Raw genomic sequence first — 57,671 nt, forward strand, 5'->3', positions numbered from 1 at the left:
CCAAACTCAATGAATAACGGTAGCAATGAAAACATTAACCCAAGCAGAGTTGGATAACATCCTCGAACAACACCGGTTGTGGCTGGAAAATACAGGCGGTGAACGTGCCGTTTTCAGCCATACCGATCTCTCGCACATGAATCTGCAAGGCGCGGTACTTTGCCGAGCGAACTTCATACGAGCAAATTGCCGAGGTAGCAATTTCTCTGGCGCGAACTTGAGCGACGCCGAGATGACGTTTGCCAATTTGAGCCATGCGAACCTGAATGGCACGATTTTCCATGATGCCGATTTACGCAATGCCGACCTGAGTTACGCGCAGATGCACAATGTCGATTTCACACGTGCAGATCTCTACCACACGAACTTTCGTCACACCCGCTTCAGTGACGGTTCATTTGAAAAGCCAACATTGGCTGGCACAATCATTACGTTACGCGATCCGAATCAGCCACGCTGCCAAACCGCGTAATCGTAAGTAGAAAGCATCGATAGGTCATATCGATGAACCGTAACAAGAAGGGGCACTCAGCCCCTCTGATACCAACAACCACAGGGCCATAGGGCCACCGCACCCAGCTCCTCACCCTACAACCCTCGCTTTTCCTAGTCCCTCGATACTCGCTAACTAGCCCCTCGCTATTCGCTTAAACGGCGCCAATATTTTCATGCCCAGCACATTGATCAACGCACCCGTCACGATCAGGCCGCCGCCCATGTACGTCCAAACAGACGGGATTTCATTAAACACCCACACGCCAAGTAAGGCAGAAAACACGATTTGCACATAAGAATATGCAGAGGCTTTACCGGCTGCTTGCGTTTGCATCGCTTTGGTCAGGCCGTATTGGCCAATTTGCGTGAAGATGCCGACGAAGATCAGCATGACGGTCAGGAACAAGCTTGGCCAAACGAAGTTATCCCAAATCAGGGTCAATGAAATCGGCAAGGCCACCAACGGGAAATAGAAGATGATGACGGAGCTGTCTTCGGTTTGGCTCAACTTGCGCACAATCACATAAGCAATGGAGCTACCAAATGCCCCGCACAACGCAATCATGATACTAAACAGAGGAAGCTCATTGACGATGTTGGTATGAATATTAGGCTGCACCATCACAAACAAACCCGCAAGGCAGAACAGAATACAGACGATAGTGGATTTTTGAATCTGCTCTTTCAGGAACAACACGCCAAGTAACGCGGTAAACACTGGGTGGACATATTGCAAAATGGTGGCTTCCGCCAACGGCAAGGTCGTCACGGCATAATACACACACATCAATGACATCGTGCCGACGGCTCCCCGTAAAAACAACAGCGGTTTGTTGGTTCCCCAAACGGAAATGCCTTTTCGCTTCACATCCAAATAACTGATGATGAGTGATACGAATGCCCTTGCCGCGACAATTTCAAACACGGGAATACCGTAATTACTGACATATTTAACGCAGGCAGACATCAGGGCGAAGCCAAACGCGGACAGCACCATAAACCTAACCCCAACCGGGATCTGTGAAAAAGAAAAAGAAGGCATATATATTTCAATCAAAGTGAGGAAGAAGGCATCATATCGCAGTTTGAGATGACCAACCTACGGGTTTGTTATCGTCCACGATAAGATTAATCTCGTGTATCACACGATAACGAGACAAACTTTTTTCATCGATGGCGCTACTAAAAACCCGACGATCATCGCGCTACACGCTGATTTGCCCCCTTTAAGGCAGTAAAAAACGCACTTTTAAAATCATGATTTTTAACGAATTTAATTTCGTGCGCACCGTTAAGCACAGTGGTAACCTTGCCAACATGTTAACAAGGAGCCATCATGAAAACGAACGATCACACTTATCAGTTTCACGCCTTCTCCCGCCAAGATTTAAGCGAACTCACGTTTACCGGCTGTACCTTTATTCGTTGTGACTTTCAACGCGCCAACTTGCGTGAGACAACATTCATTAATTGTAAGTTCATTGAACAAGGCGATCTCGAAGGTTGTCACTTTGGTAACGCCGATCTTCGCGATGCCAGCTTCCAGCAATGCCAACTGGCCATGGCAAACTTCAGTAATGCTAATTGCTACGGCATTGAACTGCGTGAGTGTGATTTAAAAGGAGCGAATTTTTTCCGCACCAATTTTGCCAATCAAGTCAGTCAGCGAGTGTACTTTTGTTCTGCATATATTACGGGCTGCAACCTCTCGTATGCCAATATGGAGCGCATCTGTCTGGAAAAGTGTGAGCTATTTGAAAACCGATGGATTGGCACTAACCTGCTGGGGGCTTCATTGAAAGAGTCGGATTTAAGCCGAGGCGTGTTCTCTGAAGATGTCTGGGGACAATTTAGCATGCAGGGCGCAAACTTATGCCATGCCGAGCTTGATGGGCTGGATCCACGAAAAGTGGACATGACTGGGGTGAAGATCGCCGCTTGGCAACAAGAACAGTTACTCGAAACGCTCGGTATTGTGATTTACCCAGATTAAAGAGGACGACAATCTGATCGCCAAAGGCGGTATTAGTGATTATCATGACCGCCTCTGTTTATCTTATTCCATGAATGCGTGGTTATTTATGTCTTTTCCACCTTGCCCAAACTGTCAATCTGAATACGTGTACCCTGACCAAAACCAGTTGGTGTGCCCTGAGTGCGCCCATGAGTGGGATCCGAATGCCGTAGAAGACACCTTCATGGTGAAAGACGCAAATGGCACCGTGTTGGCCGAAGGCGATAAAGTGACCGTTGCAAAAGATTTAAAAGTGAAAGGCAGCTCGTTGGTGTTGAAGATTGGCACCAAAGCGGTAATTAAGCGTATCGTGGAAGGCAAAGACCATCAGCTCGATTGCAAAATGGACGGCGCTGGCGACATGATGGTCACTGCGGCGTTTGTGAAAAAAGCCTAATCCTTTTTTCTGAATATCTGCGCATACTGCTATCGCACGTTACACTGCGCATAAAAAACAGGCCCTTGTGTGTACAAGGGCCTGTTTCTTTTTAATCTTTGCTATCGCTGATTATATCAAGCCAGCGTTTTGTTGATCGCAGCCAGTACCGCAGCAGGATCCGCCGCTTGGGTAATCGGACGACCAATCACCAAGTAGTCAGAACCGGCTTGTACCGCTTCAACTGGGGTCATCACACGGCGTTGGTCACCAGCTTCGCTGCCCGCAGGGCGAATACCTGGAGTGATCAATTTGAATGACTGGCCTAGCTCGCCTTTTAGCAGGCTCGCTTCTTGTGCCGAACACACCACACCGTCTAGGCCGCTGTTTTGGGTCAAGCGCGCCAAGTTCAATACGTGCTCTTGTGGCTCACACTGAATACCAATACCACGCAGATCAGACGCTTCCATGCTGGTTAGCACAGTCACACCGATCAGTAACGGACGATCTTTGCCGTACGGCTCAAGGATTTCACGCGACGCAGCCATCATGCGTTCACCGCCTGATGCATGCACGTTCACCATCCACACACCCAACTCTGCCGCTGCACGCACAGCGTGAGAGCAAGTATTTGGGATATCGTGGAATTTCAAATCAAGGAAGACAGAGTGGCCGCGGTTTTGCAGCTGACGCACAAAGTCAGGGCCAAAATACGTGAACATCTCTTTGCCCACTTTCAATCGGCAGCTACCCGGCTCAATGCGATCCACAAAGGCCAATGCCTCTTCCTGGCTTGGGTAATCAAGAGCAACAATCACTTTTGGGTCTAACATGGCATCTCCTGCTAAGTTATAGGTCAATCAAGCCCGGTATGCTGGGCGCGGTCGGGATTGTACAGTAAAAGATGAATTATGCGAACAATTATTGCTTTGCTGCACCTAAGCGTCAAAAACAACAGTTATCTATCAATGCCAATCGTTTGTTAGCCGCACATAACTCAACAACCCATCAATACTTACTGCTCCCGGCGATGATCACGCCGCACATTAGGCCGATGACACATAGCAAAAAGCCTATTCAAACGAATAGGCTTTTAGGGTCTTCATATCATGATGCATGCCGTTATGACCAACTGAGACAGGTGCTTACTCTTACTCACCGTCAAGGCCACGGATCGGCTTGATCGTGCCCCATCCCTTACAGGATGGACATTGCCAATACAGCGAATGCGTGGCAAAACCACACTGGCGGCAACGGTAATGCGGCTTTATTTTCAATTGCTCGCCTACCATACCGCGCAAGGTCATCAAGCTTTCTTTCGCTCGCCCTTCTTCTGCTTCATCCAAATGGTAATCCATTAGCTGGTAGAAGCCTTTTAGGGTCGGGTTTTTCTGCAACTGACGCGTCATGTAAGACTGCGCCATAATGGCCCCTTCACGCTTGGCGATTTCATCGGCCAGCATCAGTTCAGCGGTAGAACCGGCTTTTTCTTCCACGCAATAACGCAGGTACTTCAGCCATGCCGTCTCGCTGTTGGTCGCTTCGTAGCATTCGAGCAGTAACGGCAAGGCTTCACCAATGAAGTCCATGTCTTGCTCTGCCACACGCTCTAACTGTTTAGCAGCGGCTTTGTACTCGTCTTCCGAGATCAAAATCTTCGCCAGCATGATAGAGGCACGCACACAGGTTTTATCGGCGGCGAGCGACTTCTTCAATAGCTGCTTGGCTTTCTCTGGGTTTTGCGCGCTCATTTCCAGCATGGCCATTTCACACCAATAGTGCGCAATGTCGTGCTTAAGCTTACTCTTGCCCATTTTTACCAGCTGCGTGGACACGTCAATGGCTTTCTCCCATTCACGGGTTTGCTGATAAATGGTCAGTAACTGCAGCAACGCGCCTTTACGGTGGTCTGGCTCATCCAGCAGTTGTTCAAAAATCTTTTCTGCACGGTCAAAGAAGCCCGCGGCCATGTAATCTTGCGCTAATTGCTGTAACGCCAGATTGCGTTGATCAATCGTCAGGTTTGGACGAGCAATCAAATTCTGGTGAATACGAATGGCGCGATCAACCTCCCCCCGGCTGCGGAACAAGTTTCCGAGTGCAAGGTGGGTATCAATCGTTTCACTATCAACTTGGAGCAGCTCGATGAAGACATCAACCGCTTTATCGGATTGGTCCGATAACAGCAAGTTCAACCCCGTCACGTACTGACGTGACATGTGGTGAGACTGCTCCTGTTGTTTATTACTAGCGCTCCTGTTACCCATGTACCAGCCGTAGGCGGCAGCAATAGGCAAAAGCAGGAACAACAGCTCTAGCATTAATGATTATTCCTTTACAGGTTCGGCACGAAGCTGATTTAATTCTGTTTGCTGTTTCTGGACTTTCTTTCTCAGGCGGTTTCTAGCAAAGCGCGCTTTCAGGTATAGCAGGCCGCAAATTAGCCAACCAATCCCAAAACCGGAACCGAATGCAATTCCCAACAGTGTCGACAGCTGGAAATCTCCCTGTGCAATCAGAAAATCAAAATTGATCATTTGTTGATTCTGCGTACCCAAAGCCATGGCTACAAAGAAACAACCAACCAATAGAACAACTGTCAATGCAGTCAGTATCTTCTTCATCGTGAATCCTTCTCACTCAATAAACGTTGATGATACCAATCTGAAGTCGTCAATGCGCTAACGGAAAACGTAACAGGCACTTAAACAGATGGCATGCCTGATTATGCAAGATTTTGGCTCATCAGACCATGATCAATAAGCATAAAAAAACGGCATACTAAGCAGTATGCCGTTTTTATGTTCGATACGTGGTTAACCTGCTATTGCAGAGTTAACACGGTCACGTAATTCTTTGCCCGGTTTAAAGTGAGGAACGTACTTGCCGTCCAACTCAACCTTGTCCCCAGTCTTAGGATTGCGACCCACACGTGGAGCACGGTAATGCAGAGAGAAGCTACCAAAGCCACGGATCTCAATACGATCACCCTCAGCAAGAGTGGTTGCCATATGCTCAAGGATATCCTTGATTGCATCTTCTACCTGTTTGGCAGAAAGATGTGTTTGTTGACTACACAGCCTTTCAATTAATTCAGACTTTGTCATAAACACTCCGTTTTTAGTATGTTTCTCAATAGTATAACCGCTTAGGGGGAAAAATCTTCCCCCTTAGCTCAATTATTCGCCTTTAGCAGCTTTGAAAGCGTCAGCCATAGCATTACCGAACGCAGCATCATCTTGCTTGTTCAGTGTAGCCATTGCTTCTTGCTCTTCAGCAACGTCTTTAGCGCGAACAGATAGGTTAACTACGCGGTTCTTACGGTCAACGCCTGTGAATTTAGCTTCAACAGAATCGCCTACAGAAAGAACTAGAGTTGCGTCTTCAACACGGTCAACAGATGCTTCAGAAGCACGTAGGTAACCTTCAACACCTTCAGCTAGCTCAACAGTTGCGCCTTTAGCGTCAACAGCAGTAACAGTACCGTTAACTAGAGCACCTTTCTTGTTAGCTGCAACGTAGCCGTTGAACGGGTCTTCGTCGATTTGCTTGATACCAAGAGAGATACGCTCGCGCTCAGCGTCAACCGCTAGAACTACAGCAGAGATTTCGTCGCCTTTCTTGAAGTCACGAACTGCGTCTTCACCAGCAACATTCCAAGAAATGTCAGATAGGTGAACTAGACCGTCGATGCCGCCGTCAAGACCGATGAAGATACCGAAGTCAGTGATAGACTTGATCTTACCAGTTACTTTGTCGCCCTTAGCTTGCATTTCTGCAAATGACTGCCATGGGTTAGCTTTACACTGCTTAAGACCTAGGCTGATACGACGACGTTCTTCGTCGATATCAAGAACCATAACTTCAACTTCGTCGCCAACGTTAACAACTTTAGATGGGTGGATGTTTTTGTTAGTCCAATCCATTTCAGAAACGTGTACTAGACCTTCAACGCCTTCTTCGATTTCTACGAAGCAGCCGTAATCAGTTAGGTTAGTTACACGGCCAGAAAGTTTAGTACCTTCTGGGTAACGCTTAGCGATTGCTACCCATGGATCTTCGCCTAGCTGCTTAAGACCTAGTGATACGCGAGTACGCTCACGATCGAACTTAAGAACTTTAACGTTGATCTCGTCGCCAACATTAACGATTTCAGATGGGTGCTTAACGCGTTTCCAAGCCATGTCAGTGATGTGTAGTAGACCATCAACACCGCCAAGGTCAACGAATGCGCCGTAGTCAGTAAGGTTCTTAACGATACCTTTAACTTCCATGCCTTCTTGTAGAGAAGCAAGAAGTTCATCACGCTCAACGCTGTTTTCTGATTCGATAACTGCGCGACGAGAAACAACTACGTTGTTACGCTTCTGGTCAAGCTTGATTACTTTGAACTCTAGCTCTTTGTTTTCTAGGTGAGCTGTGTCACGAACTGGGCGAACGTCTACTAGAGAACCTGGTAGGAACGCACGGATGCCGTTAAGTTCAACTGTGAAGCCGCCTTTAACTTTACCGTTGATGATACCGATAACAGTTTCAGCATCTTCGTAAGCTTTTTCTAGAACGATCCAAGCTTCGTGACGCTTCGCTTTTTCACGAGATAGCTTAGTCTCACCGAAGCCGTCTTCTACTGCATCTAGAGCAACGTCAACTTCTGCACCAACTTCGATTTCTAGTTCGCCAGCGGCGTTCTTGAATTCTTCAACTGGGATAGAAGACTCAGACTTAAGGCCTGCGTCAACTAGTACGTAACCGTTTTCGATAGCTACAACAGTACCTTTAACGATCGCGCCAGGACGTGTTTCTAGTTCGTTTAGAGACTCTTCAAAGAGTAAAGCAAAAGATTCAGTCATTATTTAATCTTCAATCTGATTAACAACCATGGGTATCCTACCGCATGGGGTTGGTAGTAATGTCAGTTATCATCCGTGACACCGACGCCGTCTACTGAACTATTCAGCAGACAATTTCTTTTCAATATACGCTAATGCTTGTGCGGTGACTTGTTCAATCGTCATTGACGTTGAATCGAGCACTAGTGCATCGTCAGCGGGACGAAGGGGAGCAACCGCGCGGTTGCGATCACGATCATCGCGCTCTTGAATTTCTTTCAAAAGGTGGTCAAAGTTAACATCTAAGCCTTTCTGTTGCAACTGGTTCATGCGACGATTCGCACGTTCTTCTGCACTGGCATCGAGGAAAATCTTGACTTCTGCTTGCGGAAAGACAACGGTGCCCATATCTCGGCCATCCGCTACCAGCCCTGGTGCTTCGCTAAATGCACGCTGACGACGCAATAGCGCTTCACGTACACGTGGCAATGCCGCCACTTTTGATGCTGCCATGCCCGTCTCTTCTTTACGAAGTTCACCTGACACATCTTCCCCTTCAAGGATCACCTTGACGAGATCGCCTTCAGCGATGAACTGAACGTCAAGATGCGCGGCCAAGGGCACAAGCGCGTCTTCCGAATCAAGTTCTACACCGTGATGAATAGCAGCCAATGCGAGTACACGGTAAATTGCGCCAGAATCAAGCAGTTTCCAGCCCAGTTTATCTGCCAATAACATACACAGGGTGCCTTTACCTGCACCGCTTGGTCCATCGACAGTGATCACTGGAGCATGAGTTGACATAAGTGTTCTCCGAACTTGTTCTAACGTAAGCAGTAATACCCATCAACACCCCATCGAACGCTGGCGAAATGCAGATACGTATTACATCTTTTTTGCGGGGGCAGATTATACGGGAAAATACCACTGATACCAATCAGTAATCCTCACTTCCTCTCTAATCGCACCAAAAAACAACACCCGCCAACAGTGGCGGGTGTTACAGTGTCATCCTACCGCCCCAAGACGATTATTGGCTTAGTATAGCCAACTTCTCAAAATAGTCAGGGAAAGTCTTGGACGTACATTTTGGGTCATTGATCGTCACGGGTGTGTCGCTTAATGCCACCAGCGAGAAACACATCGCCATGCGATGATCATCATAGGTATCAATCGCGGCGTGTTGCAACGTTGCTGGCGGGGTAATGGTAATAAAATCATCCCCTTCAACCACCTCTGCTCCGACTTTACGCAACTCTGTCGCCATCGCCGTCAGTCGATCCGTTTCTTTCACGCGCCAGTTGTACACGTTACGAATGGCCGTTGTGCCTTTGGCGAACAAAGCCGTCGTGGCAATGGTCATCGCTGCATCAGGAATATGGTTGAAATCCAAATCCACCGCATTGAGTTCGCCGCGGCGCGCAATCACGTAGTCATCCCCCCATTCGATGTCAGCGCCCATGGCAGCTAACGCCTCAGCAAACTGCACATCCCCTTGGATACTCTTGCTGCCAATGCCGGTCACTTTCACTTCCCCGCCACGAATCGCCGCCGCGGCTAAGAAGTACGACGCCGATGACGCATCGCCTTCAACAAGGAAATCCCCCGGTGAGACGTAGGTCTGGCCACCTTTTACCACAAACTGTTGGTAATCATGGTTTTCTACCGTGACACCGAACTGCGCCATAATGTGCAGGGTGATATCAATATACGGCTTAGACACCAAATCCCCTTTAATGCGGATCACAGTGTCTGCGTTGGCAAGAGGTGCAGCCATCAAGAACGCAGTCAAAAACTGACTGGAAATCGACCCGTCAATCTCAACCTCTCCGCCACTTAACCCTGTACCGCTGATTTTAAGCGGTGGGTAATGCTCGTTCTCAAGGTAAGTAATAGAGGCGCCCGCACTGCGCAGCGCATCCACCAAGTGGCCAATCGGTCGCTCTTTCATGCGCGGCTCACCTGTCAACACGTATTCACCGTTGCCCAGACACAGTGCAGCCGCCAACGGACGCATCGCGGTGCCTGCATTGCCGAGAAACAGTTCCAGCGCCGCTGTGGACTGAAACGCCCCGCCAAGGCCGGTAATTTCACATTCAGTTTTGTCGGCAGACAAGTGGTAGGTCACACCTAGAGCCTGCAGCGCATTCAACATATGACGAATATCGTCACTGTCGAGCAAGTTGGTCAGTCGCGTCGTCCCTGTTGCTAACGCCGCCAATAGCAAAGCGCGGTTCGAGACACTCTTTGAACCCGGCAGGTTCACCGTGCCGTTAATCTTGTGTATCGGCTGTAACGTTATACTTTCCATCTCTGAATTCTTCTATCCTGTTTGGTCGCAGTCATTTCAGAGTAACCAATATTAACGCTGTGATCTATACCGATCTTTATCACAGCGCACAACGCCACTCTCGTCGCTTTTGCTTGCCGCGCTGTTATACCACTATTTGATATCAATCCGATTCGCGCTGAGTTGGTCGTTGATAAATTGACCGAACGCCTGCACATACATGCCTTCTGCTAGCGGTTTATCGCCTGCCACCATTGATGCTGAGTAAGCGACCTTCGCACCATCAAGTTGGAAGTGGTCACGGGTTAAATGCGATACCTTGCCTTCCATTTCTGCATTTGGCATGGCATCCACGGGGGACACATTGGTGACCACCCAGTGATCCTGATCATCCAAATGCGCAAAGACCATCACCCAGCCTAAGCTGCCGCCACCGTATCGGTAATCTAAGGTAAACACTTGCGGATCGGTAATCCGGATTTGGGTGCCATTCATCAACAACTCATTTTCTGGATTCAATACAGCGAGTCCCGCGAATGCCGGATCCAGCGAAATGTCGGTCACCTTATCATTGGCAAGTTGCAGCGTGGCAGCCATGCCTTTTTTCACGGACGTGACATTGTAATATTGGCCTTCGTAGTTCGCTTCCGCGTCTTGAGTCGGGTACGTGGTCCCATTAAGGGTCATGTCATAGACCGAGGCCGCTTCTATCACACCCGAAACGGTGCTGTCGGTCGGCGTATCATGGGAGACCGGCACAGTGGCCTTATCGCCACATCCGCTCAATAACACACTCAATGCCACGGCAATACTCAATGTCTTCATACACCCTTCTAAACTCATTAACTAGGTTGAATTTGATGGGGAGACCATACGCCTGAGGCATATACAAATAAAGCGCCACAAGGGCGCTTTATTTACAAACTTAGGATGATGATTTGGTGATTAGTCGTGATCAATCTTAACTTCAAGTGCAACGTTCTTATCGCCAATTACAACAGCCTCAGCATCTACACGAGTGCCATTAAGCGTTGTCATTAGCACGCCTTTAAACACTGTATTGCTATCAGTAACAAACTTCACTGACTTACGCGACTCTTCATCGTACACTGAAAACTCGCCCGCATCTTGATCGATAACGGTCGCAATACCTTCAGCTTCCACTTCTTTATTCCAAGAGCCTTTAGTTTCAAACTCAACATCCGTTGCAACTAGTTCATTATTTTTCTTAATGAATTCAACTTCAACTTGATCACCTTGTTCCAAATTCCCCATTAGACCATCATCAAAATCTGTCACAATACCATGCTTATTGATATAGATACGGCCTTGGTTATTCAGTTGGAACGCAGAGCCATCTGCCGCAGCCCAAGTAACAAAGCCTTCAACTTCAGCTTCGTTATTACCTAGGTCATCGTAATTCTCAATTTCCACTTCTTTGGCGTTAAATTCATTGCCAACAAATTGACCCTCAACTTCAACCCATTGACCAACTTCTAAGCCAGATACACCGCTGTAGTTAATTGTTAGTGTTGCTGCACCTAGCTTGAAGGAACCAGCATTGATATCAATGCTTGAAATACGGCCTTCAATTTCAGACTCAACATCAATACCATCACCTTCTAATTCAACTTTGATTACTGACAACACCTTGTAGCCATTGTAACCATCGGCAAGCGTAGGTAAAGAAGATACCATTACCCAATTACCTTCATTAATATCACTCGTTAAGCCATTGAATGTTAGTGTCAGGCCATTGACCTTAAAGGTATTACCATTAATCTCTTGGATTTGACCAAACATTGTCGGCTCAAGCTGAACGTTAATTGTTGGGCTATCCGTATCGGTGAACTTCACCATCATATTCGTTAGTGAAGCAACTGGCAGAACATTTGAACGGCCGGCATAGTCAACAGAGTTAACCATGTAATCATCGCCGTTAACGACAATTCGATTTCCTGTTGCGTGCTCAACGGTGCCGATGACAGTCTTTGGCGCATCTGGTTGCGAACCACCATTGTCGTCGCTACCGCCACCACAGCCCGCTAGAACCAAGCCAATCATCGATACCAATGCCAATTTTTTCATCTAAACACCTATGAGCTAAGGAATATTGTTTTTGTAGGCGGTATATTACACCTAGAAACGTGAAGTAGTCGTGAAGAAAAGTGAAATTATCTTATGAAAGTATTGATCGTCGATGACAACCACAGCGTGGTGGAAACCATTGCTGACTATCTGGAACTGGAAGGGATCACCATTGATTGCGCGTACCACGGCGAAGCCGCCATCGCGCGCGTGGCAGAACAGCATTATGACGTGATCATCATGGATATCATGATGCCGAAAATGGATGGGATCACGGCTGTCACCAAAATGCGGGAAGAACACTACTGTCAGACCCCGATTTTATTCCTGACCGCCAAAGATTCACTGGATGACAAGATCGCTGCCTTTAAAGCCGGAGGCGATGACTACCTGATGAAACCCTTTGCGATGCAAGAGCTGCTGTTGCGTCTGCATGCGTTAAACAACCGTGGTCCACGACAAGACATTGGCGCGCTCACGTTTGCGGATATCAGCATGAATACCCGTACTGATGAAGTGACCCGCGATGGCCGCCCTATCAAGCTCAGTCGTATTCAATACAAGATATTGAAAGCACTACTGCGCAAAGCCCCCAGCATTGTCAGCCGCCAAGAGGTGATTGAGGCGGTATGGGGCGATGAATCGCCATCAAGCGATGCCCTGCGTAGCCATATTTATGGCTTGCGCAATGCCATCGACAAAGGGTTTGACCATTCACGATTAGAGACCATTCATGGACAAGGCTACCGCATTAAAGCATAACCATTTTCCCAGCATCTATCGCAAGATCCGCTGGAGCTTTGGCATCATGACATTCGCTATGTTCTCTCTGTTTTGGTCGGTGATTTATATTGCCGAGAACCAGTTAGAGATCATCAGCCTGCATCACTGGTTAGATGCAGAAGCCGAGCGCTTTGTCGATGAGTACCGGGTACACAAAGAAAACACTCCGCTGCCCAACAGTGACGAGTTCAGCAGTTACTGGAGCGAAGGCAAAATGCCAAGCTGGCTGCATGCCTACAATAAACCGGGATTCTATGAGCACTTACTCGGCGAGGAAGACAAGCACTTTATTGCCTTTCGACACCCTTCTGGTAAAGGCTTAATGTATGTCTTGTTTCAAGATGATGCCGATGATTACCTCGATGGCTATGAAGACAGCCTGCATTCCTTCACCTTCTTATTCGGCATACTCGTGTCGCTGGGAATGGCAATGTACGGTATTTACTTTGTCCGCACTATTTCTAAACCGTTGGGTCTCATTGAAGCAAAAGTGGCACAAATGCCACCGGATCAACCCTATTTCAAGGTCGAAACGGCGTATAACGAAACCCGTAAAATTGAACAAACCCTGCTAGACAGCAAAAGTAACATTGCCAGCTTTTTCCTACGGGAAAAAGAATTCAGCCGCTTTGCCTCACATGAACTACGCACACCTATCATGGTGATTCAGGGATCGGCGGAACTCCTGAATAAAGTCCCCAATCAACCCGCTGTGGCATTAAAAGCCATTGACCGGGTAGGCAAAGCCAGCGAAGAAATGCGGGTATTAACCGAAACCTTCTTGTTACTAGGTAAAGAAAGCGTGGAACCGCATCACTTAGGTGAGCATGATTTAGAACAGAAGTTACGCCAACAATTGGAAGCATTAGCCCCGCTGTTTGCCAAACAAGATGCCAGCTACGATTTACGCGTGCTGTCATCAAAAATAGTGGTGGCCCCCGAAAGCTTCATTACCATTATCATCAATAACTTGATCAAAAATGCATTCAGTTACAGTGTCGGAGACATTTATATTCAATTAGCGGGCGAGACATTAACCATCATTAACCGCCACGAAGGGAATGAAACTTACAATGCCGGCTATGGCTGCGGGCTGGTGATTGTGGAACGCATTTGTGAACGCATGCGCTGGTTTTTCACCGCCGATGATGATGACCAACAGTTTAAAACCACCGTCACATTTAGTCCGCTCAACGATTAAGTTTGCGCCCATCTCTTCCACGCTTACGGGCGTGGGACATGGGCATCTCCTCCCCCTTTGTGTCGACTCACTCGAAAAACCCCTCCCTTAGATTAGCGTTCCGCTCACGGTCGTTTTAGTGTCTTCGACACACCAAGATCACGACCAAGGAAGTGTCCCCCATGAGCGATAAAATCCGCCTTTTTATTATCGAGTGTGTTGGCCCCATGGATTTACTGCAAGACCGATCTGAAGCTAAAGCACTCGAAAAGATCTGCCATATCATTGGTCATGAAGTGGCGATCTTAACCGCCTATTGTGCCGAGGATTTAGAGAAGTACTGCGACTATATCTCCTCTATCGATAACATCCATGTCACCCGCAGCAAACAGCGCCCACTGTGTATTCACCTGTCTGCGCATGGTAACGAGCGCGGCGTCTCATTCGGGCGGGACTTTCTCCATTGGCAACACCTGTTCATGGCGATGGATCCGCTGTTTAAAGACATGGATCAATACAATGGCGAGGTGATGATCAGCCTGTCTGCCTGTGGCGCGGGCAATCAAACCTTGGTCAATGAAATTGAACAGGAAATCCAACGACACCATGAACCTCATTGCCAAGAAACTCATCGCTCACCAACACCGCCGATTTCTCCGCCCGCGTATATTTTTGTAACCCAAGGCAGTCAGGGTGATGAAGTGATTTATTGGGATGATGCCACCGTATCGTGGACGATTTTCTATCACCGTTTATCCAAGCTGAAAAGCATTCGTGACGAAGACGTGCACCTGATCCTTGATGACATTGAGCATGCTGCTGATACCTTGCTACGGGCGTATAAGTGGGATCCGATGACGCAGCGTTATATTAAGTATTAAAATTAGGGGGGAGTTTTAAGGGACGAGGCTCGAGGAAGAGCAAAAGGCGAGTAAACTAGAAACTAGAAACTAGAAACTAGAAATATTTTCCATAAAAAAACCGCCAGCCGACGGTTTTTATCTTAGTCAACAGCAATACTTAGCCGTTTTGCTGTTCAAATTCACGCATGAAGTCGACCAAGGCCTGCACACCTTCCAACGGCATAGCGTTATAGATAGACGCACGCATACCACCGACAACACGGTGACCTTTCAGCGCTTTCAAACCTGCCGCATCGGCTTGCTCAAGGAACAACGCATCTAACGCCGCGTCTTTTAGCTGGAATGGCACGTTCATCAAAGAACGGTTATCCGCATGCACGTCATTGCGGTAGAAGTCTGACTGATCGATAAAGTCGTACAGCGTCTTGGCTTTCACTTCGTTACGTGCTTGCATGGCTGCAACACCACCGATACCTTTCAGCCACTTGAACACTTCCCCGGCCAAGTACCATGCAAAAGTCGGTGGCGTGTTGAACATGGATTCTTTATCTACCTGCACGGTGTAATCCAAAATACTTGGCAATACTGTTTGGGCTTTACCCAGCAGATCATTACGCACGATCACAATGGTCAAACCGGCAGGGCCGATGTTCTTTTGTGCACCCGCGTAAATCACACCGTATTTCGACACATCGATTTCACGTGACAAAATGGTTGACGACAAATCAGCCACAATCGGCTTATCCGTTACTGGCAGATCACGGATCTCAATCCCGTCGATGGTTTCATTCGGGCAAAAGTGAACAAACGCGGCGTCATCGGACAATGGCCATTGCGCTGCTGGTAAGATGGCTTTTTTACCGTCTTTTTCACACGTAATATCCACCACGTTTGGACGGCAGTATTTTTCAGCTTCTTCTGCAGCACTGTGGGCCCAGTAACCGCCATCCATGTAATCTGCTGTTGTCGCGTCACCCAACAAATTCATCGGTACCGCCGCAAACTGTGCACGGGCACCACCATGGCAGAACAGCACATGGTAATTGTCAGGGATCCCAAGCAGATCACGTAAGTCTTGCTCAGACTGCTGAGCCACCTGGATAAATTCTTTACTACGGTGACTGATCTCCATCACGGAGGTGCCCAGACCATTCCAGTCGGTGAGCTCTTGTTGTGCTTTTTTCAGTACGTCAGCCGGGATCATCGCCGGACCGGCGCAAAAATTAAAAACCTTATCCATGATAAAAGACTTGCTCCTGCTAAAACATGGGAATGCAATGATGTGCGACAACCTGAATCACGTACCATCAGGCTCGCCGTGTAATGGTGATCTTTTACACCTTTCTCGCCGCCCTGAAAAGGGGTGACCGTGAATTAGTTTGTGCGTAAACAACAGGATAAAAAAAACGCAGCCCGAGGGCTGCGTTTTTTATAGCGCATAGTGCTGTGTTACTTATTCTTCTTCAGAAGAACCTTCTGCTGCAGAATCAGCCGCTGGCTGTTCTGTCGATGGAATTGCTTCACCGTCAACAATCTCTGCATCAGCGATCAATTCACTTTCTTCCAGCTCATCAATGCGTTGAAGGCCAACCACTTGCTCACCGTCAGTGGTACGGATCAGCGTCACACCTTGGGTGTTACGGCCAACACGGCTCACTTCGCCAACACGGGTACGAACCAGCGTACCGCCGTTGGTGATCATCATGAACTCGTCACCGTCTTCAACCTGAACAGCACCGACAACACGACCATTACGCTCAGAGACTTTAATCGATACAACACCTTGTGTTGCACGGCTCTTCGCTGGGTACTCTGCCAGTTCAGTACGCTTACCGTAACCATTTTCGGTCACAGTCAGTACGTCGCCTTCGTTGTGCGGCACGATAAGTGAAACCACTTTATCGCCTTCCGCCAACTTCATGCCACGGACACCCGCAGCAGTACGGCCCATACCACGCACTTGCTCTTCAGAGAAGCGAACCACTTTACCTGCTTCAGAGAACAGCATAATTTGGTCAGTACTGTTAGTCACATCCACACCAATCAGTGAATCACCGTCACGCAAGTTAACCGCAATAATACCGGCGCTACGTGGACGACTGAAATCAGTCAATGGTGTCTTCTTCACGGTACCGTCAGCGGTCGCCATGAAGACAAACTTATCATCTGCATATTCTTTCACTGGCAGGATCGCAGTAATACGCTCACCTTCTTCCAATGGCAGAATGTTGACGATTGGCTTACCACGTGCCGTACGGCTCGCTTGCGGCAACTGGTACACTTTCAGCCAGTACATACGACCACGGCTTGAGAAGCACAAAATGGTATCGTGTGTATTCGCAACAAGTAGACGCTCAATGAAGTCTTCATCCTTCATACGCGTTGCCGCTTTACCTTTACCGCCACGACGCTGTGCATCGTAATCGCTCAGGATCTGGTACTTCACGTAACCTTCGTGAGACAACGTAACCACCACATCTTCTTGCGTGATCAGATCTTCAAGATCGATATCGTGGCTTGCAGCGGTAATTTCAGTACGACGTTCATCGCTAAACTGTTCTTTTACTGCATGCAGCTCATCACGAATCACTTCCATCAGGCGCTCAGAGCTCCCAAGGATAAGCAGTAATTCTTCGATGATATCCAACAGGCCTTTGTATTCATCGAGAATTTTCTCGTGCTCAAGGCCAGTTAAACGGTGCAAACGCAGCTCAAGAATCGCTTGAGCTTGTTGTTCAGTCAGGAAGTACTGACCGCCATGAATGCCGAATTGTGGCTCTAGCCACTCTGGACGTGCAGCGTCAACGCCAGCACGCTCAAGCATCGCGGCCACATCACCTAGCTGCCATGGACGTGAAAGTAACCCTTCACGTGCCACTTGTGGGGTTGGTGCGTTCTTGATCAATTCGATGATTTCATCGATATTCACCAAGGCAATCGCCAAACCTTCAAGCAGGTGTGCACGCTCACGTGCTTTACGCAATTCGTAGATAGTACGACGCGTCACAACCTCACGGCGGTGATTCACGAAGCACTTCAGCATGTCTTTCAGGTTGAACAACTTTGGCTGACCATGGTCAAGTGCAACCATGTTGATACCGAAGGTGGTCTGTAGCTGAGTTTGCGAGTAAAGGTTATTCAGAATAACTTCACCCACTGCATCGCGCTTACATTCAATAACAATACGCATGCCGTCTTTATCAGACTCATCACGCAGTGCACTGATGCCTTCAACCTTCTTCTCTTTAACCAGCTCGGCAATCTTTTCGATTAGACGTGCTTTATTCACCTGATATGGAATTTCAGTGACAACAATGGTTTCACGACCACTTTTGCTATCGACTTCAATATCAGCTTTGGCGCGCATGTAAACTTTACCGCGGCCAGTGTGGTATGCATCAATGATACCTTTACGGCCATTGATCAACGCCGCGGTTGGGAAGTCAGGTCCAGGAATGTAATCCATGAGCTGATCGATAGTGATATCTTCATTATCAATCAACGCCAAGCAACCATTCACCACTTCACCCAAGTTATGCGGCGGTATGTTTGTTGCCATACCGACGGCGATACCCGATGAACCGTTCACGAGAAGGTTAGGCACTCTCGTTGGCATAACCGCAGGGATCTGCTCTGTACCATCATAGTTAGGTACATAATCCACGGTTTCCTTGTCAAGATCCGCCAACAATTCGTGGGCGATTTTTGACATACGGATTTCGGTATAACGCATTGCCGCTGCTGAGTCGCCATCGACAGAACCAAAGTTACCTTGGCCATCAACAAGCATATAGCGTAACGAGAATGGTTGTGCCATACGTACGATCGTGTCGTAAACCGCGCTATCACCGTGTGGGTGATATTTACCGATTACGTCACCCACCACACGGGCAGATTTTTTGTAAGCTTTATTCCAGTCATTGCCTAGCACATTCATCGCGAATAACACGCGACGGTGCACTGGCTTTAGGCCATCACGCACATCCGGAAGCGCTCGACCTACGATAACTGACATCGCATAGTCGAGGTACGAGCTTTTCAGCTCTTCTTCAATGTTGACGGGCGTGATATCTTTTGCAAGATCGCTCATTGAGCCAATATCCCTCAGGTAATTTCTGTCGTATTTTTAGTACGTGCAAGGTGCGAGAATATAGCATATTTCAGCCTAAATAGGCACACCTTTCACCATTATGTTGTGAGTAATTTAGCGGATTGGTTAAAAATCGGAAACCTCGATAACGGAATTTTTCCACTATCAGTTTACTTTTCACTCAGTACGCCCTTTCACTCAACTGACGCACCGTGTGTGGCTCACCAAAATGACGCGCCAGTGGAAACACATGTCGCCCCTATCTTCATTATGTCCAACGGGGGCATTTTCGCTATAATACTCCCCTCTATAAGGAAGATGGCTTAATCACATGACCAAGCAGTTAAACGTTGATCCCGCAGAGATCAGTAAATTTGAAGACATGGCATCGCGCTGGTGGGATCTGGAAGGAGAGTTTAAACCTCTTCACCAAATCAATCCCTTACGCTTGAATTTTGTTATCGACCATGCCGACGGCTTATTCGGTAAAAAAATCCTTGATGTCGGCTGTGGTGGCGGGATCCTCGCGGAAAGCATGGCCGTAGAAGGCGCTGACGTGACCGGTTTGGACATGGGCAAGGAGCCACTGACCGTTGCACGCCTGCATGCGTTAGAAACCGGTACTAAGTTGGACTATGTCCAGCGCACAGCAGAAGAGCACGCGGAGTTGTTCCCTGAGACCTACGATGTGGTGACCTGCATGGAAATGTTGGAACACGTCCCGGATCCAGCGTCTGTGATTGCGGCCTGTGCCAAAATGGTCAAGCCCGGTGGCCATGTGTTCTTCTCTACCCTGAACCGCAATATTAAATCGTACTTGTTCGCCATTGTCGGGGCGGAGCAATTAATGAAGCTCGTGCCACAGGGCACACACGATCATGCCAAGTTCATTCGTCCGTCTGAACTCTTAACCATGATTGACAACACGCCGTTGCAAGAACGCCACATCACTGGCCTGCACTACAACCCGTTGACCGATCACTACTGGTTGGGTAGCAACGTCGATGTGAACTACATTGTTCATACCATCAAACCGTGATTTTCACGCCGACGCACACACCTACACGGTAATCGCTTTGCAGGGCACACACATTGCCCTGCTCGCGTTCACCCCAATAACCCGCTTGACTGGCACGTAATTCCCCTAAGACGAAAAACCATAACTAGCCAATAAATAACCAGAAAAGTACGCTTTTCTGTCCGTTAAGAAGGACAATAAAAAATCAAGATATTTTTTTTTAAAGCCCGTATTTTTATAGCGAATTTTTATTGCTTTTTTCTATGATATTGTCAGACCTGAGCAAATAGGTTGGTAGGCACTAACTTAATATTATGATTCCCCAAGTTATCCACAGCTGGTTAAAAATTACCATCTTGCAATACCCCCTCTTCACCACTATCTTGTAACCCTATAAGCTCAACACCCCAATATGTAGTGTTTACGTCCACCAGCAGAAATCTAACAAAGTTAACAAGCTTTGCTAACTTCCTCGCTGAAAGTGACAAAAAACACGGCTAATGCTGGAATTCTGGGAAAAAGATAAAAAATGACTCAACAGCTCACTGTTACCAAGCGTGATGGACGCAAAGAAAACATCGATCTTGAAAAAATCCACCGAGTGATCACGTGGGCCGCCGAAGGCCTAGAGAACGTGTCGGTTTCACAGGTCGAACTCAAGTCTCACATCCAATTCTACGAAGGGATCAAGACTGAAGATATCCACGAAACCATCATCAAAGCAGCAGCCGATCTGATCTCAGAAGAGAGCCCAGATTACCAATACCTTGCTGCCCGCTTGGCGATTTTCCACCTTCGCAAAAAAGCATACGGCCAATTTGAGCCACCAGCGCTGTTCAACCATGTCACAACGATGGTAGAGAAAGGCAAGTACGACGCACACTTGCTGGAAGACTACAGCCAAGAAGAATTTGCCCTGATGGACACGTATATCGACCATTGGCGTGACATGAATTTCTCTTACGCGGCAGTCAAGCAGCTGGAAGGTAAATACCTTGTCCAGAACCGTGTAAGTGGCGAAATCTTCGAAAGCGCACAGTTTTTGTACATGATGATCGCGGCGTGCCTGTTTGGTAAATACCCTCGCGAAACACGCATGAGCTACATCAAGCGTTTCTATGACGCGGTATCACAATTTAAGATCTCGCTACCGACGCCGATCATGTCTGGTGTGCGTACCCCTACCCGTCAGTTCAGCTCTTGTGTACTGATCGAGTGTGATGACAGCCTAGATTCTATCAACGCAACGGCAAGCGCCATTGTTCGCTACGTGTCTCAGCGTGCCGGTATCGGTATCAACGCAGGCCGTATCCGTGCTCTGGGTTCTGAAATCCGTGGCGGTGAAGCCTTCCACACCGGTTGTATCCCGTTCTACAAGTACTTCCAGACAGCGGTAAAATGTTGTTCACAAGGCGGCGTACGTGGTGGTGCAGCGACCCTGTTCTACCCAATGTGGCACGGTGAAGTAGAATCCCTACTGGTACTGAAGAACAACCGTGGTGTTGAAGAAAACCGTGTTCGTCATATGGACTACGGCGTACAGCTAAACAAACTGATGTACACCCGTTTGATCAAAGGCGAGAACATCAGCCTGTTCTCACCGTCTGACGTACCGGGCCTGTACGATGCATTCTTCGCTGACCAAGTGGAGTTTGAGCGTCTGTACGTGCAGTACGAACAAGACAGCAGCGTGAAGCGTAAAACCGTGAAAGCAATTGAGTTGTTCTCTCTGCTGATGCAAGAGCGTGCTTCTACTGGCCGTATCTACATTCAGAACGTGGACCACTGTAATACGCACAGCCCGTTTGACCCAAGCGTGGCTCCAATCCGCCAGTCAAACCTGTGCCTGGAAATTGCACTACCAACCAAACCACTGAACAACGTGGAAGATGAAAACGGTGAGATCGCGCTTTGTACGCTGTCTGCGTTTAACTTGGGTGCAATTGAGACGTTGGACGATCTGGAAGAGTTAGCTGAGCTAACCGTACGTGCATTGGATGCCCTACTGGATTACCAAGATTACCCATTGCCTGCGGCATACCGTTCAACCATGAACCGTCGTACTCTGGGTGTGGGCGTGATTAACTTTGCGTACTACTTGGCGAAGAACGGCGTACGTTACTCTGACGGCAGCGCAAACAACCTGACACACGAAGCGTTTGAAGCGATTCAGTATTACCTATTGAAAGCCTCTGTGGGCTTGGCGAAAGAGCAAGGTGCCTGTCCTTCTTTCAACGAAACCACGTACGCACAAGGCATTTTGCCGATTGATACGTATAAGAAAGACATTGATAACGTATGCTCTGCTGAACTGCGTTACGACTGGGAAGCACTACGCGAAGAGATCAAAACACACGGTCTGCGTAACTCTACCCTGTCTGCGTTGATGCCTTCTGAAACCTCGTCGCAGATCTCGAACGCAACGAACGGTATTGAACCACCACGTGGTTTCGTGTCTGTTAAAGCATCGAAAGACGGTATTTTGAAGCAAGTAGTGCCTGAGTACAGCAAGTACAAGGATAACTACGAATTGCTTTGGAACATTGGCAGCAATGACGGCTATCTACAGCTTGTGGGTATTATGCAGAAGTTCATCGATCAGGCGATCTCTGCGAACACCAACTACGACCCAAGCCGACAGCCAGGCGGTAAAGTACCGATGAAACTGTTGCTAAAAGACCTGTTGTCCGCGTATAAACTCGGCGTGAAAACCTTGTACTACCACAACACGCGTGATGGCGCTTCAGATAGCCAAGGCGACATGGGTGCAGACGACTGCACAAGCTGCAAGATTTAATCGGTTTATAACGTTATAACGAATGGGGGCTACGGCTCCCTTTCCTGTTGAGGGTAACATGGCATACAGCACTTTCTGTCAAACTAAAAACGACCAACTTAAAGAACCAATGTTCTTCGGCCAGTCCGTAAACGTTGCGCGTTATGATCAGCAAAAATTTGAAATTTTTGAAAAACTGATCGAAAAGCAGCTGTCTTTCTTCTGGCGCCCAGAAGAAGTGGATGTTTCAGGCGACCGCATTGATTACAACAACCTGCCAGACCACGAACGTCACATTTTTATCAGCAACCTGAAATACCAGACCTTGCTGGACTCTATTCAAGGCCGCAGCCCGAACGTCGCGCTTCTGCCTATCGTGTCACTGCCTGAGCTAGAAACGTGGATTGAAACGTGGTCGTTCTCTGAGACCATTCACTCACGTTCTTACACCCACATTATCCGTAACATCGTGAACGATCCTGCGATTGTGTTTGATGACATCGTGACCAACGAGCACATCATCAAGCGTGCGGGTGACATTTCGGGTTACTACGATACCTTGATCGCCGCGACTAACGACTACCACCGCTTGGGTGAAGGTCAGCACACCATTAACGGTACAGCCGTGAACGTGAACCTGCGTGAGCTGAAGAAAAAACTGTATCTGTGCATGATGTCTGTGAACGCACTGGAAGCCATCCGCTTCTACGTGAGCTTTGCCTGTTCGTTCGCGTTTGCAGAGCGTGAATTGATGGAAGGTAACGCGAAGATCATCAAACTGATCGCCCGTGATGAAGCCTTGCACTTGACTGGTACCCAGCACATTCTTAACCTGCTACGTAACGGTCATGACGATCCTGAAATGGCAGAAATCGCGCAAGAATGTAAGCAAGAAAGCTTCCAGATATTCAAAGATGCCGCTGAGCAAGAAAAAGAATGGGCAGAATACCTGTTCAAAGACGGCTCAATGATCGGCCTGAACAAGAACATCCTGTGTCAGTACGTGGAATACATCACGAACTTACGCATGACCGCCGTGGGCCTTGAGCACGCGTACCCGGGTGCAACACAAAACCCAATCCCATGGATCAACTCCTGGTTGTCGTCTGACAACGTGCAGGTTGCCCCACAGGAAGCGGAGATCAGTTCTTACCTGGTTGGCCAAATCGACAACGACGTCAGCGCTGACGATCTGGGTGACTTCGAACTATGAGTTCACTCACGATTACCGTGAATGGCATGGAGGTTCGTGGCAATAGCCACGAGCCTCTGCTCACTCAACTTGAGCGTATCGGACTACGTCCTGAATACCAGTGCCGCAGTGGCTTGTGCGGCGCCTGTCGCTGCAAGCTCTCGACGGGCGCCGTCTCGCAAACCGATAGCATGGCCTTCATTGCTCCCAATGAAATCCTCACCTGCTGTTCGACCCCGAAAAGCGATATTGTGATCAACTTTGATTATGAGTTAGTTCAGGACACGCAACGTATCGAGCAAAACCATTCCGGTAACCGTTCCGGGAACCGCTCTGGAAACCAAGCATCCAATGAAAAGACCGCCTAATTTCGGCGGTCTTTTTGTTTGTATCATCTATCAATGCATTCATCTCTCAACGCAGACGTTTCCTGCACTTCTTCATTACACCTGCTTGATACACATGACGTGATACACCCCGTCTTCCACTTCGGTGCCTTCGGTTTCATGCTCAAACCCCGGGAAGGCTTTATCCCACACTTCCAAGCTTTTCAAATAGCCAATCTGCGGGCTGTTGCTGTCGCCAAAACTTTCTCCCGACATCAGCATTGGAATACCCGGTGGGTACGGGATCACCGCGTTAGCTGTCACGCGCCCTTCTAGCTGATTAGACGGCACCATCTCGACGTTGTTATCAACAATCGCTTCAAACGCTGTTCGCGGGGTCACGATCGCTTCTGGCAACGTGGAATACGCCGCATTCAGTTTATCGGACGGGGTGTGTTGCTTGAGATAGTTGAACATCTTGTCGCCCAAGTCTTTAAAGCCCATCTCGCCATACACATCCGGATAGCTTTCGACTAAATCGGGCAAAACCGATTTCAATGGGGTGTTGCCGTCATAGTGCTTCTTAAAGCTGAGCAAGGTGTTCACTAACGTCGCCCATTTCCCTTTGGTGATCCCCATCGAGAAGAGAAACATGATTTGGAAATCGGTAGTTCGGGTTGGCACAATCCCAAAGCGGGTCAGATATTGCGTCACCAACGCCGCGGGGACACCGGTCTCAAGCAAGGTACCATCGTCACCCATCCCTGGGGCCAGAATACTGACCTTGATCGGATCCAACATGCACCAATCTTCCGGCATATCCGCAAAGCCATGCCATGCATCACCCGGTTTCATGACCCAGAAATCTTGCTTGGTCGCCAGCAAGTTCGGATCCGCTTCTTCAAACGGAATGGTTTTTCCGGTGAACGGGTCTTCGATGGTTTCCGCATTCCACGGCTTGAAGAACCAGTCATTATCGGCTTCAAATTCGCGGTATAACCGCCCCATCGCCTGACGGTAATCCACCGCTTCTTTGATCACTTCTTGCGTCAAAGAATGGCCGCGATTACCCGCCATTTGTGAAACGGCAATATCGTTGGAGGCGCTAATGGCATAGAGCGGCGAGGTCGTCGCGTGCATCATGTACGCCTGATTGAAACGTTGGAAGTCGATATGGTCTTTCCCATAACGCACATGGATCCACGAGGCTTGCGACAGCGCATTCAGTAATTTATGGGTAGAATGTGTGGCGAATACGGTCGGGCCATCACTGCTTTCTACAGGCTCACCGCGCATCGCGTAATGGTTTTCATAGATGGGATTAAATCGCGCGTAGCCATACCATGCCTCATCAAAGTGCAGACGGTGGCTGCTCTGGCCGATAATGTCTTGTACCCGCTTGGCGTTATAGCACAGGCCATCATAGGTACAGTTGGTGATCACCGCATACACCGGATCTTGGCTGGCATAATCACGGGTTAAGGGGCTTTCAAGGGCGCGTTGCTTCAAGGCATCCGGCGTCATTTGCGTTGGATAAATCGGCCCGATGATCCCATAACGGTTACGCGAAGGTAGCATGTAAACCGGCCGCGCCCCTGTCAGCATCAGCCCCTGCTCAATAGACTTGTGGCAGTTACGGTCACAAATGGCCAAGCTGTCAGCCTTCATGCAAATCTGCATAATGGTACGGTTAGCGCCCGATGTCCCTGTCACCAGCGAGTAAGACTGATTCGCACCAAACACTTTGGCCGCATACGCCTCACTGTCACCGAAATACCCGGTATGATCCAACAGTGAGCCGAGTGAGCCTCGCTCAATCCCCATGTCTGAACGAAATAGCCCTTCGCCGTAATAGCTGTAAAAACGCTGACCGGCAGGCGTCTTCGTAAACCCGACCCCGCCTTGGTGACCCGGTGCCGCCCACGAGTATTCGTGCACATCGTCATACTGCATCATGCCCGCCATGAGTGGCGGGAGCAGTTGATCACGGTAACGCTTCATAGCAGCAACCGCACGGCCGACAATGAAGTCGGCGGTGTCTTCCAATAACCACGCAAATTCATCCACCCGCGACATCAGTTCACGGCTGACCGCCAAGGTGATTTTCTTTCGCTCGGCCAGTAGGAATACCGGCACCCCTTGCTGGCGTTGGTTGAGCTTATCGATCAACTGGAAAAACTTGTCGTTCTCATCGGCCTGTTGCCCCGTCATTTGCGAGGTCAACATGAAACAATCCATAGCGATATTGGCATTCAATATGGAATAACAATCATCAAACGACGTCGCGATAGTGACGCTGATCCCTTCATGGTGAAACTCGTCCACCAAACGTTCTAAGGCGTTTTCAATCACGCCGACTTTTAAGGTGTCATTAAAAATCAGGACGCGTTTTTGTTTACCGTAGTTTTTCATGTGCGCATTTCCTTTCATCGGAAAACAGTCGATAACGTCAGAGCGAGCAAAACCACACGCTCTGACTCGCCATCACTCAAGACCGGCCAGTGGCATTCGCCGCATCTCGGCTGGCAATAAAGCCATAGAAAAAATAACCAAATAGCATGATCACCGTCCCGTAATACACCGAGTCGGCACCCGTGGCATACGCACCGTAAATGCTATACACCACCGCCACCGCCCCCACGGCAATGCTGACCTTGTACTCTTTATCCGGCACATGGCTGTCACGCAAAATCACGCCCAATGCCGTCAGAGAAAGGATGTAAGGGATCATGTTAATGAACACGGCCAGATCGACCAGCACATTGAACTGCTTCAATAACGTGGGCGAAATCGTCATCACCGCCAAGCCAATTTCCAATGCCAGCATGATTAACATGCCTTTGATCGGCGCATCGTACTTATTCACTTCGGAAAAGATTTTCGGGAACAGGTTAATTTCGGCGGCTGCTTTCGAGACTTGCGCGTTGGTAAATTGCCAGCCCAACAACGAGCCAACAGAGGCGATAATCGCCATCACGGTGATGATGTTCCCGATCGTGGAATCAAACATCATTGAAAACACCAACCCGAATGGCGCATCCGATTTGGCCAGTTCGGCATTAGGGACAATGCCTTGGATCACCGTGGTCGAGGCAATATATGTGATGGCCGAAAACACGGTCGCCAACATACACGCCAAAGGGACATTACGCTTGGGGTTTTCCACCGCACCGGAGTTCACCCCCGCCGATTCGATCCCGAGAAATGCCCATAAGGTTAACGCAATACCCGATGACATGGCGGTCATTGGACCCACATCATGTGGATTCCAGCCTTCTGCAAACACTTTAGGGTCAAACCAATACCAACCGATGATGGACACGCCAAGCACCGGAATGATCACCCCCCACACCGTGACAGAAGATATCCCACCAGTGATTTTGGGGCCGCGCATATTCGCCAACAGGGTTAAGGTGAGGATGGATATCACCCCAATGAAATTATGGATCGGGCTGGTTTTTAGCCAGGGTATGAAGGTTTCCAGATACCCCACGGTCGACACGGATATCGCCACGGCACTGATCACCAAGCAAACATAATAGGTATAAGATGCGATGAAGAAACTGGATTTACCGTGGGCCCGTTTGGCATACGCTGACATCCCGCCGTCTTCAGTACAATACATCCCACACTTAGAAAAAGCATACGCGATACACAGCGCACCCACCGCGGTGATCCCCCATGCCAGTAATGCGATGCCGCCAGTGGCGGCCAAACTCGAGGGCAGCAAAATAATCCCCGACCCCATCATATTTACGGTTACGATGGTCGTTAACCCCATCAAACCCATTTTATTCTTGGATGCACTCATCGTATCATTACACTCCCCCATGAGGAGACACACGGGTCCTTGTGATGTCTCTGAATAATCAAGCCTTACACGATGATAAGCTTAGTTTGATCTTTCAACTTCGCCACCGAAATGCCAAGAGGGATCCGTTACATCAGCATTATCATGACGCAATCACCACCAACAAACAGAAGATAAAAGCCGTCATAGATAACACAGCAAAAAAATGCGACTGACTTTTAAGATAATTCAAAAATAGCTGGCGATAACGGCGCAAAACGTGATGCTAACGGTGTGGGAAGAGAACGCGCACAGTCATTAAAGAAGGAGTAATGGCGCAATAAAGAATAAATAAAGAAGGAGAAAGGGGGAACGGATGATGAAAGGAGAAAGCGAAACAGCAGTCATCAGCAAATCAAAAGAAAAAATAGTGCCCGTCCACGAGCACTATCCTTGAAGAATATGTGAAGACTCAAGCGAGCGGCAAATACCGTGATGCATGCGTGATCAGCGATTCATAGTGACCAAACGCAGGCTTTCCATCGACAACACGGCGCAGCATGTCTAACGCCACCGTGGCGATCACCGTACGATGATCGCGGTATGCGTACTGTCGGCGCGTCGATATCGTTTGTGACCACACGCCATCCGTCGAGGCTAACGCTAACGTGATCTGCGGGTCATCACTGTGACTAACAGCCAGCGCCAATGACGCCTCACTGTTATTGAGTGCATCACACGCCATTGCTTCAGCGTTATTGTGTGCCGAGCTTGGACTGACTGAGCTCTGACTTACCGAGATAGGGCTGACAACCGTATTCTTACTCACAACGGTACCCTGACACACCAACTCACCAAACTCAGCCTCGTGTAATGCATTGATCACGGCACCACCGGTATAGCCTTCAACCACGGCAAGCGTCTGTGATGAGACGGTCATCGCCTGTTTTAAAGTCTCAAGCAATGGCTGCCCTTGCCCCACCACATTCTCACTTAACAATGCGGCAATCTGTTGATAGAGTGCCTCGGCCTCAGGATGTCCGAGTGGCACAAACACTTTCACTTCAATAAACGGTAAATAAGAGCGGTAACCCAGCTCAACCCCCTCCGGCAATACAAGAGGATCCAGCATGTCACTGATCCCCGACTCTGATAAGCCAAAGGTGTATAAACGTAAGCAATCGCGCTCTGTTTGATTTGCTGCAAATGACGCAGCAAGGCGCGGCAAGATTTGCTCATGCACCATCTGCTTAAATTCACGCGGCACACCGGGCGTAAAAAAGATCCACGCTCGATTTAACCGCATCGCAAATCCACAAGCGGTACCAATCGGGTTATCAATCAACTCAGCCCCTGCCGGTAACATCGCTTGCTTAATGTTTGTCGCAGGCATCTCACGCCCAACCCGCGTGTATTTTTCCTGCATTTGTGCGACCCAATGGTCTGACAGTTCTAATCCCACATCAGCCGCAATCGCAGCAGCCTGTGCGGTTAAGTCATCTGTAGTAGGTCCCAATCCGCCATTCACCACCACAATATCGGCGGTCAAACTACAATGCTCAATTTCCTTAGCCAGTTGCTCACGTTGGTCGCCCACCGTGGTTCGGCGTGTCATGGCGAAACCTTGCTCAAAAAACAACCGAGATAACCACGCGGCATTGGTATCGACGATATCGCCGTGCAGCACCTCTTCCCCGGTACTGATCATGACCACTTCTAACATGCTGTCCTCTGCACCCTGTTTAACCTGTCTTAACGGTATACTAAATCACCACACTTTCCGATCTATCTCACTCTTTTTACGCAATAAAAAATCAGAACTGCGAAGACTCCCTCTCTTTTTGATAAGGCTATTCGTGCCTACGTTCCCGTCGACAATCGCCTTTAACACCCACAATGTAAACCAAAGTTTACACACAAATAAAGATAAGTTGACAGTGGATAATTTGATCGATAATGTACAGCTCAGAGAAAAATGATAACAAATCTTTGAGTATAGCAATATACGACCCTATTGAGAGGAAATAACATGCTATTAACCTATTCACCGTCTGACTATCGATAGCCGCAACGGCCAAGTCAGATGTAATTATAACTTTACACCCTCTTGATTTCGCTGTTGTGGCTGCCACCTGATTGGGGAGTAACCACGGGTGTTCGCACCTCTCCCGCCTTTTTATTATCTTTGGGAGCAACAGAAACATGTCCATGAACAAAACTTTCGGCAGTATGCTGATCATTGCAGGTACCACCATTGGTGCCGGTATGCTGGCGTTACCTCTGGCGTCTGCCGGACTAGGATTTACCACCGCCACCCTCATCATGTTCAGCATTTGGCTACTGATGACCTACACCGCGTTATTAATGCTGGAAGTCCACCAGCACGCCGATAACACCGCCACCTTAAATTCACTGGCGCACCAATTGCTGGGAAAAAAAGGCCAATACCTCGCCAGTTTCGCGGTCGCTTTTTTAATGTACTCGTTGTGTGCGGCCTACATTTCAGGGGGGGGCGGCCAACTGAACGACAAGTTGACCCAATGGGGCGGGCTTAACGTGCTCCCACAAATCAGTGCCGTGGCGTTTACGCTGATCATTGCGACCATCGTCGGGATCGGTACCCATTCGGTCGATATGGTGAACCGCCTTCTCTTTACCCTGAAAATTATTGCGCTGGTGGTGATGCTGGGGCTGTTAGTGCCTAATGTGGACGGCGGACACTTAGTCAATATGCCGGTAGAGAAAGGGTTGATCCTGTCTGCGCTACCGGTCATTTTCACCTCGTTCGGTTTTCATGGCAGTATCCCGTCGATTGTGCGTTACATCGGCATGGACATTAAAGCGCTGCGTAAAATCATGATTTTCGGTTCGTCATTGCCACTGATCATCTACGTGTTCTGGCAACTGGCCAGCCAAGGCGTGATGAGCCAATCGGCGTTGATGGCGAATAACAATCTGGGGGCCTTTATTGCGTCTCTGAACACCTTGCTGCACAACCCGATGGTGAGCCAATCTGTCTCCATTTTTGCGGATTTGGCGTTGGCGACCTCATTCTTGGGCGTGAGCTTGGGCTTGTTTGACTTCATTGCAGACAGCTTTAAGCGTGATGGTGTGAAATACGGCCGTTTGCAAACTGCCTTTATTACCTTTGTGCCGCCGTTGGGTTTTGCCCTGTTCTACCCGCAAGGGTTCATCATGGCATTGGGCTTTGCGGCGATAGCCCTTGTGATCCTCGCTATCTTCCTGCCGGTTGCCATGGTGCGCGCACAACGTAAACAACGTATCAATGCGCAAATGAATGCCGAACCGGCTTACCAGGTAGCAGGCGGCACACCAGCGTTGATCATGGCCACCGCCGCAGGGATCGTCATTATCTCGGCCCAATTACTTCAAATGGCCGGTAAGATCCCTGCTGTAGGTTAATATCTGAACAAAAAACAAGCAGCAAGAGGTGAATATTGCACTCTTGCTGCTTTTAATTTAATAAAACAGCCACTTAACGATCTTTCATTCACAAACAAGTACAGCTCTCCCCTGCCCTACACACCCATTGAAGGCAAGATATATTCATTTGTTTTAGCGATTTTGAATATCCACTAGGCATTTTCTGCTTTTTCAGTGATACTCCCCGCCCTTAAACTCTGTCTCACTTGATCTATCGCGGAGCGTATCTTGCGCACTTCATTGTTATCTTCGTTTGTTTTAGGCTGTGCTATCAGCTCACCCGCCCTTGCTTGGTATGACAACACCCCTTATACAAACAACCATACCTATGCAAATAACCACACAGACACGACAACTCAACAAGGTACGTTTCTTAACCAGTATGCCTTAACCTCTCCATCAACGTTCCGCTACAGCGCAACGACGGATGCTGGCACTCAGGCAGCGACCCCCACAGCGCAATCCGTGAACATATTGCCGATGCACCTGTCTGTCGCTTCAGAAAAAAACTGGGACTACCTGCTTGAGCAGTCTTACACCATTTTCGGTTTAAGCGTGGCAACCGTGGGCATGATGACCTTACTGCCAGAAAGCGTGACCAAGTGGGACGAAGAAGACCGTGATTTAAGCGGACTGGGCCAGAAATGGTGGGATAACGTGAGTGAAGGTCCCGTTTGGGATAAAGATGACCATGTCCTGAACTACATCATGCACCCTTATTTTGGTGGGGTGTACTACACCGCTGCGCGTCATTCCGGTTTCAATGAGTGGGAATCCTTCTTATATTCCGCCACCATGTCGACGTTCTTCTGGGAATACGGCGTAGAAGGCTTCGCTGAAGTGCCGTCGATTCAAGACATCATTGTGACACCGCTATTCGGTGCCGCCGTGGGTGAATGGATGTTCCAGACCGAACTGGAGATCACAGCTCGCGGAGGCGAAGTGCTGGGATCAGAAACCATCGGTGATGTCAGCCTGTTCCTGCTCAACCCTGTCGGACACATCCATTACTGGGTCACAGATTGGTGGAAAGGCGACTCCGATGTCAGCCTGACTTACTCGCCGTGGTTTGGTAATGCTGATGTCGCACAATTTGCGATGGATTCCGGCGCCAACTACGACAAAGCCTTTATCGGTTTAGAGTTAAAATTGGCCCTGCAATAAAACGAACACCGTCAATCAGTAAAGTGACGCAGCTAACGCGTTCTTTACTGATTTTCAACATTTGAGACCAAATAATTCATGGTTCATGAAGTAAGGTCACGCTTTGGTGTTCTCTCGATATTTCAACGCGATATTTTGAGATAGCATTTTCAATAATCACAATAACTTATAAGCATTGGTGATGAACCAGACTTTTTCGATGTTCGAATACCTACAATCACCGGTTTGGGTTTTCGATATTCACCAAAAACGCATTCTCTGGGCCAATTCGGCGTCACTCCCACTGTGGGATGCCGAAAGCCAAGACGCTTTATTAGCGCGCGATCTTCAACGCGATATGTCACTGGCCGTCAGTGCTGTACTTGAAGGCTATCTGCCCCGTTTTGAACAAGGCGAAACCATTAAAACCTGGTGGACATTTGCCCCTAATGGCGCATTTAAAAAAGCCCTCTGCCATTTTTCTGGGATCCCACTGCCCGATGGATCGCTGGGGATGCTGGTTCACGTGATTGCCGAAGAGTCTGGTCTTCGTCAAGAACTCGCTCTGTCCAGTGGGGCCAACCTTTCCCTATTATTTGCCGCTTCTGGCGACTTGATCAGTTCCAACAATACCTTTGCCCATGAGTTCGGCGACCAACTGCCCGATCTGAATAGCTTTTTAGGTGATGCCAAACTGGCACAGGAATGGATCGACACGGCCCGTCAAGACCGCCCTTTCTCGACCAAGCGTTTGTGTTGGACGGGTAAAAGCCATTACTGGTTCACCATTGAAGGCATGTGGCTTGACGACAAACAGCTGTTGTTGCTGGATATGGTGAATATCAGCGAGAAAAAAGAAGAACAACATAAAGAGAAATACAACGCGGAACATGATTATCTTACCGGCCTGTTAAATCGCCGGGGGATCACCCATGCCATTATTCAGCATCAACCTAGCCTGCATGCGTATAGCTTGTTGTTTCTTGATATTGATGGCTTCAAGCTGATCAATGACACCTATGGCCATGCGGTAGGTGACAAGCTGCTCCGCGCTATCGCCATTCGCCTGCAAGAAGCGTTGCGCTTCAAAGGGCTACTGGCGCGCTTTGGTGGCGATGAATTCATTATTCAAATCGAACACCGCAACATCAGCGATCCGACCAGCTTTGCACAGCAACTGATCAAAGCACTGAACCGCCCTTTCCATCTCAAAGAAGTGGGTGAGCTGTCGATCGGGTGCAGTATTGGTACTTCTCAATACCCGCAAGATGCGAAAGACATTGAAACGCTGGTCACACAAGCCGACATGGCCATGCATCGCGCCAAGCTGCGGGGGCGTAACCGCAGCCACCATTTTTCGCCGGACATGGCTGATGCCTTGTACCGCAAAATGACCCTGCGTCATCACCTGACATTGGCATTAGAAGCGGAAGCGTTTGAACTGTACTATCAACCCATCGTCGACATGAAAAACCACAAGCTGAAAGGGTTTGAAGCGTTGATCCGCTGGCACGATGAAGAGCTGGGGCACGTTTCACCCGCCGAGTTTATTCCACTGGCGGAAGAAACCGGCCAAATTGTACCCTTGGGAAAATGGATCCTCAAAACCGCCTGTCAGCAATTGGCCTTATGGCGCGAGAAATACAATAAGCATTTCATTATGAGTGTGAACTTGTCGCGGGCGCAATTGCAATCCAGCTTGGCCCCTTCCGTTGAAGCCTTACTGATACAACATCAGATCCCGCCATCACAGTTGGCTTTGGAACTGACCGAATCAACCATGCTACAAGACTACGATGAAGCCAAGCAATGCTTGGAAGATTTGGCTTCGTTGGGGTTAGAACTGTATCTGGATGACTTTGGCACCGGCTATTCATCACTCTCACAGCTGCAAGATCTGCCGATCAGCACGGTAAAACTGGATCAGAGTTTTGTTCAAGGGGAACACAAGGGCAGCCAAGCGATCATTGAAGCGACCCGTGCCATCTGTGAAAAGTTAGATCTGAAAGTCGTCGCCGAAGGGGTGGAAACCCTGGCACAACTTCAGTACCTACAAAAATGCCGCTTTGACTACTGCCAAGGGTATTACTTAGGTCGACCGATGCCAGCCTATGAACATGAAGCCCGCCACTTCTCTCTACAAAACACGGTACCGGGTATCAAGTACTACTACTGACGGTAACGCTTCGGTCACGCGCCTCTACTCCGGTAGAGGCGAATTTTCTCGCGGCTTTCCCCGCACTTCCTAGCTACTCGATACTCGATACTCGATACTCGCAGCCTGCTTTTTTCGCCCCTGTTTTCTACGCCCAATGCGGCGCAAGCCCCTGCCACATCGCAATCACACCCGACACGGAACATAACACCAATAAGGCATAACGCAGCCATCCGGCTTTGATCAAATGCTGGATACGGTATGCAAAAAGTGAGGCTAAGATAGGTGCTGGCATGATCATCATGCCGTATTGGAAGTGCCACCAGCTAAAGTGCCCTGTCGCCGTTAACGCGGCCAGCGACAATAGCCCACTGAATGCAAAGTACCCCGCTAAGTTTGCCCGTAGTTTGGCCGCTTCCGCATGCTGCAATACCAAAGCCATCGGCGGCCCACCAATCGATGTCGAGGTGCCCATCAGCCCCGAGGCAAACCCGGCCCAGAACAACGCTTTAGGCGTAGGTTTGATCCGCACTTTTAATAAGCTGATCCCGACCGCCGTCAATACCCCAATCCCCAATACCAGCGCCAGTGATTGAGAGGTGATATAAAGCAGCAATACACTGGCCACCAGCGTGCCGGGAATGCGCCCGAGAAACGCCGCCCCCAACCCTTTAAATGACAGCATGGCACGGTATTGCCACATGTTGATCAAGGCCAGTACAAAGCCAACCAAACAAATCACGCCCGGCACAAACCGTGGCTCGAAGTAGTACACGATAGGTGCGGCGACAATCGCCATCCCAAAACCGACCGTGCTTTGTACAACACATCCGGCGGCAAGTGCTAAGGCGCAATAAATTAAGGTACTGGTGTCCATGTTGGCACGATCTCCGCGTGAATAAGTAAGTTCCTTGGGGTAATAGGTTTGTCGCAGAAGGTGCCGACAGTGACGTGATAGCCCGCCTCTTCCATGAAACATGCCCGGTCATACACCAACCACATTTCTAACGGACGGCGGAATAACTGTCGCAGCAACTCCAAGCGTTCCACCCAATGAAAACGCGTTTCGCCCACCTGTTGCCAGTGAGCAAAATCACAATCTGTCGGCAACGTCAGGCCTTTTTGTTCGGCAGCCCACAGACAGAAGGCTTCAAAGCCCTCATTGAGCAAGGCTTTTTGCACGTTCGGCACCGGAATATAGGTGTCCTGTCCGCTCACCGCCCGCTGCAAGCTATCAAAGCCCAAGCGGAAGCTCACTTCGACAAAGCGTAAATTACGCACCCGATTACCGGCGGTGACCGTTTCCTGCAACGGTAAACGCAAATCATGTTTCGACAATTGCAACGCACTCTGTTGCGCTTGCTGAGATAGCGGCTGATAAGCTTTACCACGGATCAAGTGATAGCAGCACGGTGAAATACTCACGGCTTGCCCCCGCTTAGCCGCCACCCGTTGTAACAACGACACGTGCAAATCCCCACAGGCATGCAGCGCGACTGCATGCTGTTGCGGCTGAATGTACTGCTCACTGTCGGAAGAAAACGCATCACCGTGTACAAACGTCATGTCCAAACCGAGCTTTTTCGCTGCCTCGCCACCGCTTCCACACAATGCCTGCTGCCACTCTAAACTCACCACGGGGGTCTGATGCGTCGCGGCCAATACACGTCCCAAGAAACCTTTACCGGCACACCATTCCAACCACGGCAAAGACAATGCCGGTAACACGCCGTTAAACGCATGCAGTTGCGTCCACTTTCGTCCCGGAATACCAGCATCCAAGCCACGCGGCGTTGCGCGCTCCGTGTGGGGTAACGCTGAAACGTGTGTCAGTGCGGTTAATGCCTCCGCCTGTGGGATCCATGTTTGCAGCGCTGAGCACAGGGCGGCAGGGTCGGCCAAATACTGTGCGATCGCTTCATCGGTCAGTGACACCAACCACTGATACAGCGCAGGATGGCGTGCTTCCCACGCTGCTGGCGTTTCGGCAAACGGCATGAATTGCCAATAATCACGGGTTTCAACCAATAGGCTGTCGAGCTGAGAAAAAAGCGGGGCGTGCATGAATTACTCTAACGAAGTCGAACAAGGCAGCGATTATACCCAAGCAGAGGGAAATACGCCGATAAAAAGTGCAGAAAGAGACTCTGTCTTTACAAGAAAGAACATCAACGACGAGGGGAGAACAAGGGAGGTAGACAGCAACCGCGTGAACAAGCGGCAGGCTACACGGGGCAGCCTGCTGATAGACTGTATTTACGGTTACTTAACGGGTAAGGGAATATTGGTAAACATGGCTTCAATTTCCGCATTGCTCTTGAGTGCAACCGCTTGGTCGACAACATTGCGGGTTAAATGCGGGGCAAAACGTTCCATGAAATCGTACATGTAAGAACGTAAGAATGAGCCTTTCTTAAAGCCGATTTTGGTCGTGCTGGCTTCAAAAATATGGCTAGCATCAATCGCGACCAAATCACTGTCGATATCAGGATCCATCGCCATGCTCGCAATCACGCCCACACCAATGCCCAATCGAACATAGGTTTTGATCACATCCGCATCTGTCGCGGTAAAAACGATCCGCGGTGTCAGTCCCGATCGGTTAAACGCACTATCTAGCTCTGATCGGCCGGTAAAACCAAACACATACGTCACCAATGAGTACGCAGCCAAATCATGAATCGTAATGGATGATTTTTTCGCCAACGGGTGATCCGCCTTCACCACAATAGAGCGGTTCCAGTGGTAACACGGCAACATGATCATGTCTTGATACAGGTGCAAGGCTTCCGTTGCAATGGCAAAATCCGTGGTGCCTTTGGAAACGGCATCCGCCAACTGCGTCGGCGTGCCTTGATGCATGTGCAAGGTCACTTTCGGATAACGTGCCGTAAACCCTTGGATCACGGCGGGCAACGCATAACGCGCCTGCGTATGGGTCGTGGCAATGTTCAGGGTGCCCATTTCCGGGTGCGTATGCTCACCGGCCACGGACTTAATGCTTTCCACACGAGAGAGAATATCACGCGAGATCTTAACGATCTCTTCACCGGCGGGCGTCACCTTGGTTAAGTGCTTCCCACTGCGTTCAAAAATCTGAATACCGAGCTCATCTTCCAGCAAACGCACCTGTTTGCTAATCCCCGGCTGCGACGTGTAAAGACTCTCCGCCGTAGAGGAAACGTTAAGGTTATTGTTCACAACCTCAACAATATATCTTAATTGTTGTAATTTCATGGTACCGCCTATTTATAGTCCATTATATCAATGCAACCATGTATGACCTTACGTTATATCTTGAATGACCGTATTTGCCTAGTCTTCGTTGAATAAAATATGGTCAATTCCTCCTTTTTGGCCGCGCACTTCTTTGCTTAATTGTTAACGACTCACCGTCACCGCCCCCTCTTGATAAAACACGCAAAAGTCACAACAAAACTAGGCCGTCTTAGTGAGATAGTGTATCTTATAAGGCTTAATGTAAGTGCGGGTGGTCATCAAACCTATGAGTATGCCATTAGTCATTGGCCTGGTAAGCCTATTGCTGGTGTTGATTGTTGGTTACAACATCATTATTCAGTATCGTCAACAACTTGAGAGCAAAAAGCAACAAGAGCTATCGAAATGCATTGCGATCATTAATTCAAGCGAAGATCTGATCGGCAACGCCCATCATTTGCCTTTCAGTAAAGATTTGTTGATGTGCTTAAATCGCCGTGTGCTCTTTACCCTTGAGAACATGAGAGAGATTGATCCGGCCGATAAGTCGCTGCCACAACGTATCAGCAACGTCTCTGAGCAGATCCGCCAATTACAGGAAAATTATTCCACCGCCGATGTGGCCAATTTCAAAGTCCCGACCACCGACCAACAAGCCTTGGGCATGTTGCAGTTAGTGAAGCGCTTGAAAGCCACCATTCGTAACGAACACAGCAAAGGTCGTATGCCAACGCAGTCTTTCGTGTCGGAAAATGCACGCTTAGAAGGCCTGCAGCTGCGCATCAACATTGAGAACGTCGTGAAGCGTGCTAACGAAGCCCGCACCAAGCGTCAGCTCGGCACCGCGAAGCAGTTGCTGAAAAAGGGCATAGAGGTCTTGGCGAGCAAAAATGACAACTACGCCAATCAGGCGCGTGAAAAGTTGCAGATCATGCTCAGTGAGATCGACAACAGCCAAAACTCCAGCCACGAGCAGTTGCGTCAGCAGATGATCGACAAAGAGCAGGACGAATTAGACGTGCTGTTCCAGCCTAAGCGCAAGTGGTAACGCATCCATAACAGGTGTTCACCCCTGCCAAACATTCTAAGGCCACGCACTGCGTGGCCTTTCTTTTGTCTCGCCTTCGGACTCACCGCGCCCGCTTATCTCTCCCCTATTATTATCGTGATACGCTTTCTTTCCTCGGCATCTCACCCTGCCTGCTTATCGCTTATCGCTTATCGTCCATTCATCGATACACGCTGACTGATTCCATTTCGGCTATTCGCCGCCACAAGCCCAGCATCAGCATCAGCATCAAAACGTATAAAACAGGCATAAAAAAACCGCCTTTCGGCGGTTTTTATTATTCAGCGATCAAGCACGACACGGTGATTACTCAGCGTCTGCGCTGTCTTTCTTCGGCTTCTTACGCTTGTCCGTGATTTCCCACTTGTCACCCACGTACAACGCCGTCCAACCTGTAGGCTTACCGTCTACCTCAGAGCGCACATAGTTCTCTTTGGTTTTACGGCTAAAGCGAACAACGGTCGACAAACCGTCTGGGTCGTGACTTGGTGCTTCTGTCAGGTACAGAAACTTTTCAGACAAACGGTCTTTAAAGCGTACCAACTCTTCAACCAACGGAGCACGGGTTTCACGTGATTTCGGGAAGCTGCTTGCCGCCATAAACAGGCCAGAAGCACCATCACGTAATACAAAGTAAGCACTCGTATCTTGGGTACATGGCAACTCAGGCAGATGCACAGGATCTTCCTTCGGTGGTGCCACTTCGCCATTTTTCAGGATCTTACGCGTATTCTTACAGCCTTCGTTCGTACAACCCATGTACTTACCGAAACGGCCATTTTTCAGCTCCATGTCCGAACCACACTTATCACATTCGATAACCGGGCCTTCGTAACCTTTGAGCTTGTATTCGCCTTTCTCAACCACGAAGCCATCACAGCCCGGGTTGTTACCACACACGTGCAATTTACGTGTTTGGTCAATCAGGTACGCATCCATCGCGGTGCTACATTTCGGACAACGTTTCTTCGCACGCAATGCGGCTGTTTCCACGTCTTCCTCTAGCACGTTCACCACACCGTCTTCGTTACCGAGGTTGATGGTGGTTTTGCAACGCTCTTTCGGCGGCAACGCATAGCCTGAACAGCCAAGGAATACGCCAGTCGATGCCGTACGAATACCCATTGGGCGTTCACACGTTGGACACTGAATATCGGTCAAAACGATATTGTTCGGCTTCATGCCGCCTTCCGCTTCATCCAGCTCCGCTTTTTCAAGCTCAGCGGTGAAATCGCTAAAGAACTTGTCCAGTACCGCTTTCCAGTTTGCTTCACCTTCTGCGATTTTATCGAGATTACCTTCCATACGGGCAGTAAAGTCGTAATCCATCAGATCCGCAAAGCTTTCATCCAAGCGATCAGACACGATTTCGCCCATCTTCTCAGCGTAGAAACGACGCTGATCCACATGCACGTAACCACGGTCCTGAATGGTCGAAATGATCGACGCATACGTCGACGGACGGCCAATACCACGTTTTTCCAGCTCTTTAACCAACGCAGCTTCCGTGAAGCGTGCTGGCGGCTTGGTGAAGTGCTGCTTCGGCTCTAGCGCCTCAAGCTGTAGCGTATCACCCACGTGTACCATTGGCAGTGTGGTGTCTTCGTTCTTACCCGATGGACGTTGTACTTTTGTCCAGCCAGCAAAGCGTAGCGTACGGCCTTTTGCTTTCAGGGTGAAATCACCCGCTTGTACCGTGATCGTACTGGAATCGTACTGTGCAGGTACCATCTGACACGCCACAAACTGACGCCAAATCAGGTCGTACAGTTTGATTGCATCTTGATCCACGCCTTCCAAATGCTCCGCTTTGACTTCCACATTGGAAGGACGGATCGCTTCGTGCGCTTCTTGTGCGTTGCCTTTACTGCCATACACAATCGGCTGAGCGGGCAAGTACGTGTCACCGTATTCACTGGTGATGTATTCACGTGCGGCTTCAACAGCTTCTTTCGACAAGTTGGTCGAGTCCGTACGCATATACGTAATGTAACCGGCTTCATACAAACGCTGAGCTAAGCCCATGGTGCGTTTTACGCCGTAACCCAAACGGGTGCTCGCCGCTTGTTGTAGCGTCGAGGTGATGTACGGTGCTGACGGCTTACTGCTGGTCGGGCGGTCTTCACGCTCGGCCACGGTGTAAGCGGCTTTTTCCAGCAACGCGTGCGCGGCCATGGTGTCAGCTTCATTCTCCGGACGGAAGGCTTTACCCGCCTGCTGAGCCACCATCAAACGCAACGCATCTTTGCCTACCGTGAGGGTATTGGCATGGATATCCCAAAACTCTTCCGGATCGAAGGCTTTGATTTCACGTTCACGTTCAACAATCAGCTTAACGGCCACCGACTGTACGCGGCCGGCAGACAAGCCACGTGCCACTTTTTTCCACAACAGTGGCGAGACCATAAAGCCCACCACGCGGTCAAGGAAACGACGTGCTTGCTGGGCATTCACCCCGTCAATGTTCAGTTCACCAGGCTGTTCAAACGCCTGCTGAATCGCATTTTTTGTGATTTCGTTAAAGACCACTCGCTTGTAACGCGCATCATCGCCACCGATGATCTCACGAAGGTGCCACGCAATAGCTTCCCCCTCGCGATCCAAATCGGTTGCGAGATAGACAAAGTCAGCATCTTCAGCCAGCTTCTGCAGCTCGCTAACGACCTTTTCTTTGCCCGGCAACACTTCGTACTGCGCTTCCCAATCGTTGTAAGGGTCAACACCCATTTTACCGATCAGCGCCTTACGATCTTTTTCTTGTTTAATCGTCGCTTTTTCTTCCGCGCTCAGGCCTTTGGTCGAGGTCGCAGCGGCTTTCTTGCCTGTACTACGTGCACCGGTCGGCAAATCACGAACGTGACCTACGCTTGACTTAACAATGAAGTCCTTACCCAAGTACTTATTGATAGTCTTCGCCTTGGCTGGGGACTCCACAATAACGAGTGATTTTCCCATAATAATTCTATTACGTCCTCGTGCTCACAAAAAATAAAAATAAAAACAAACAGTTGCACGCAAGAAACTCAAGGTAGCACGGCAAGCTGGTACACCAAACTGATTACGTAACGCTTCAAAGCATGGCTCACAACAAGGCTGAGAACGATGGTAAGTGGACACGTTACGTAATGGGATTGGTATTTACATATTGGGCTACAATCCTAGAAGGTCAACTGCTTTTTAACAAATCGAGACTGTTTGGTTGTCCCTTCTCCACTTGTTAATACTTGGTTACAGCAGGCATCTAAACAGAAATAATGGCCATGAAGCAAGCCCTTCATCAGACTTCCTTGTTCCCTTCCCTCTATATAGAGAACACGATCACAGCGGTTTCTCGGCCCCAATGGGCGCTAATGATTACCACCTCGTCGGCAATTTGACTATAAAAAACAGCTATTTTTTGCCATTGCTCACAGAATTATGACTTTTCAAGGGGTTAGTTAACTACTCTTTGTACAATTTTTCTCACACCTTTGCGTCACCTCGACTTCCCTTTGACACAATTGTCTTCCTCTCAGAAGTTACTTACACTATTTGCCACCAGTCCGGGGGGTATCCGGATAATACAATGGACATTGAGACACTCATGAGCAACAAAACAACCATTAGCCCTGACAATCTCCTTTTAATTGCTAATCAACTTATCCAAGACCACGAAAGCTACTTGGATGGCATGCGTGCGACCTCTGTTGAAGAACGCGATGGCGTGTTGATCTTTAAAGGGGAATACTTCCTCAATGAAGAAGGCCTACCAACAGAAAAAACCACGGCCGTGTTCAATATGTTTAAGTTCTTGGCACACAAATTGTCGCCAGAATTCACGCTAGCATAAGCGGTATCGCGGCGGTTTCCCGTCCGCAAAAACAACAGCCCCACCAAAGGCGGGGCTGTGTCTTTTACTTCTGGCAATAACGCCATGCCGTGAGCACCTACGGCTCACCGCCCCTCATTACATGAAAGGACGCTGACCACGGCTCACCCACTTCATCAGTAGGTTATCAGCCGCTTCACCTGTTGCACCCGCCAGCTTCTCTGCTAGCTTTTTACGTTGCACGTAGCGTACCTGCAACACATCGCGGTCTTTACAGGCTTGGCTGATGAAATCATCACTGGTGCCAATCTCGTCCACCAGCCCCAATGCCAACGCTTGCTTGCCGAACCAGTGTTCACCGGTTGCCACGGTTTCCAGATCCAAGCTTGGACGGTGTTCGGCGATAAAATCTTTGAACAACCCGTGCGTTTCCTCAATTTCAGTTTGGAACTTTTCACGTGCTTTGTCTGTGTTTTCACCGAACATCGTGAGTGTTCGCTTGAATTCACCCGCCGTCACTTGTTCAAACTCGATGTCGTTTTTCTTCAACAGTTTGTTGAAGTTAGGCAACTGTGCGATCACGCCAATGGAACCCACAATCGCAAACGGGGCAGAGATAATATTATCGGCCACACACGCCATCATATAGCCACCGCTGGCGGCCACTTTATCGACGGAAATCGTCAGCTTCACACCGGCCGTTTTCAAACGCGCCAGTTGTGATGAGGCCAAACCGTAACCGTGTACCATGCCGCCGCCCGTTTCCAAACGCAGCAACACTTCATCACCCTCTATCGCGATGGCCAAAATGGCCGTCACTTCTTCACGCAATGCCGACACTTCACGCGCATCCAAGCTGCCGTGGAAGTCTAAAACAAACAAACGCGGCTCACGCGAATGAGATAAATCCCCTTCCTTCGCGGCTTTTTTTACTTCGTTTTGACGCGCTTTATGCTTCTCTTTATCGGCTTTCTTTTCCGCTTTATCACGCGCTTTAATCAGCGGTTTATCAAACAAGTGGGACTCTAATTGAGACACCGTGTGCTTGTATTGCTCAGTCAAATCCGTCACTTCTAGCTCACCTTTCGATGCGCCGTGATGGTCTTTCAATCCTTTTACAATGATCAGAATGGCAGCAATCGCGATCACCACCGTGGCAATCTTGGCTAGGAATAGCCCATAATCAAACAAAAAATCCAATGTTGAGTCCTCATTTTTGACGTCTTCCCATTGTAACCACGTTGTCACCTGTATCGCTATCGCAATACAATAGGAAAACAAAAAAACCAATAAGGAAATAAAGCGTGGATTATCAAATCGCTGAAAACTCACTGAAAGAGAGAGTGATTCTTGTCACGGGTGCCGGGGAAGGCATTGGTCGTCAGGCTGCCATGAGCTATGCAGCACACGGGGCCACGGTGATTTTGCTCGGCCGTACAGTGGCCAAACTGGAAGCGGTTTATGATGAAATAGACGCCCTTGGCTACCCGCAGCCCGCCATCATTCCGATGGATCTCATGGGTGCCACCAAGCAAAACTATCAAGACATGGTCGACACCATTGAAGGCCAATTTGGCCGCCTTGACGGTGTACTGCACAATGCCGGCGTATTGGGTGTATTGAGCCCGTTTGATCAAATGGACGAAGGCGCGTTCGATGAAGTCATGCAAATCAACGTGAAAGCCCAGTTCCTGCTGACACAAGCCATTATTCCGCTGATCAAAAAAGCGCAAGATGGCCGAATCATCTTTACTTCATCCACCGTGGGTCATCACGGTCGTGCCTTCTGGGGCGCCTACGCGATGTCTAAATTCGCCACTGAAGGCATGATGCAAGTCGTGGCCGATGAATTAGCCAACACGCCTGTACGCGTTAATGCGATTAACCCAGGCGGCACACGCACGGGGATGCGTGCTAAAGCTTTCCCAGCAGAAGATGCAACACGGCTAAAGACACCGGCAGAGATCATGCCGCTGTACCTTTACCTGATGGGGCCAGAAAGCCGTGACGTGAATGGCCAGTGCATTGATGCGCAACCTAAACGCCCCGCCGGCGAAGCAAAGTAAGGCTTTTCACGAACGAATAAACGGATAAATAAACAGATAGTCGTAGAGAAAAGACAGACATAAAAAAAGCAGCCCTTAGGCTGCTTTTTCATTATTCTCGACACTTACTTACGTGTACGCGGTTTCGCTGGCTTGTTCTTCAGCGGATTGCGACGATTCACAGCGTTACCTGATGGCTTACGGCGTGCGCCTTCAGCATTCGGTTTACGGCGTGTATCTTCACCCGATGAACGGCGCGTGTCGTCATTCGACGGCTTGCGGCGCGCATCACCGGTTGGCTTGCGACGCGTATCGTCATTTGACGGTTTACGACGTGCATCACCCGTTGGCTTGCGGCGCGTATCGTCATTTGACGGCTTACGACGTGCATCACCCGTTGGTTTACGGCGTGTATCGTCATTCGACTTACGACGCGTATCGTCCATTGCTGGCTGGCGACGTGCTGGCTTGTGTTCTTGCGCAGCATCTGCCTCTGCCGTACGGCTTGATGAACGACGTGTATCTTGACGACCACGACGGCCACGCGGCTCTTCGTTCAAACGCTCTTCGTGACGGCGTACCGCACGACGGATCTGACGAACACCACGCTTACGCTTTTGACCTTCAACGGTTAATACCGTTTCAGTCTCTGGCGGCAAATCAACGGTCTCACGCAGGTAGTTCACTTCCTTCAGCTCAAGCTCCATCCATCCACCGCGAGGCAGATCTTTGGTCAGGTAGATGTCACCGTAACGCACACGCTTCAGGCGGCTTACTGTTACACCCTGTGAATCCCACAGACGACGCACTTCACGGTTACGACCTTCGGTGATCATCACGTAGAACGTGTGGTTCATCCCTTCGCCGCCCGCATAAACCACGTCTTCAAAACGGGCCATGCCGTCTTCCAGTTCAACACCGCGAACCAGATTACGTACCATTTCTTCGTTCACTTCACCGAAGACACGCACCATGTACTCACGCTCAACGCGACGACTTGGGTGCATCAAACGGTTTGCTAACTCACCATCGGTGGTGAACAGCAACAAACCGCCGGTGTTCGCATCAAGGCGACCCACAGAGACCCAACGACCATCACTCAGGCGAGGCAAACGGTCAAATACCGTGCGACGACCTTCCGGATCATGGCGAGTACACAGCTCACCTTCAGGTTTGTTATAAGCCATTACACGGCAAACTTCATCTGAAGACGAGATCATCTGAATATTGCGGCCATCAATGCGTACATTGACAGACAAATCTTCCAGACGGTCACCCAGCTTAGCGACTTTGCCATCGATACTGACGCGACCATGTTGGATCATCAATTCGATTTCACGGCGAGAACCCTGGCCAGAACGGGCCAGAACTTTTTGTAATTTTTCACTCATAAGACAAACCTTTGTCGCCTTCACAGGCGTCGAAATATCATCGCACTTTAAGCCATCTTAAAGCGACGGCGGATTATGCCAAAAGCTGGCTGCAGTTACCACCAAAAACACGGTGAAGCACGATGATATTCCACACCCCGTGTGATAATGGCCACGGATCGTGGATTATTCAAACGGTGTAGGATCACCTGCACCAACACGGACAATTTCCATCTCGTCATTACTGAAATCGATCACCGTAGTCGGCTGTTCACCTAAATAGCCACCATTGATGATCAAGTCCACCGCATGTTCCAATTGATCGCGGATTTCATCGGGATCGGATTCTGTCGTTTCGTTGCCCGGCAAGATCAATGACGTCGACATCATCGGCTCGCCCAAGGCTTCCAGCAACGCCAAGGCAATCGCGTTATCCGGTACACGAATACCGATACTTTTACGCTTCGGATTCATTAAACGACGCGGCACATCTTTGGTGCCTTTAAAGATAAACGTGTACGCGCCTGGCGTGTTGTTACGCAGCAAACGGAACGCCACATTATCGACCCGTGCGTACACCGATAGCTCGGATAAGTCACGGCACAGTAAGGTAAAATTGTGCTTATCGTTTAAGCGGCGGATCTGACAGATACGCTCTAAGGCAGATTTATTTTCCAACTGGCAGCCTAGTGCATAGCCGGAATCGGTCGGGTAAACAATCACGCCGCCGTCACGAATGATCGCCACGGCTTGATTGATCAAACGCACTTGTGGCGTTTCTGGATGCATATAAAAATATTGACTCATTCTTCCTCCGTCGGAAGTGGGTTGCCCGTAGGCTGTTCTTCGTCAATGCGCTTCTTCTCGACTGTCCACTCATGCCAGACCTCAGTCACGCCTTTCGGTAACCAAAGGTTACGTCCCAGCTCGGTCCATGGTGAAGGATAGTGAAAGTCAGAGCCCTGTGAAGCCAATAACTGGAAATCAATGGCGTAGTCACCCAGCACGCGGCGTTCGACCGGTGCTTGCTGTGGCAATGCCACTTCCATCGCGTCCCCGTTCGCGTCTTTGAATGCGGCGAGCAAACGCTTAATCCATTTCGCGGTCATATTATAGCGCCCCGGGTGAGCCAAAACCGCTTGTCCTCCCGCTTGGTGGATCACGTCCACGGCTTCTGCAATGGCGCACCAATCCGGCGGGACATACCCCGGGTTATTGCGGGTTAAATATTGCTTAAACACGGCCTGCATGTTCTTGGCATAGCCCTGTTCGACGATCCACTGAGCAAAATGGGCACGGGTTAATGTCGCGCCATTGGCGATGGCTTTGGCCCCAGCCAACGCGCCCGGCATACGATTTTTCTCTAACCGCTCACCCATTAATTCGGCACGCGCGACGCGACGCGCAGCCTGCGCCTCAATCAATGCAACCAACGCAGGATGTTCGGGATCAATCTGCAAACCGACAATGTGAATATCAAAATTATGCCAAAGTGTCGATATTTCAATCCCTTTGATCAGAGTTATTGGCAAATTTTGTGCTGCAATCGCAGCCTCTGCCGCCGTCAAACCTGCGACGGTGTCATGGTCAGTAATGGCCAGTACATCGACTCGGCGCTCTACCGCGCGAGCCACCAGTTCTTCTGGCGTCAAACGCCCATCCGACGCCGTGGTGTGGGTATGTAAATCAAACAACATAAATTAAATTCTTGACTTTGGTTTTATGAACTAGTTTACTAGTACGTAATTACTCGATATCACGATGTACTCACGTTACAGGATATTTACATGTTACAGCAAATTCCTCATTCACTCTGCGCTTTATTTTCTTGGTGGTGGCACCACGCAACGCGGGTTGTGGAATCTGCTGTGCCTCGAGCCAGATAATTCCCGCCCGCACCTTGCGGGCTTTTTTATACCCAAATAACCATAACGGCGAAAAAATCGTCAGAGAAAAAACTAACAATCAGTCAATAACAGCCAAATTCAGCGCCAGACACGGCCCCGACGCCGAGCGCCAACGACTTAAAAGGAAAACGCCATGATCATCGTCCTCAAGCCCAACGCTACCGAAGCACAAGCCAAAGAAATTTTAACGCGCATTGAAGCTGCAGGCCTGAAGCCGCTTTACATGCCGGGTGTCGAACGCATTGTTCTCGGCGCATTAGGCGATGAGCGTGTGCTGGAGCAACTTCACCTTGATGCTTACCCGTGTGTCGAAAACGTCAAACCCATCCTGACCAAGTACAAAATGGTCAGCCGCGAAGTCCAAGCCCATGACACCGTCGTTCGCTTTGGCAATGCCACCGTGGGCGGCGACAAGTTTGCGGTCATTGCCGGCCCCTGCTCGGTGGAATCAGAAGCCCAGCTGCTGTCTGTGGCCGAAGTGGTGAAGCAACACGGTGCGGTGGCCCTGCGTGGCGGCGCGTACAAACCCCGCACCAGCCCGTACGATTTTCAGGGCATGGGCGTAGAAGGGTTAAAACTGCTCAAACTGGCCAGTGAGCAACACGGCATCCCCACGGTGTCGGAAGTGATGGAAGTGAGTCAAATGGAGGACATGTGTGCGTACGTTGACTGTCTACAAATCGGCGCACGTAACATGCAAAACTATGCTCTGCTAAAAGCTGTCGGCGAAAGCCAAAAACCGGTCTTGCTCAAACGCGGACTTTCAGCCACTATCGAGGAGCTGCTTTTAGCAGCGGAATACATCTATGATGCAGGAAATCCAAACATTATCCTGTGTGAGCGAGGTATCCGCACCTATGAGACAGCCACACGTAACACATTGGATTTAAATGCCGTCGCTTACTTAAAACAACGCACACACCTTCCGGTTGTCGTTGATCCAAGCCACGGTACGGGTGTGCGTGAACTGGTGATCCCGTTATCACGTGCCGCCGCTGCGGTGGGCGCTGATGGCATTATCGTTGAATCACACCTTAACCCGTGTGAAGCATTGTCTGACGGTCACCAGGCATTAACCGGTCCAATGTTTGAGCAGTTGATGCAAGAGCTAAAACCGTTTGTTGAAGCGGCAGGGAGAACGCTGTGAACACTACCCCCTTAGGCACTGGCAAGCTGGAGCTGCTAAGCCTGGATGTCCCTTACGTGGCGGAGCCGACGGAGTTGTATTACTCCGTCTGTGGCAACCGCCCACATAACTTGCTGTTGGAGTCGGCGGAAATCGACTCCAAGCAAGATCTGAAAAGCCTGATGTTGATTGATGCGGCGGTACGCATTGTCTGTCGGGGCAAGCAAGTGCGTTTGGAAGCCTTGACCGATAACGGCCTGAACGTCCTGCAAACGCTGGAACCCCAGATCGCCGAAGGCATTGCCGTTCAGCGCGAGAAAGCGTGCCTGATTTTACATTACCCCACCGCCGAACGCGCATTGGATGAAGACAGCCGATTGCGTGAGCCGTCATCGTTTGATGCGCTGCGCATGATCCAACACGCGTTTGATCTCACCGGTCAGCCTCGCGAAGCGCTGTTCTTAGGCGGCTTATTTGCCTACGACGTGGTCGACAGCTTCGAGCCGTTGCCTGCGGTTGCGCAAGATAATCAGTGTCCCGATTACCTGTTTTACATTGCCGAAACCTTACTGGTGATCGATCACCAACGCCGCAAAGGCAAGCTGCAAGCGACCCTGTTTGGTGGCGATCAATACACCGCCAGCTATTTTGAACTCAGTCGCCGTTTGCAACACATCAAAGAAGCCTGTTTGGCGCCTAAACCCTTACCGGCTGCAGAATTACTGGCTGAGTGTGAACCTACCACCAGCATCAGTGATGAAGCGTTTTGCCAACAAGTCGTCGACCTCAAGCAACACGTGATCAAAGGCGATGTGTTCCAAGTGGTACCGTCACGCCAGTTTTCCTTGCCGTGCCCATCCCCCTTGGTGGCCTATCAAGCCTTGAAAGTCGGCAACCCAAGTCCGTACATGTTCTACCTGCAGGATGCCGATTTCACTGTGTTTGGCGCCTCTCCTGAAAGTGCGTTGAAATACTGCACCGACAGCAACCAAGTCGAAATCTACCCGATCGCCGGCACACGCCCGCGCGGTAAAAATGCCGATGGCTCGATTAACTTGGATTTAGATGGCCGCATCGAGCTGGAACTGCGCAGCGACATGAAAGAGAACGCCGAGCACATGATGCTGGTGGACTTGGCCCGTAACGATGTGGCGCGGATCAGTGAGCCGGGCACCCGCTATGTGGCCGATTTGCTACAAGTGGATCGCTACAGCCATGTCATGCACTTGGTGTCACGTGTCGTCGGCCAACTGCGTGGCGATCTGGATGCGCTGCACGCCTACCAAGCCTGCATGAACATGGGCACACTCACCGGTGCACCGAAAATTCGTGCGATGCAATTGATCCGTGATGTGGAACAACGTCGTCGTGGCACCTACGGCGGTGCCGTGGGGTATGTGACCGGTCAAGGTGATATGGACACCTGCATTGTGATCCGCTCAGCCTACGTCGAAAACGGTATCGCCAGCGTGCAGGCCGGTGCGGGTGTCGTCTATGACTCGGTACCACAAGCCGAAGCCGATGAAACACGCAGCAAAGCGCAAGCGGTGATCAATGCGATCCGTTCCGCCCACAGAATGCCCGCCATGGGTTCTTCAACAAGCACACCCAAACGGTAAAGGACGCATCCCATGACACAACCGCATATTGTATTACTCGATAACTTTGATTCCTTTACCTATAACTTGGTGGATCAGTTCCGCTCACTCGGGTGTTCGGTCACGGTGTACCGTAACAGTCTGAGTGCGGCGCAAGTGGAAGCCGCCATTGACCAAGCCATCGCAGACAACGCCAAACCGGTACTGGTGCTGTCACCCGGGCCGGGCGCGCCAGCAGACGCCGGCTGCATGCCAGAACTCATCACTCGTCTGCGCGGCAAAGTGCCAATGATGGGTATTTGCCTCGGCCATCAAGCCATTGTGGAAGCCTACGGCGGTACCGTATCGGGTGCCGGTGACATTGTGCACGGCAAATCGGCCATGATGCGCCACAACCACCACCCGGTGTTTGGCGATCTCGCCAGTCCGTTGTCGATTGCCCGTTACCACTCGCTGATCGCGCAAGATGTGCCAAGCGATCTACGTGTGATTGCCGATGTCGATGGCCTGGTAATGGCAGTGACACACGACCACGATCGTGTGTGTGGCTACCAGTTCCACCCTGAATCGATTCTCACGACCCAAGGAGCCCAGCTGCTGACCAACACGCTGGCATGGGTCATGTCGTCCTCCCAATAATCGTATGACGGTATTCACGACGACACTTTAACAAGGATAAGAATTATGGATGCGACCATCTCAACGCTCATCAACAAGCTGTATGACCAGCAAGCACTGAGCCAAGACGAAAGCCAGACGCTGTTTGATGCCATCATCAAAGGCGATATCGATCCCATTGCGCTGGCGGCCATTTTGACGGCCCTGAAAATTAAAGGCGAAACCCCCGCGGAAATCGCCGGTGCCGCGAAAGCCCTGCTGGCCAACGCCAACCCGTTTCCTCGCCCTGACTATGATTTTGCCGATATCGTCGGCACAGGCGGTGACGGCGCGAACACCATCAACATTTCGACCACGGCCGCGTTTGTGGCGGCCGCCTGCGGGGTGAAAGTCGCCAAGCACGGCAACCGTGGCGTATCAAGCAAATCAGGCTCGTCGGATCTGCTCGATAAATTCGGGATTGATTTGGCAATGGCACCGGAAACCGCGCGCGAAGCATTAGACGAACTGGGTGTTTGCTTCTTATTTGCACCGGAGTACCACGGTGGTGTTCGCCACGCGATGCCCGTGAGACAAACCCTGAAAACCCGCACCATCTTTAACGTGCTGGGCCCTTTGATCAACCCTGCCCGCCCGAATATCGAACTGATGGGCGTCTACGACAATGCTTTGGTCCGCCCAATTGCGGAAACCATGGCAGCCATGGGCATGAAGCGCGCGGCCGTCGTACACGGCAGCGGCTTGGATGAAGTCGCCATTCACGGTGAAACCACCGTCGCAGAAATCATTGATGGAGAAATCAAAGAATACACCCTAACGCCGGCGGATTTTGGGCTAGAGAGCCACCCGTTGGAAGCCATTAAAGGCGGTGAGCCGGAAGAAAACCGCGCCATCATCACCAACATCCTCACCGGCAAAGGCACCGACGCGCAAATGGGCGCCGTCGCCGTCAACGTGGCCTTGCTGCTGCGCTTGTTCGGACAAGAGGATCTGAAAGCCAACACCCAGCAAGCCCTTGCCGTGATGCAATCCGGCAAAGCGTATGCGCTGGTCAGCCAACTTGCTGCACGAGGTCAATAATGGAAACCGTATTAGCCAAAATCGTCGCCGATAAACGCCTGTGGGTTGACGCGCGTAAACAGCAACAACCACTGGACAGCTTTATCGATATGCTAACCCCTAGCGATCGTTCCTTTTACGATGCCCTGTCCAGCGACAATGCCGTGTTCATTCTGGAGTGCAAAAAAGCCTCCCCGTCCAAAGGGCTGATCCGTCAGGACTTCAACTTAGATGCCATCGCCGCCGTCTATAACGGTTACGCCAATGCCATTTCCGTGCTGACCGACGAGAAGTATTTTCAGGGTAACTTTGACTTTCTCCCCGTGGTACGCCGTCAGGTGACCCAGCCGGTATTGTGCAAAGATTTCATGATTGACCCGTATCAGGTCTATCTGGCTCGCCATTATCAGGCCGATGCCATCCTGTTGATGCTGTCTGTCTTGGATGATGACACGTACCGTGAATTAGCCACGCTGGCTGACAGCCTGCAGCTTGGCATTCTCACCGAAGTCAGTAACGAAGACGAATTAGAGCGTGCGATTGCCCTGAACGCCAAAGTGGTCGGGATCAATAACCGTAACCTGCGTGATCTCAGCATCGATCTTGACCGTACCAAGCAGCTGGCACCAAAACTGCCGGAAGGCACCATTGTGATTTCTGAATCCGGCATTTACACCCACCAGCAGGTGCGTGATTTAGCCGCTTACGCCAATGGCTTTTTGATTGGCAGCTCACTGATGGCCGAAGACAACATTGAGCGCGCGGTTCGCCGTGTACTGCTCGGCGACAACAAGGTGTGTGGCCTGACCCATGCCGATGATGCAGCCGCCGCCTATCAAAGCGGGGCGGTTTACGGCGGGCTGATCTTTGTGTCTGGCTCACCGCGTCAGGTTGATATCGAGCAAGCCCGTATGATCATGAGCGGTGCACCTCTGCAATACGTCGGTGTGTTCCGCAATGCCGATCCGGATGCCATCATCAAAGCCGCGCACGCCCTGTCACTGTCCGCCATTCAGTTACATGGTGACGAAACCCCGGACTACGTGCAGGGACTGAAAGCACAACTGCCTGTCGAATGTGAGATTTGGAAAGCCCACGGCGTCAGTGACACCGTGCCAGAACTGGCGCAATGGGATGTGGATCGTCACCTGCTCGATACCCAAGTCGGCCAACAGTCCGGCGGCACCGGTATCGCCTTTGACTGGCAATTGATCCCTGCGGCAGATCGCCAACGCATCATGCTGGCTGGCGGTTTGACCCCCGATAACGTCATGGATGCGGCCCACATCGGCTGTAAAGGATTAGATTTGAATTCCGGTGTTGAAAGTGCGCCGGGCAAAAAAGATTCATCAAAATTGAAAGCGGCATTTGCGGCTATCAGAAAGTATTAAGGACTAAACAGACTATGAGCAAAATTAACGCTTACTTTGGTGAATTTGGCGGACAGTATGTACCGCAAATTCTCGTGCCAGCGCTGGATCAGCTTGAGGCCGCTTTCGTTGATGCCCAACAAGACCCGGCTTTCCAGCAGGAATTTATCACGCTGCTCAAAGAGTATGCCGGTCGCCCAACGGCGCTGACACTGTGTCAAAACCTGACCAAAGGCACGAAAACCAAGCTCTACCTGAAACGTGAAGATCTGTTACACGGCGGCGCACACAAAACCAATCAGGTGCTGGGTCAGGCTTTGCTGGCTAAACGCATGGGCAAACATGAAATCATCGCAGAAACCGGTGCAGGTCAACACGGCGTGGCAACAGCACTGGCCTGTGCCTTGCTCGGCCTGAAATGTCGTGTGTACATGGGTGCGAAAGACGTTGAGCGCCAGAGCCCGAACGTATTCCGCATGAAACTGATGGGCGCGGAAGTGATCCCGGTACATTCAGGCTCTGCCACGTTAAAAGATGCGTGTAACGAAGCCATGCGTGATTGGTCTGCTACCTATGACACAGCTCATTACCTGCTCGGCACCGCCGCAGGGCCGCACCCGTTCCCGACCATTGTGCGTGAATTCCAGCACATCATTGGGGAAGAAACCAAAGCGCAAATCCTCGACAAAGAAGGTCGCCTGCCAGATGCGGTCATCGCCTGTGTTGGTGGCGGCTCAAATGCCATTGGTATGTTTGCCGATTTCATTGACGAAGAGTCCGTTGGCTTGATTGGGGTGGAACCGGCCGGTAAAGGACTGGATACCGACATGCACGGCGCACCATTGAAACACGGCAAGCTGGGAATTTTCTTCGGCATGAAAGCCCCGTTGATGCAAGACCAACACGGGCAAGTGGAAGAATCGTATTCCGTGTCTGCCGGTCTGGATTTCCCATCTGTAGGGCCACAGCACGCCCACTTAAATGCCATTGGCCGCGCCACCTATGAAGCGGTCACGGATGATGAAGCGCTCGATGCTTTCCAATCCTTGGCGCGTAACGAGGGGATCATCCCGGCACTTGAATCGGCGCACGCACTGGCCCATGCGCTAAAAATGATCCAAGCCAACCCTGAAAAAGAACAGCTATTAGTCGTGAACCTGTCCGGTCGTGGCGACAAAGATATCTTCACTGTTCATGATATCCTAGACGCAAAAGGAGCGCTGTAATGGATCGTTATCAAGCACAATTTGCCCGTTTAGCCGCCAACAACGAAGGTGCATTTGTGCCGTTTGTTACTATCGGCGATCCCAACCCTGAGTTGTCCCTCACGATCATTGAAACCTTGGTCGATGCCGGTGCCGACGCACTGGAGCTAGGGATCCCATTCTCCGATCCTTTGGCCGATGGCCCAACCATTCAAAGTGCCAGCATCCGTGCCTTAGCCTCCGGCACGACGCCTGCCGTCTGTTTCGACCTGATTGCGACAGTACGCGCCAAATACCCAGACACACCGATCGGCCTATTAATGTACGCCAACTTGGTGTTTGCAAACGGTGTGGATGCGTTCTATCAACAGTGTGCGGCCGCAGGGGTCGATTCCGTGCTGGTTGCCGATGTGCCCGTCAAAGAGTCGGCCGAATTTCGTGCCGCAGCGGAAAAACACGGTATTCACCCGATCTTCATTGCGCCGCCCAATGCCAATGAAGACACCCTGAAAACCGTGGCACAGTACGGCGGCGGTTATACCTACTTGCTATCACGCGCAGGGGTAACGGGGACAGAAACCAAAGCCGGTATGCCGATTGGCCCATTACTTGACCGCTTAAAAGCCCATCAAGCTCCTCCTGCCTTATTGGGTTTTGGTATTGCGGAACCGGCGCAGGTAAAAGAAGCGATTGAGGCCGGGGCGGCAGGCGCCATTTCCGGCTCTGCGGTCGTCAAAGTGATTGAAAAAAATCTCAATGATGAAGCCGCACTGTTAGCCAACATGCGCACCTTCATCAGCGAGATGAAAGCCGCAACCCGCTAACAGCGAACATCAAGAACAACAGTACAAGACAGAAAAGGGCCAGGTTGCCCTTTTCTTTTTTATCCTCTCTTCCCCTTCCCGCACACCTCACACCTCGCACCCCGCACCCCGCACCCCGCACTTCAGAATGCGCGCCGTCACCCGCATCAACATCACAAAAATGTGAGTGAATTGTCACTCAACCGATACACACTTGATAAATACTTCAATTAACCATTGAATCTGCGTAGACTTGCGAGTAAAACAAAAAGGCAACATATTGGGTTGCGCATTTACATAATTACAAAATAAAAACCCAATAACACTTCAACGAGTAACAAGCACAACTGAGGTACACACCGTGTTAAATGAAAAAGGCGTATTCGGTAATATTGGCGTGCAGGTCATTATTGCTATGTGTATCGGCACCGTGGTCGGCGCGCTCATGGGCCATGACGCCAGTATTTTCGCCCCACTTGGTAGTATTTTCATTCACTTGATCAAAATGTTAGTGATCCCATTGATCGCTGTCGCCATCATTTCAGGGGCGGCCGGTCTGGGCAGCAGTCATTCGGCAGGGAAAGTCGGAGTCGCCACCTTGGGCTTTTTTGGCCTCACCTCAGCAGTCGCGGTCGGGCTGGCCTTGTTCATGGGGGAAATATTTGAACCCGGTGTTGGCGTGGATGTAAAAGGCGTCGAAGGGCTGTTTTCCAACGTCTATGCCGATAAGGGCGATCTGCCTACATTTTGGGCCACGCTGGAAGGCATGATCCCGACCAACATTTTCCAGTCACTCAACGAAGCCAATATCCTCCAAATTCTTGTGTTCTGCCTGTTCTTTGGTATTGCGCTCTCCAAACTGGAAAAAGACCGCCGTGATCCGTTACTCAATGGGATCAATGCCATCGTCGATGCCATGGTTTGGATGATCAATGTGGTCATGAAAGTCGCGCCATTGGGGGTTTTTGGCCTGATGGCCGATGCGGTCGGCACCTTTGGATTCAGCGCCCTTGAAGTGGTCTTAAAGCTGTTTGTGGTGTATGTCATTGCCATTCTGATCTACGGGTTCTTGTTCTATCCAGCGTTGATCAAAGTCTTCAGTAACACGTCCCCACGCGCCTTCATTTCGGCGATGAAAAAGCCGCAAGCTGTAGCACTGTCAACCGCCTCCTCCATGGCGACACTGCCTGTCACCATGGAAGTGTGTGAAGAAGAGCTGGGGGTAAAAAACGCCACTGCCGCCTTTGTGTTACCGCTGGGAGCGACCATTAACATGAGTGGCAACGCCATTTACTATGGCTTGGTGGCGGTGTTTTTCGCGCAAATGTTCAACGTCGATTTGGATATGACCGCCTATATTGCCATTATCCTGACCGCGACATTGGGCGCGATCGGGCAAGCCGGTGTACCGGGGCCCTCCTTCTTGGTGGTCGCCGTGCTGTTAGCCGCCGGGATCCCGATTGAAGGTCTGCCGTTATTGTTCGCCCTCGATCGTATTTTCGACATGATCCGTACCGCATTAAACATTACGGGCGATGCGGCCTGTGCGGTGATCATTGATAGCATCAACACCCCTAAATAAACGCACAACCTGCGCGCTTTTGTCTCTATCCAGCCCTATC

48 protein-coding genes (1 of these 48 cut by a window edge) are annotated in these 57,671 nt (G+C 50.0%); 25 read left to right on the forward strand and 23 right to left on the reverse strand.

Annotated elements, in window-relative coordinates; all coding sequences use genetic code 11:
• Together ACSF8W_RS09300 and ACSF8W_RS09305 are read left to right on the forward strand one after the other, a co-directional pair.
• Positions 1-17: the final stretch of an ArsR/SmtB family transcription factor gene (locus ACSF8W_RS09300; protein ID WP_428477063.1), read on the forward strand. 379 nt of this gene lie to the left of the window's left edge; 17 of the gene's 396 nt are visible here — the last part of the coding sequence; its start codon lies beyond the left edge, outside the window; the stop codon is at positions 15-17.
• A gap of 8 nt (positions 18-25) precedes the next feature.
• The gene (locus ACSF8W_RS09305; RefSeq protein WP_500846988.1) at positions 26-472 is read left to right on the forward strand and encodes a pentapeptide repeat-containing protein; all 447 of its coding nucleotides are present in this window, start codon (positions 26-28) and stop codon (positions 470-472) included.
• A gap of 156 nt (positions 473-628) precedes the next feature.
• Here ACSF8W_RS09305 and ACSF8W_RS09310 read toward each other — a convergent pair whose 3' ends face one another.
• On the reverse strand, positions 629-1,537 hold the full coding sequence (locus ACSF8W_RS09310; RefSeq protein WP_500846990.1) for a DMT family transporter: 909 nt from the start codon (positions 1,535-1,537) through the stop codon (positions 629-631).
• A gap of 294 nt (positions 1,538-1,831) precedes the next feature.
• Between ACSF8W_RS09310 and ACSF8W_RS09315 the strand changes: the two genes are divergently transcribed.
• Both ACSF8W_RS09315 and ACSF8W_RS09320 read left to right on the forward strand, forming a co-directional pair.
• The gene (locus ACSF8W_RS09315) at positions 1,832-2,488 is read left to right on the forward strand and encodes a Qnr family pentapeptide repeat protein (protein ID WP_500846992.1); all 657 of its coding nucleotides are present in this window, start codon (positions 1,832-1,834) and stop codon (positions 2,486-2,488) included.
• 88 nt (positions 2,489-2,576) lie between these two features.
• Positions 2,577-2,906 carry a zinc ribbon domain-containing protein YjdM gene (locus ACSF8W_RS09320; protein ID WP_500846994.1) on the forward strand — a complete coding sequence of 110 codons (330 nt, stop codon included), beginning with the start codon at positions 2,577-2,579 and terminating at the stop codon, positions 2,904-2,906.
• Between the two features lie 116 nt (positions 2,907-3,022).
• Here the strand turns inward: ACSF8W_RS09320 and pyrF are convergent, their stop codons facing one another.
• The 9 genes from pyrF to ACSF8W_RS09365 all read right to left on the reverse strand — a co-directional run bounded on the left by pyrF (position 3,023) and on the right by ACSF8W_RS09365 (position 12,092).
• Positions 3,023-3,718: an orotidine-5'-phosphate decarboxylase gene (gene pyrF / locus ACSF8W_RS09325; protein ID WP_500846996.1), complete on the reverse strand. Its 696-nt coding sequence runs from the start codon at positions 3,716-3,718 to the stop codon at positions 3,023-3,025.
• A 318-nt stretch (positions 3,719-4,036) separates the two neighbouring features.
• Entirely contained in the window at positions 4,037-5,206 is a 1,170-nt protein-coding gene (gene lapB / locus ACSF8W_RS09330) for a lipopolysaccharide assembly protein LapB (protein ID WP_500846998.1), read from the reverse strand.
• 6 nt (positions 5,207-5,212) lie between these two features.
• Positions 5,213-5,509 (reverse strand): LapA family protein, encoded by a 297-nt coding sequence (locus tag ACSF8W_RS09335; RefSeq protein WP_500847000.1) that lies wholly within the window; start codon positions 5,507-5,509, stop codon positions 5,213-5,215.
• Positions 5,510-5,701: 192 nt separating this feature from the next.
• Entirely contained in the window at positions 5,702-5,992 is a 291-nt protein-coding gene (gene ihfB / locus ACSF8W_RS09340; protein ID WP_428477071.1) for an integration host factor subunit beta, read from the reverse strand.
• Between the two features lie 72 nt (positions 5,993-6,064).
• Positions 6,065-7,735: a 30S ribosomal protein S1 gene (gene rpsA, locus ACSF8W_RS09345; protein ID WP_500847002.1), complete on the reverse strand. Its 1,671-nt coding sequence runs from the start codon at positions 7,733-7,735 to the stop codon at positions 6,065-6,067.
• Between the two features lie 99 nt (positions 7,736-7,834).
• Positions 7,835-8,518 (reverse strand): (d)CMP kinase, encoded by a 684-nt coding sequence (gene cmk, locus ACSF8W_RS09350; RefSeq protein ID WP_500847004.1) that lies wholly within the window; start codon positions 8,516-8,518, stop codon positions 7,835-7,837.
• A gap of 226 nt (positions 8,519-8,744) precedes the next feature.
• Positions 8,745-10,025 carry a 3-phosphoshikimate 1-carboxyvinyltransferase gene (aroA, locus tag ACSF8W_RS09355; protein WP_500847006.1) on the reverse strand — a complete coding sequence of 427 codons (1,281 nt, stop codon included), beginning with the start codon at positions 10,023-10,025 and terminating at the stop codon, positions 8,745-8,747.
• 132 nt (positions 10,026-10,157) lie between these two features.
• A complete protein-coding gene (locus ACSF8W_RS09360) occupies positions 10,158-10,829 on the reverse strand; it encodes a hypothetical protein (RefSeq protein WP_500847008.1) in 672 nt (223 codons plus the stop codon).
• A 120-nt stretch (positions 10,830-10,949) separates the two neighbouring features.
• A complete protein-coding gene (locus ACSF8W_RS09365) occupies positions 10,950-12,092 on the reverse strand; it encodes a DUF5666 domain-containing protein (protein ID WP_500847010.1) in 1,143 nt (380 codons plus the stop codon).
• A gap of 93 nt (positions 12,093-12,185) precedes the next feature.
• Here ACSF8W_RS09365 and ACSF8W_RS09370 point away from each other — a divergent pair, with 93 nt between their 5' ends.
• From ACSF8W_RS09370 to ACSF8W_RS09380, 3 genes are all read left to right on the forward strand, one after another.
• Positions 12,186-12,854 (forward strand): response regulator transcription factor, encoded by a 669-nt coding sequence (locus tag ACSF8W_RS09370; protein ID WP_500847012.1) that lies wholly within the window; start codon positions 12,186-12,188, stop codon positions 12,852-12,854.
• Positions 12,826-14,076 carry a sensor histidine kinase gene (locus tag ACSF8W_RS09375; protein ID WP_500847013.1) on the forward strand — a complete coding sequence of 417 codons (1,251 nt, stop codon included), beginning with the start codon at positions 12,826-12,828 and terminating at the stop codon, positions 14,074-14,076. The genes ACSF8W_RS09370 and ACSF8W_RS09375 overlap by 29 nt, the downstream gene beginning before the upstream one ends.
• A 161-nt stretch (positions 14,077-14,237) precedes the next feature.
• Positions 14,238-14,936 (forward strand): hypothetical protein, encoded by a 699-nt coding sequence (locus ACSF8W_RS09380; protein WP_500847015.1) that lies wholly within the window; start codon positions 14,238-14,240, stop codon positions 14,934-14,936.
• Between the two features lie 139 nt (positions 14,937-15,075).
• On the opposite strand, the gene serC is transcribed toward ACSF8W_RS09380, so the two are convergent.
• Together serC and gyrA are read right to left on the reverse strand one after the other, a co-directional pair.
• A complete protein-coding gene (gene serC / locus ACSF8W_RS09385; protein ID WP_500847017.1) occupies positions 15,076-16,158 on the reverse strand; it encodes a 3-phosphoserine/phosphohydroxythreonine transaminase in 1,083 nt (360 codons plus the stop codon).
• A 213-nt stretch (positions 16,159-16,371) separates the two neighbouring features.
• A complete protein-coding gene (gene gyrA, locus ACSF8W_RS09390; protein ID WP_500847019.1) occupies positions 16,372-19,008 on the reverse strand; it encodes a DNA topoisomerase (ATP-hydrolyzing) subunit A in 2,637 nt (878 codons plus the stop codon).
• Positions 19,009-19,339: 331 nt separating this feature from the next.
• Between gyrA and ubiG the strand changes: the two genes are divergently transcribed.
• From ubiG to yfaE, 4 genes are all read left to right on the forward strand, one after another.
• Complete coding sequence (ubiG, locus tag ACSF8W_RS09395; RefSeq protein ID WP_500847021.1) at positions 19,340-20,047, forward strand: bifunctional 2-polyprenyl-6-hydroxyphenol methylase/3-demethylubiquinol 3-O-methyltransferase UbiG; 708 nt, start codon at positions 19,340-19,342, stop codon at positions 20,045-20,047.
• 508 nt (positions 20,048-20,555) lie between these two features.
• Positions 20,556-22,823, forward strand: coding sequence for a class 1a ribonucleoside-diphosphate reductase subunit alpha (nrdA, locus tag ACSF8W_RS09400; RefSeq protein WP_500847023.1), 2,268 nt, complete (start codon positions 20,556-20,558; stop codon positions 22,821-22,823).
• Between the two features lie 58 nt (positions 22,824-22,881).
• Positions 22,882-24,015 (forward strand): class Ia ribonucleoside-diphosphate reductase subunit beta, encoded by a 1,134-nt coding sequence (gene nrdB / locus ACSF8W_RS09405; RefSeq protein WP_500847025.1) that lies wholly within the window; start codon positions 22,882-22,884, stop codon positions 24,013-24,015.
• Complete coding sequence (gene yfaE, locus ACSF8W_RS09410; RefSeq protein ID WP_500847027.1) at positions 24,012-24,362, forward strand: class I ribonucleotide reductase maintenance protein YfaE; 351 nt, start codon at positions 24,012-24,014, stop codon at positions 24,360-24,362. The genes nrdB and yfaE overlap by 4 nt, the downstream gene beginning before the upstream one ends.
• 75 nt (positions 24,363-24,437) lie before the next feature.
• On the opposite strand, the gene adiA is transcribed toward yfaE, so the two are convergent.
• The 3 genes from adiA to ACSF8W_RS09425 form a co-directional block, all read right to left on the reverse strand.
• On the reverse strand, positions 24,438-26,732 hold the full coding sequence (gene adiA, locus ACSF8W_RS09415) for an arginine decarboxylase (RefSeq protein ID WP_500847028.1): 2,295 nt from the start codon (positions 26,730-26,732) through the stop codon (positions 24,438-24,440).
• Between the two features lie 76 nt (positions 26,733-26,808).
• Positions 26,809-28,131, reverse strand: a complete 1,323-nt coding sequence (gene potE / locus ACSF8W_RS09420) for a putrescine-ornithine antiporter (RefSeq protein WP_500847030.1) — start codon at positions 28,129-28,131, stop codon at positions 26,809-26,811.
• 451 nt (positions 28,132-28,582) lie between these two features.
• Positions 28,583-29,833 carry a CinA family nicotinamide mononucleotide deamidase-related protein gene (locus ACSF8W_RS09425; protein WP_500847032.1) on the reverse strand — a complete coding sequence of 417 codons (1,251 nt, stop codon included), beginning with the start codon at positions 29,831-29,833 and terminating at the stop codon, positions 28,583-28,585.
• 479 nt (positions 29,834-30,312) lie between these two features.
• On the opposite strand from ACSF8W_RS09425, the gene ACSF8W_RS09430 reads away from it, so the two are divergent.
• The 3 genes from ACSF8W_RS09430 (at position 30,313) to ACSF8W_RS09440 (ending at position 34,873) form a co-directional block, all read left to right on the forward strand.
• Entirely contained in the window at positions 30,313-31,533 is a 1,221-nt protein-coding gene (locus ACSF8W_RS09430) for an aromatic amino acid transport family protein (protein WP_500847034.1), read from the forward strand.
• Positions 31,534-31,782: 249 nt separating this feature from the next.
• Positions 31,783-32,718 (forward strand): DUF3943 domain-containing protein, encoded by a 936-nt coding sequence (locus ACSF8W_RS09435; RefSeq protein ID WP_500847036.1) that lies wholly within the window; start codon positions 31,783-31,785, stop codon positions 32,716-32,718.
• Positions 32,719-32,899: 181 nt separating this feature from the next.
• Positions 32,900-34,873: a putative bifunctional diguanylate cyclase/phosphodiesterase gene (locus tag ACSF8W_RS09440; protein ID WP_500847038.1), complete on the forward strand. Its 1,974-nt coding sequence runs from the start codon at positions 32,900-32,902 to the stop codon at positions 34,871-34,873.
• A 127-nt stretch (positions 34,874-35,000) separates the two neighbouring features.
• Here ACSF8W_RS09440 and ACSF8W_RS09445 read toward each other — a convergent pair whose 3' ends face one another.
• From ACSF8W_RS09445 to cysB, 3 genes are all read right to left on the reverse strand, one after another.
• A complete protein-coding gene (locus ACSF8W_RS09445; protein WP_500847039.1) occupies positions 35,001-35,729 on the reverse strand; it encodes a sulfite exporter TauE/SafE family protein in 729 nt (242 codons plus the stop codon).
• Positions 35,711-36,916 carry a methyltransferase gene (locus ACSF8W_RS09450; RefSeq protein ID WP_500847041.1) on the reverse strand — a complete coding sequence of 402 codons (1,206 nt, stop codon included), beginning with the start codon at positions 36,914-36,916 and terminating at the stop codon, positions 35,711-35,713. Before ACSF8W_RS09450 ends, ACSF8W_RS09445 begins: the two co-directional genes overlap by 19 nt.
• A 198-nt stretch (positions 36,917-37,114) precedes the next feature.
• Complete coding sequence (gene cysB / locus ACSF8W_RS09455) at positions 37,115-38,089, reverse strand: HTH-type transcriptional regulator CysB (protein ID WP_500847042.1); 975 nt, start codon at positions 38,087-38,089, stop codon at positions 37,115-37,117.
• Positions 38,090-38,357: 268 nt separating this feature from the next.
• Between cysB and ACSF8W_RS09460 the strand changes: the two genes are divergently transcribed.
• On the forward strand, positions 38,358-39,119 hold the full coding sequence (locus tag ACSF8W_RS09460) for a DNA repair protein (RefSeq protein ID WP_500847044.1): 762 nt from the start codon (positions 38,358-38,360) through the stop codon (positions 39,117-39,119).
• A gap of 327 nt (positions 39,120-39,446) precedes the next feature.
• Here the strand turns inward: ACSF8W_RS09460 and topA are convergent, their stop codons facing one another.
• Complete coding sequence (gene topA / locus ACSF8W_RS09465) at positions 39,447-42,095, reverse strand: type I DNA topoisomerase (RefSeq protein WP_500847046.1); 2,649 nt, start codon at positions 42,093-42,095, stop codon at positions 39,447-39,449.
• A 628-nt stretch (positions 42,096-42,723) separates the two neighbouring features.
• Here topA and ACSF8W_RS09470 point away from each other — a divergent pair.
• A complete protein-coding gene (locus ACSF8W_RS09470) occupies positions 42,724-42,969 on the forward strand; it encodes a YciN family protein (protein WP_428477097.1) in 246 nt (81 codons plus the stop codon).
• Positions 42,970-43,086: 117 nt separating this feature from the next.
• Here ACSF8W_RS09470 and sohB read toward each other — a convergent pair whose 3' ends face one another.
• Positions 43,087-44,148, reverse strand: coding sequence for a protease SohB (gene sohB / locus ACSF8W_RS09475; protein ID WP_500847298.1), 1,062 nt, complete (start codon positions 44,146-44,148; stop codon positions 43,087-43,089).
• A 104-nt stretch (positions 44,149-44,252) separates the two neighbouring features.
• Between sohB and ACSF8W_RS09480 the strand changes: the two genes are divergently transcribed.
• Positions 44,253-45,014 carry a YciK family oxidoreductase gene (locus ACSF8W_RS09480; protein ID WP_500847048.1) on the forward strand — a complete coding sequence of 254 codons (762 nt, stop codon included), beginning with the start codon at positions 44,253-44,255 and terminating at the stop codon, positions 45,012-45,014.
• Between the two features lie 104 nt (positions 45,015-45,118).
• On the opposite strand, the gene rluB is transcribed toward ACSF8W_RS09480, so the two are convergent.
• The 3 genes from rluB to rnm all read right to left on the reverse strand — a co-directional run bounded on the left by rluB (position 45,119) and on the right by rnm (position 48,060).
• Positions 45,119-46,384, reverse strand: coding sequence for a 23S rRNA pseudouridine(2605) synthase RluB (gene rluB, locus ACSF8W_RS09485; protein ID WP_500847050.1), 1,266 nt, complete (start codon positions 46,382-46,384; stop codon positions 45,119-45,121).
• Positions 46,385-46,549: 165 nt separating this feature from the next.
• On the reverse strand, positions 46,550-47,170 hold the full coding sequence (locus ACSF8W_RS09490) for an L-threonylcarbamoyladenylate synthase (RefSeq protein ID WP_500847052.1): 621 nt from the start codon (positions 47,168-47,170) through the stop codon (positions 46,550-46,552).
• Positions 47,167-48,060, reverse strand: a complete 894-nt coding sequence (gene rnm / locus ACSF8W_RS09495; protein ID WP_500847053.1) for an RNase RNM — start codon at positions 48,058-48,060, stop codon at positions 47,167-47,169. Before rnm ends, ACSF8W_RS09490 begins: the two co-directional genes overlap by 4 nt.
• A gap of 343 nt (positions 48,061-48,403) precedes the next feature.
• On the opposite strand from rnm, the gene ACSF8W_RS09500 reads away from it, so the two are divergent.
• The 8 genes from ACSF8W_RS09500 to ACSF8W_RS09535 all read left to right on the forward strand — a co-directional run bounded on the left by ACSF8W_RS09500 (position 48,404) and on the right by ACSF8W_RS09535 (position 57,631).
• Positions 48,404-49,417 (forward strand): bifunctional 3-deoxy-7-phosphoheptulonate synthase/chorismate mutase, encoded by a 1,014-nt coding sequence (locus ACSF8W_RS09500; protein ID WP_500847055.1) that lies wholly within the window; start codon positions 48,404-48,406, stop codon positions 49,415-49,417.
• Positions 49,414-51,015 carry an anthranilate synthase component 1 gene (locus tag ACSF8W_RS09505; protein WP_500847057.1) on the forward strand — a complete coding sequence of 534 codons (1,602 nt, stop codon included), beginning with the start codon at positions 49,414-49,416 and terminating at the stop codon, positions 51,013-51,015. Before ACSF8W_RS09500 ends, ACSF8W_RS09505 begins: the two co-directional genes overlap by 4 nt.
• A 12-nt stretch (positions 51,016-51,027) precedes the next feature.
• A complete protein-coding gene (locus ACSF8W_RS09510; protein ID WP_500847059.1) occupies positions 51,028-51,633 on the forward strand; it encodes an aminodeoxychorismate/anthranilate synthase component II in 606 nt (201 codons plus the stop codon).
• 45 nt (positions 51,634-51,678) lie between these two features.
• Entirely contained in the window at positions 51,679-52,692 is a 1,014-nt protein-coding gene (trpD, locus tag ACSF8W_RS09515; RefSeq protein ID WP_428477106.1) for an anthranilate phosphoribosyltransferase, read from the forward strand.
• On the forward strand, positions 52,692-54,062 hold the full coding sequence (gene trpCF / locus ACSF8W_RS09520) for a bifunctional indole-3-glycerol-phosphate synthase TrpC/phosphoribosylanthranilate isomerase TrpF (protein WP_500847061.1): 1,371 nt from the start codon (positions 52,692-52,694) through the stop codon (positions 54,060-54,062). Before trpD ends, trpCF begins: the two co-directional genes overlap by 1 nt.
• Before the next feature lie 14 nt (positions 54,063-54,076).
• Positions 54,077-55,267, forward strand: a complete 1,191-nt coding sequence (gene trpB / locus ACSF8W_RS09525) for a tryptophan synthase subunit beta (RefSeq protein ID WP_500847063.1) — start codon at positions 54,077-54,079, stop codon at positions 55,265-55,267.
• Positions 55,267-56,070, forward strand: a complete 804-nt coding sequence (gene trpA / locus ACSF8W_RS09530; RefSeq protein ID WP_500847064.1) for a tryptophan synthase subunit alpha — start codon at positions 55,267-55,269, stop codon at positions 56,068-56,070. Before trpB ends, trpA begins: the two co-directional genes overlap by 1 nt.
• 340 nt (positions 56,071-56,410) lie before the next feature.
• The gene (locus tag ACSF8W_RS09535; protein ID WP_500847066.1) at positions 56,411-57,631 is read left to right on the forward strand and encodes a dicarboxylate/amino acid:cation symporter; all 1,221 of its coding nucleotides are present in this window, start codon (positions 56,411-56,413) and stop codon (positions 57,629-57,631) included.
• Positions 57,632-57,671 lie beyond the last annotated feature (40 nt).

Source organism: Photobacterium sp. 270122K, from assembly GCF_059941365.1.

Bases quoted from the DNA above. Each gene is read 5' to 3' on its own strand.
- ACSF8W_RS09305 (WP_500846988.1), top strand. From the start codon at position 26: ATGAAAACATTAACCCAAGCAGAGTTGGATAACATCCTCGAACAACAC.
- ACSF8W_RS09310 (WP_500846990.1), bottom strand. From the start codon at position 1,537: ATGCCTTCTTTTTCTTTTTCACAGATCCCGGTTGGGGTTAGGTTTATG.
- ACSF8W_RS09315 (WP_500846992.1), top strand. From the start codon at position 1,832: ATGAAAACGAACGATCACACTTATCAGTTTCACGCCTTCTCCCGCCAA.
- ACSF8W_RS09320 (WP_500846994.1), top strand. From the start codon at position 2,577: ATGTCTTTTCCACCTTGCCCAAACTGTCAATCTGAATACGTGTACCCT.
- pyrF (WP_500846996.1), bottom strand. From the start codon at position 3,718: ATGTTAGACCCAAAAGTGATTGTTGCTCTTGATTACCCAAGCCAGGAA.
- lapB (WP_500846998.1), bottom strand. From the start codon at position 5,206: ATGCTAGAGCTGTTGTTCCTGCTTTTGCCTATTGCTGCCGCCTACGGC.
- ACSF8W_RS09335 (WP_500847000.1), bottom strand. From the start codon at position 5,509: ATGAAGAAGATACTGACTGCATTGACAGTTGTTCTATTGGTTGGTTGT.
- ihfB (WP_428477071.1), bottom strand. From the start codon at position 5,992: ATGACAAAGTCTGAATTAATTGAAAGGCTGTGTAGTCAACAAACACAT.
- rpsA (WP_500847002.1), bottom strand. From the start codon at position 7,735: ATGACTGAATCTTTTGCTTTACTCTTTGAAGAGTCTCTAAACGAACTA.
- cmk (WP_500847004.1), bottom strand. From the start codon at position 8,518: ATGTCAACTCATGCTCCAGTGATCACTGTCGATGGACCAAGCGGTGCA.
- aroA (WP_500847006.1), bottom strand. From the start codon at position 10,025: ATGGAAAGTATAACGTTACAGCCGATACACAAGATTAACGGCACGGTG.
- ACSF8W_RS09360 (WP_500847008.1), bottom strand. From the start codon at position 10,829: ATGAAGACATTGAGTATTGCCGTGGCATTGAGTGTGTTATTGAGCGGA.
- ACSF8W_RS09365 (WP_500847010.1), bottom strand. From the start codon at position 12,092: ATGAAAAAATTGGCATTGGTATCGATGATTGGCTTGGTTCTAGCGGGC.
- ACSF8W_RS09370 (WP_500847012.1), top strand. From the start codon at position 12,186: ATGAAAGTATTGATCGTCGATGACAACCACAGCGTGGTGGAAACCATT.
- ACSF8W_RS09375 (WP_500847013.1), top strand. From the start codon at position 12,826: ATGGACAAGGCTACCGCATTAAAGCATAACCATTTTCCCAGCATCTAT.
- ACSF8W_RS09380 (WP_500847015.1), top strand. From the start codon at position 14,238: ATGAGCGATAAAATCCGCCTTTTTATTATCGAGTGTGTTGGCCCCATG.
- serC (WP_500847017.1), bottom strand. From the start codon at position 16,158: ATGGATAAGGTTTTTAATTTTTGCGCCGGTCCGGCGATGATCCCGGCT.
- gyrA (WP_500847019.1), bottom strand. From the start codon at position 19,008: ATGAGCGATCTTGCAAAAGATATCACGCCCGTCAACATTGAAGAAGAG.
- ubiG (WP_500847021.1), top strand. From the start codon at position 19,340: ATGACCAAGCAGTTAAACGTTGATCCCGCAGAGATCAGTAAATTTGAA.
- nrdA (WP_500847023.1), top strand. From the start codon at position 20,556: ATGACTCAACAGCTCACTGTTACCAAGCGTGATGGACGCAAAGAAAAC.
- nrdB (WP_500847025.1), top strand. From the start codon at position 22,882: ATGGCATACAGCACTTTCTGTCAAACTAAAAACGACCAACTTAAAGAA.
- yfaE (WP_500847027.1), top strand. From the start codon at position 24,012: ATGAGTTCACTCACGATTACCGTGAATGGCATGGAGGTTCGTGGCAAT.
- adiA (WP_500847028.1), bottom strand. From the start codon at position 26,732: ATGAAAAACTACGGTAAACAAAAACGCGTCCTGATTTTTAATGACACC.
- potE (WP_500847030.1), bottom strand. From the start codon at position 28,131: ATGAGTGCATCCAAGAATAAAATGGGTTTGATGGGGTTAACGACCATC.
- ACSF8W_RS09425 (WP_500847032.1), bottom strand. From the start codon at position 29,833: ATGTTAGAAGTGGTCATGATCAGTACCGGGGAAGAGGTGCTGCACGGC.
- ACSF8W_RS09430 (WP_500847034.1), top strand. From the start codon at position 30,313: ATGTCCATGAACAAAACTTTCGGCAGTATGCTGATCATTGCAGGTACC.
- ACSF8W_RS09440 (WP_500847038.1), top strand. From the start codon at position 32,900: ATGAACCAGACTTTTTCGATGTTCGAATACCTACAATCACCGGTTTGG.
- ACSF8W_RS09445 (WP_500847039.1), bottom strand. From the start codon at position 35,729: ATGGACACCAGTACCTTAATTTATTGCGCCTTAGCACTTGCCGCCGGA.
- ACSF8W_RS09450 (WP_500847041.1), bottom strand. From the start codon at position 36,916: ATGCACGCCCCGCTTTTTTCTCAGCTCGACAGCCTATTGGTTGAAACC.
- cysB (WP_500847042.1), bottom strand. From the start codon at position 38,089: ATGAAATTACAACAATTAAGATATATTGTTGAGGTTGTGAACAATAAC.
- ACSF8W_RS09460 (WP_500847044.1), top strand. From the start codon at position 38,358: ATGAGTATGCCATTAGTCATTGGCCTGGTAAGCCTATTGCTGGTGTTG.
- topA (WP_500847046.1), bottom strand. From the start codon at position 42,095: ATGGGAAAATCACTCGTTATTGTGGAGTCCCCAGCCAAGGCGAAGACT.
- ACSF8W_RS09470 (WP_428477097.1), top strand. From the start codon at position 42,724: ATGAGCAACAAAACAACCATTAGCCCTGACAATCTCCTTTTAATTGCT.
- rluB (WP_500847050.1), bottom strand. From the start codon at position 46,384: ATGAGTGAAAAATTACAAAAAGTTCTGGCCCGTTCTGGCCAGGGTTCT.
- ACSF8W_RS09490 (WP_500847052.1), bottom strand. From the start codon at position 47,170: ATGAGTCAATATTTTTATATGCATCCAGAAACGCCACAAGTGCGTTTG.
- rnm (WP_500847053.1), bottom strand. From the start codon at position 48,060: ATGTTGTTTGATTTACATACCCACACCACGGCGTCGGATGGGCGTTTG.
- ACSF8W_RS09500 (WP_500847055.1), top strand. From the start codon at position 48,404: ATGATCATCGTCCTCAAGCCCAACGCTACCGAAGCACAAGCCAAAGAA.
- ACSF8W_RS09510 (WP_500847059.1), top strand. From the start codon at position 51,028: ATGACACAACCGCATATTGTATTACTCGATAACTTTGATTCCTTTACC.
- trpD (WP_428477106.1), top strand. From the start codon at position 51,679: ATGGATGCGACCATCTCAACGCTCATCAACAAGCTGTATGACCAGCAA.
- trpCF (WP_500847061.1), top strand. From the start codon at position 52,692: ATGGAAACCGTATTAGCCAAAATCGTCGCCGATAAACGCCTGTGGGTT.
- trpB (WP_500847063.1), top strand. From the start codon at position 54,077: ATGAGCAAAATTAACGCTTACTTTGGTGAATTTGGCGGACAGTATGTA.
- trpA (WP_500847064.1), top strand. From the start codon at position 55,267: ATGGATCGTTATCAAGCACAATTTGCCCGTTTAGCCGCCAACAACGAA.